This window comes from Pseudomonas sp. GW531-T4 (assembly GCF_017349615.1).
Taxonomy (GTDB): Bacteria; Pseudomonadota; Gammaproteobacteria; order Pseudomonadales; family Pseudomonadaceae; genus Aquipseudomonas; species Aquipseudomonas chlororaphis_I.
On sequence record NZ_JACMZT010000020.1, the window covers coordinates 56,559 to 110,675 of the forward strand.

General features: G+C 64.2%; 57 protein-coding genes and 1 pseudogene (2 of these 58 running past the window's edge). 29 read left to right on the plus strand and 29 right to left on the minus strand.

Annotated elements, in window-relative coordinates; all coding sequences use genetic code 11:
- Positions 1-587 carry the 5' portion of a bifunctional aconitate hydratase 2/2-methylisocitrate dehydratase gene (acnB, locus tag J4D28_RS17410; RefSeq protein WP_009048519.1) on the minus strand. The gene continues 2,014 nt to the left of window position 1, outside the view, so the window shows 587 of its 2,601 coding nt (coding positions 1-587); it begins with the start codon at positions 585-587; the stop codon falls past the left edge of the window.
- Between the two features lie 510 nt (positions 588-1,097).
- Between acnB and J4D28_RS17415 the strand changes: the two genes are divergently transcribed.
- Complete coding sequence (locus tag J4D28_RS17415) at positions 1,098-1,568, plus strand: DUF1289 domain-containing protein (protein WP_009043436.1); 471 nt, start codon at positions 1,098-1,100, stop codon at positions 1,566-1,568.
- A 100-nt stretch (positions 1,569-1,668) separates the two neighbouring features.
- Here J4D28_RS17415 and J4D28_RS17420 read toward each other — a convergent pair whose 3' ends face one another.
- The gene (locus J4D28_RS17420; protein ID WP_009048520.1) at positions 1,669-2,532 is read right to left on the minus strand and encodes a universal stress protein; all 864 of its coding nucleotides are present in this window, start codon (positions 2,530-2,532) and stop codon (positions 1,669-1,671) included.
- 239 nt (positions 2,533-2,771) lie between these two features.
- Here J4D28_RS17420 and J4D28_RS17425 point away from each other — a divergent pair, with 239 nt between their 5' ends.
- The 3 genes from J4D28_RS17425 (at position 2,772) to J4D28_RS17435 (ending at position 5,541) form a co-directional block, all read left to right on the plus strand.
- Positions 2,772-3,377 (plus strand): tRNA-(ms[2]io[6]A)-hydroxylase, encoded by a 606-nt coding sequence (locus J4D28_RS17425; protein ID WP_009048521.1) that lies wholly within the window; start codon positions 2,772-2,774, stop codon positions 3,375-3,377.
- A gap of 172 nt (positions 3,378-3,549) precedes the next feature.
- Positions 3,550-4,257: a winged helix-turn-helix domain-containing protein gene (locus tag J4D28_RS17430; protein WP_009048522.1), complete on the plus strand. Its 708-nt coding sequence runs from the start codon at positions 3,550-3,552 to the stop codon at positions 4,255-4,257.
- A complete protein-coding gene (locus J4D28_RS17435; protein ID WP_009048523.1) occupies positions 4,258-5,541 on the plus strand; it encodes an ATP-binding protein in 1,284 nt (427 codons plus the stop codon).
- A gap of 166 nt (positions 5,542-5,707) precedes the next feature.
- On the opposite strand, the gene J4D28_RS17440 is transcribed toward J4D28_RS17435, so the two are convergent.
- The 3 genes from J4D28_RS17440 to J4D28_RS17450 all read right to left on the minus strand — a co-directional run bounded on the left by J4D28_RS17440 (position 5,708) and on the right by J4D28_RS17450 (position 7,371).
- Positions 5,708-6,523, minus strand: a complete 816-nt coding sequence (locus tag J4D28_RS17440; RefSeq protein WP_009048524.1) for a MipA/OmpV family protein — start codon at positions 6,521-6,523, stop codon at positions 5,708-5,710.
- A 6-nt stretch (positions 6,524-6,529) separates the two neighbouring features.
- Positions 6,530-6,781 (minus strand): hypothetical protein, encoded by a 252-nt coding sequence (locus tag J4D28_RS17445; RefSeq protein ID WP_009048525.1) that lies wholly within the window; start codon positions 6,779-6,781, stop codon positions 6,530-6,532.
- Positions 6,782-6,885: 104 nt separating this feature from the next.
- Positions 6,886-7,371, minus strand: coding sequence for a GFA family protein (locus J4D28_RS17450; protein WP_009048526.1), 486 nt, complete (start codon positions 7,369-7,371; stop codon positions 6,886-6,888).
- Between the two features lie 147 nt (positions 7,372-7,518).
- Between J4D28_RS17450 and J4D28_RS17455 the strand changes: the two genes are divergently transcribed.
- Entirely contained in the window at positions 7,519-7,809 is a 291-nt protein-coding gene (locus J4D28_RS17455) for a double zinc ribbon domain-containing protein (protein WP_009048527.1), read from the plus strand.
- A gap of 7 nt (positions 7,810-7,816) precedes the next feature.
- On the opposite strand, the gene J4D28_RS17460 is transcribed toward J4D28_RS17455, so the two are convergent.
- Both J4D28_RS17460 and J4D28_RS17465 read right to left on the minus strand, forming a co-directional pair.
- On the minus strand, positions 7,817-8,383 hold the full coding sequence (locus J4D28_RS17460; RefSeq protein ID WP_009048528.1) for a GNAT family N-acetyltransferase: 567 nt from the start codon (positions 8,381-8,383) through the stop codon (positions 7,817-7,819).
- Positions 8,384-8,515: 132 nt separating this feature from the next.
- Positions 8,516-9,403 (minus strand): LysR family transcriptional regulator, encoded by an 888-nt coding sequence (locus tag J4D28_RS17465; RefSeq protein ID WP_103331359.1) that lies wholly within the window; start codon positions 9,401-9,403, stop codon positions 8,516-8,518.
- A 136-nt stretch (positions 9,404-9,539) separates the two neighbouring features.
- On the opposite strand from J4D28_RS17465, the gene J4D28_RS17470 reads away from it, so the two are divergent.
- The 5 genes from J4D28_RS17470 (at position 9,540) to J4D28_RS17490 (ending at position 15,186) form a co-directional block, all read left to right on the plus strand.
- Positions 9,540-10,382: a MaoC family dehydratase N-terminal domain-containing protein gene (locus J4D28_RS17470; RefSeq protein WP_009048530.1), complete on the plus strand. Its 843-nt coding sequence runs from the start codon at positions 9,540-9,542 to the stop codon at positions 10,380-10,382.
- Between the two features lie 21 nt (positions 10,383-10,403).
- Positions 10,404-11,567 (plus strand): acyl-CoA dehydrogenase family protein, encoded by a 1,164-nt coding sequence (locus J4D28_RS17475; RefSeq protein WP_009048531.1) that lies wholly within the window; start codon positions 10,404-10,406, stop codon positions 11,565-11,567.
- A gap of 10 nt (positions 11,568-11,577) precedes the next feature.
- Positions 11,578-12,927 (plus strand): MmgE/PrpD family protein, encoded by a 1,350-nt coding sequence (locus J4D28_RS17480; RefSeq protein ID WP_009048532.1) that lies wholly within the window; start codon positions 11,578-11,580, stop codon positions 12,925-12,927.
- Between the two features lie 20 nt (positions 12,928-12,947).
- Entirely contained in the window at positions 12,948-14,153 is a 1,206-nt protein-coding gene (locus tag J4D28_RS17485; protein ID WP_009048533.1) for a CaiB/BaiF CoA-transferase family protein, read from the plus strand.
- A gap of 217 nt (positions 14,154-14,370) precedes the next feature.
- Positions 14,371-15,186: a CoA ester lyase gene (locus J4D28_RS17490; protein ID WP_009048534.1), complete on the plus strand. Its 816-nt coding sequence runs from the start codon at positions 14,371-14,373 to the stop codon at positions 15,184-15,186.
- A gap of 22 nt (positions 15,187-15,208) precedes the next feature.
- Here the strand turns inward: J4D28_RS17490 and J4D28_RS17495 are convergent, their stop codons facing one another.
- From J4D28_RS17495 to J4D28_RS17505, 3 genes are all read right to left on the minus strand, one after another.
- Complete coding sequence (locus J4D28_RS17495) at positions 15,209-15,865, minus strand: DUF2931 family protein (protein ID WP_009048535.1); 657 nt, start codon at positions 15,863-15,865, stop codon at positions 15,209-15,211.
- Between the two features lie 78 nt (positions 15,866-15,943).
- Positions 15,944-16,603, minus strand: coding sequence for a DUF2931 family protein (locus J4D28_RS17500; protein ID WP_009048536.1), 660 nt, complete (start codon positions 16,601-16,603; stop codon positions 15,944-15,946).
- A complete protein-coding gene (locus tag J4D28_RS17505) occupies positions 16,603-18,177 on the minus strand; it encodes a DUF2235 domain-containing protein (protein WP_009048537.1) in 1,575 nt (524 codons plus the stop codon). The genes J4D28_RS17500 and J4D28_RS17505 overlap by 1 nt, the downstream gene beginning before the upstream one ends.
- Positions 18,178-18,429: 252 nt before the next feature.
- Between J4D28_RS17505 and dctP the strand changes: the two genes are divergently transcribed.
- From dctP to dctM, 3 genes are all read left to right on the plus strand, one after another.
- Positions 18,430-19,419 (plus strand): C4-dicarboxylate TRAP substrate-binding protein DctP, encoded by a 990-nt coding sequence (gene dctP / locus J4D28_RS17510; RefSeq protein WP_009048538.1) that lies wholly within the window; start codon positions 18,430-18,432, stop codon positions 19,417-19,419.
- A gap of 89 nt (positions 19,420-19,508) precedes the next feature.
- Complete coding sequence (locus J4D28_RS17515; protein WP_009048539.1) at positions 19,509-20,141, plus strand: TRAP transporter small permease; 633 nt, start codon at positions 19,509-19,511, stop codon at positions 20,139-20,141.
- Positions 20,141-21,424, plus strand: a complete 1,284-nt coding sequence (gene dctM, locus J4D28_RS17520) for a C4-dicarboxylate TRAP transporter large permease protein DctM (protein ID WP_009048540.1) — start codon at positions 20,141-20,143, stop codon at positions 21,422-21,424. Before J4D28_RS17515 ends, dctM begins: the two co-directional genes overlap by 1 nt.
- Before the next feature lie 176 nt (positions 21,425-21,600).
- Here dctM and J4D28_RS17525 read toward each other — a convergent pair whose 3' ends face one another.
- The 3 genes from J4D28_RS17525 to J4D28_RS17535 all read right to left on the minus strand — a co-directional run bounded on the left by J4D28_RS17525 (position 21,601) and on the right by J4D28_RS17535 (position 23,509).
- Complete coding sequence (locus J4D28_RS17525) at positions 21,601-22,218, minus strand: DNA-3-methyladenine glycosylase (RefSeq protein WP_009048541.1); 618 nt, start codon at positions 22,216-22,218, stop codon at positions 21,601-21,603.
- An 86-nt stretch (positions 22,219-22,304) separates the two neighbouring features.
- Positions 22,305-23,039, minus strand: coding sequence for an arsenical resistance protein ArsH (arsH, locus tag J4D28_RS17530; protein WP_009048542.1), 735 nt, complete (start codon positions 23,037-23,039; stop codon positions 22,305-22,307).
- Entirely contained in the window at positions 23,039-23,509 is a 471-nt protein-coding gene (locus J4D28_RS17535) for an arsenate reductase ArsC (RefSeq protein ID WP_009048543.1), read from the minus strand. Before J4D28_RS17535 ends, arsH begins: the two co-directional genes overlap by 1 nt.
- A gap of 270 nt (positions 23,510-23,779) precedes the next feature.
- On the opposite strand from J4D28_RS17535, the gene J4D28_RS17540 reads away from it, so the two are divergent.
- Positions 23,780-24,490 (plus strand): isoprenylcysteine carboxylmethyltransferase family protein, encoded by a 711-nt coding sequence (locus J4D28_RS17540; RefSeq protein ID WP_232291005.1) that lies wholly within the window; start codon positions 23,780-23,782, stop codon positions 24,488-24,490.
- A 57-nt stretch (positions 24,491-24,547) separates the two neighbouring features.
- Here the strand turns inward: J4D28_RS17540 and J4D28_RS17545 are convergent, their stop codons facing one another.
- The 6 genes from J4D28_RS17545 to J4D28_RS17570 all read right to left on the minus strand — a co-directional run bounded on the left by J4D28_RS17545 (position 24,548) and on the right by J4D28_RS17570 (position 30,964).
- The gene (locus J4D28_RS17545; RefSeq protein ID WP_009048545.1) at positions 24,548-24,883 is read right to left on the minus strand and encodes a hypothetical protein; all 336 of its coding nucleotides are present in this window, start codon (positions 24,881-24,883) and stop codon (positions 24,548-24,550) included.
- A 58-nt stretch (positions 24,884-24,941) separates the two neighbouring features.
- A complete protein-coding gene (locus J4D28_RS17550; RefSeq protein WP_009048546.1) occupies positions 24,942-27,023 on the minus strand; it encodes a hypothetical protein in 2,082 nt (693 codons plus the stop codon).
- Positions 27,016-27,789, minus strand: coding sequence for a DUF2182 domain-containing protein (locus J4D28_RS17555; protein ID WP_009048547.1), 774 nt, complete (start codon positions 27,787-27,789; stop codon positions 27,016-27,018). The genes J4D28_RS17550 and J4D28_RS17555 overlap by 8 nt, the downstream gene beginning before the upstream one ends.
- 10 nt (positions 27,790-27,799) lie before the next feature.
- A complete protein-coding gene (locus tag J4D28_RS17560) occupies positions 27,800-29,284 on the minus strand; it encodes a tyrosinase family protein (RefSeq protein WP_028682343.1) in 1,485 nt (494 codons plus the stop codon).
- Between the two features lie 265 nt (positions 29,285-29,549).
- On the minus strand, positions 29,550-29,867 hold the full coding sequence (locus J4D28_RS17565; RefSeq protein WP_103331357.1) for a hypothetical protein: 318 nt from the start codon (positions 29,865-29,867) through the stop codon (positions 29,550-29,552).
- A gap of 515 nt (positions 29,868-30,382) precedes the next feature.
- Positions 30,383-30,964, minus strand: a complete 582-nt coding sequence (locus J4D28_RS17570; RefSeq protein ID WP_009048550.1) for a hypothetical protein — start codon at positions 30,962-30,964, stop codon at positions 30,383-30,385.
- Between the two features lie 544 nt (positions 30,965-31,508).
- Here J4D28_RS17570 and J4D28_RS17575 point away from each other — a divergent pair.
- Positions 31,509-32,840 carry an MFS transporter gene (locus J4D28_RS17575; protein WP_103331356.1) on the plus strand — a complete coding sequence of 444 codons (1,332 nt, stop codon included), beginning with the start codon at positions 31,509-31,511 and terminating at the stop codon, positions 32,838-32,840.
- On the opposite strand, the gene J4D28_RS17580 is transcribed toward J4D28_RS17575, so the two are convergent.
- A complete protein-coding gene (locus J4D28_RS17580) occupies positions 32,837-33,745 on the minus strand; it encodes a LysR family transcriptional regulator (RefSeq protein ID WP_103331355.1) in 909 nt (302 codons plus the stop codon). The genes J4D28_RS17575 and J4D28_RS17580 overlap by 4 nt on opposite strands.
- 108 nt (positions 33,746-33,853) lie before the next feature.
- On the opposite strand from J4D28_RS17580, the gene mdlC reads away from it, so the two are divergent.
- The 6 genes from mdlC (at position 33,854) to J4D28_RS17610 (ending at position 41,796) form a co-directional block, all read left to right on the plus strand.
- Positions 33,854-35,440, plus strand: a complete 1,587-nt coding sequence (gene mdlC / locus J4D28_RS17585; RefSeq protein ID WP_028682345.1) for a benzoylformate decarboxylase — start codon at positions 33,854-33,856, stop codon at positions 35,438-35,440.
- A 91-nt stretch (positions 35,441-35,531) separates the two neighbouring features.
- Positions 35,532-36,965, plus strand: coding sequence for an MFS transporter (locus J4D28_RS17590; protein ID WP_103331354.1), 1,434 nt, complete (start codon positions 35,532-35,534; stop codon positions 36,963-36,965).
- Positions 36,966-36,974: 9 nt separating this feature from the next.
- Positions 36,975-37,913, plus strand: a complete 939-nt coding sequence (locus J4D28_RS17595) for a ketopantoate reductase family protein (RefSeq protein WP_103331353.1) — start codon at positions 36,975-36,977, stop codon at positions 37,911-37,913.
- 75 nt (positions 37,914-37,988) lie between these two features.
- The gene (locus tag J4D28_RS17600) at positions 37,989-39,464 is read left to right on the plus strand and encodes an aldehyde dehydrogenase family protein (protein WP_103331352.1); all 1,476 of its coding nucleotides are present in this window, start codon (positions 37,989-37,991) and stop codon (positions 39,462-39,464) included.
- Between the two features lie 126 nt (positions 39,465-39,590).
- Positions 39,591-40,844: an OprD family porin gene (locus J4D28_RS17605; RefSeq protein WP_103331351.1), complete on the plus strand. Its 1,254-nt coding sequence runs from the start codon at positions 39,591-39,593 to the stop codon at positions 40,842-40,844.
- Between the two features lie 238 nt (positions 40,845-41,082).
- Complete coding sequence (locus J4D28_RS17610; RefSeq protein WP_009048558.1) at positions 41,083-41,796, plus strand: GntR family transcriptional regulator; 714 nt, start codon at positions 41,083-41,085, stop codon at positions 41,794-41,796.
- Between the two features lie 6 nt (positions 41,797-41,802).
- Here J4D28_RS17610 and J4D28_RS17615 read toward each other — a convergent pair whose 3' ends face one another.
- From J4D28_RS17615 to J4D28_RS17625, 3 genes are all read right to left on the minus strand, one after another.
- The gene (locus J4D28_RS17615) at positions 41,803-42,753 is read right to left on the minus strand and encodes a PDR/VanB family oxidoreductase (protein ID WP_009048559.1); all 951 of its coding nucleotides are present in this window, start codon (positions 42,751-42,753) and stop codon (positions 41,803-41,805) included.
- A 108-nt stretch (positions 42,754-42,861) separates the two neighbouring features.
- Positions 42,862-43,923 carry an aromatic ring-hydroxylating dioxygenase subunit alpha gene (locus J4D28_RS17620; RefSeq protein ID WP_009048560.1) on the minus strand — a complete coding sequence of 354 codons (1,062 nt, stop codon included), beginning with the start codon at positions 43,921-43,923 and terminating at the stop codon, positions 42,862-42,864.
- Between the two features lie 299 nt (positions 43,924-44,222).
- A complete protein-coding gene (locus J4D28_RS17625; RefSeq protein ID WP_009048561.1) occupies positions 44,223-45,104 on the minus strand; it encodes a LysR substrate-binding domain-containing protein in 882 nt (293 codons plus the stop codon).
- 109 nt (positions 45,105-45,213) lie between these two features.
- On the opposite strand from J4D28_RS17625, the gene J4D28_RS17630 reads away from it, so the two are divergent.
- Positions 45,214-45,543, plus strand: a complete 330-nt coding sequence (locus J4D28_RS17630; protein ID WP_037005875.1) for a carboxymuconolactone decarboxylase family protein — start codon at positions 45,214-45,216, stop codon at positions 45,541-45,543.
- Positions 45,544-45,549: 6 nt separating this feature from the next.
- The gene (locus tag J4D28_RS17635; RefSeq protein ID WP_009048563.1) at positions 45,550-45,924 is read left to right on the plus strand and encodes a tautomerase family protein; all 375 of its coding nucleotides are present in this window, start codon (positions 45,550-45,552) and stop codon (positions 45,922-45,924) included.
- 5 nt (positions 45,925-45,929) lie between these two features.
- Here J4D28_RS17635 and J4D28_RS17640 read toward each other — a convergent pair whose 3' ends face one another.
- The 4 genes from J4D28_RS17640 to J4D28_RS17655 all read right to left on the minus strand — a co-directional run bounded on the left by J4D28_RS17640 (position 45,930) and on the right by J4D28_RS17655 (position 48,806).
- Positions 45,930-46,613, minus strand: coding sequence for a phytanoyl-CoA dioxygenase family protein (locus J4D28_RS17640; RefSeq protein ID WP_103331350.1), 684 nt, complete (start codon positions 46,611-46,613; stop codon positions 45,930-45,932).
- A gap of 155 nt (positions 46,614-46,768) precedes the next feature.
- Positions 46,769-47,842: an FAD-binding oxidoreductase gene (locus tag J4D28_RS17645; protein ID WP_103331349.1), complete on the minus strand. Its 1,074-nt coding sequence runs from the start codon at positions 47,840-47,842 to the stop codon at positions 46,769-46,771.
- A gap of 108 nt (positions 47,843-47,950) precedes the next feature.
- The gene (locus J4D28_RS17650; protein ID WP_016704529.1) at positions 47,951-48,250 is read right to left on the minus strand and encodes a hypothetical protein; all 300 of its coding nucleotides are present in this window, start codon (positions 48,248-48,250) and stop codon (positions 47,951-47,953) included.
- A gap of 154 nt (positions 48,251-48,404) precedes the next feature.
- A complete protein-coding gene (locus J4D28_RS17655) occupies positions 48,405-48,806 on the minus strand; it encodes a GFA family protein (protein WP_103331348.1) in 402 nt (133 codons plus the stop codon).
- A gap of 277 nt (positions 48,807-49,083) precedes the next feature.
- Between J4D28_RS17655 and J4D28_RS17660 the strand changes: the two genes are divergently transcribed.
- Entirely contained in the window at positions 49,084-50,136 is a 1,053-nt protein-coding gene (locus J4D28_RS17660) for an alpha/beta fold hydrolase (RefSeq protein ID WP_103331378.1), read from the plus strand.
- Positions 50,137-50,263: 127 nt separating this feature from the next.
- On the opposite strand, the gene J4D28_RS17665 is transcribed toward J4D28_RS17660, so the two are convergent.
- Positions 50,264-50,800 carry an ATPase AAA gene (locus J4D28_RS17665; protein ID WP_009048569.1) on the minus strand — a complete coding sequence of 179 codons (537 nt, stop codon included), beginning with the start codon at positions 50,798-50,800 and terminating at the stop codon, positions 50,264-50,266.
- 277 nt (positions 50,801-51,077) lie between these two features.
- Here J4D28_RS17665 and J4D28_RS17670 point away from each other — a divergent pair, with 277 nt between their 5' ends.
- Positions 51,078-51,422 (plus strand): cupin domain-containing protein, encoded by a 345-nt coding sequence (locus tag J4D28_RS17670; protein ID WP_009048570.1) that lies wholly within the window; start codon positions 51,078-51,080, stop codon positions 51,420-51,422.
- Positions 51,423-51,467: 45 nt separating this feature from the next.
- On the opposite strand, the pseudogene J4D28_RS17675 reads toward J4D28_RS17670, so the two are convergent.
- Positions 51,468-51,629 (minus strand): annotated as a pseudogene (locus tag J4D28_RS17675) (acyl dehydratase); the annotation flags it as partial.
- 180 nt (positions 51,630-51,809) lie between these two features.
- Here J4D28_RS17675 and J4D28_RS17680 point away from each other — a divergent pair.
- The 4 genes from J4D28_RS17680 to J4D28_RS17695 all read left to right on the plus strand — a co-directional run.
- Complete coding sequence (locus J4D28_RS17680) at positions 51,810-52,271, plus strand: NUDIX hydrolase (protein ID WP_103331740.1); 462 nt, start codon at positions 51,810-51,812, stop codon at positions 52,269-52,271.
- A gap of 131 nt (positions 52,272-52,402) precedes the next feature.
- Positions 52,403-52,744 carry a hypothetical protein gene (locus J4D28_RS17685; protein ID WP_009048575.1) on the plus strand — a complete coding sequence of 114 codons (342 nt, stop codon included), beginning with the start codon at positions 52,403-52,405 and terminating at the stop codon, positions 52,742-52,744.
- A gap of 99 nt (positions 52,745-52,843) precedes the next feature.
- Entirely contained in the window at positions 52,844-54,100 is a 1,257-nt protein-coding gene (locus J4D28_RS17690) for a TolC family protein (protein WP_103331741.1), read from the plus strand.
- A protein-coding gene (locus J4D28_RS17695) for an efflux RND transporter periplasmic adaptor subunit (protein ID WP_103331742.1) crosses the window boundary here: on the plus strand, positions 54,097-54,117 show its start. It continues 1,452 nt past the right edge of the window; 21 of the gene's 1,473 nt are visible here — the first part of the coding sequence; its start codon is at positions 54,097-54,099; its stop codon lies beyond the right edge, outside the window. Before J4D28_RS17690 ends, J4D28_RS17695 begins: the two co-directional genes overlap by 4 nt.

Consider the following 54,117-nt stretch of genomic DNA (forward strand, 5'->3'; position numbering starts at 1 on the left):
AGCGGGATGTCAGGACGGGACCAGGCGTCCGGGGCAGGGGACAGGTCGTCGGTGTTGGTTTCGCCAGTCACCTTGAACACGCGCAGGCTGATCTTGTCGGCCAGTACCGGGCGGTTCTTGAACCACTCGCCGTCGGCCCAGGATTGCAGTACGGCTTGGGCGTGAACGTTGCCGTTCTTGGCTTTTTCCGCGACGTCGTGGAAGGCATCGAACATCAACAGGGTGTGCTTGAGCTGTGCGGCCGCGACCGGCGCCAGCTCGGCGTCGTCCAGCAGCTCGACCAGGGTCACGATGTTGTAGCCGCCCTGCATGGTGCCCAGCAGTTCAACGGCGCGCTTCTTGTCCAGCAGAGGGGATTTGGCTTCGCCTTTGGCCAGCGCGGAGAGGAAACCGGCCTTTACATAGGCGGCTTCGTCGACTCCTGGCGGAACGCGATTGGTGATCAGGTCAACGAGGAAGGCTTCTTCGCCAGCGGGGGGATTCTTCAGCAGCTCGACCAGGCCTGCAGTTTGTTCGGCGTTTAGCGGCTGGGGAACGATACCCAGGGCTGCACGCTCTTCGATATGTTTGCGGTAGGCTTCAAGCACAGTATTACCCTCATCAGTGGTCCCAAATGGGTGTCCGGGACGCTCATCCCGAAATTGCCGTACTCATGCGCTGCGTGACGTTTTGGGTCGCTTAGCCAGAATTACCGACAATTCCTTACAGAAGCTGCTTTCAAAGTTTTACGCCTGCAGAACGGGAGCTGATGAGGGTTGGCGCTGGGCTTTCCCCGCTGGAAAGACCCATCGCCAACACCGCTCTGAAGGAACGACTGTGCTCGTGACGCTTTGAAAACAGCTTCTAACGGACATTGGCGCCTAAAAAGGCTGGCTGATTCTACGGCAAAAAAAAATTAAAGGTAAGACAGGGTCTATTGGACTTTGGTGGCGAGTCGCGTTGCTGGGCCAACGTGCGCGAGGCAAGGCGCGGGATGCCGTCGCGGCCGCCACCAAAGTCCAATAGACCCTCAGCCCCTGAAGTTTGAGGGGTGATCAATGTTAGACAAAGGGCTAACATGCGGGCCTGTTTCGCTTTTTTCCGCCAATTGCCTACTTATGCCCAATCAGACGATCAAGACCCCCTGCGTCGGCCTCTGCTCCACTGTCTACGGTGACCTGGTGTGCCGTGGCTGCAAGCGTTTCCACCATGAAGTGATCCACTGGAACGGCTACAACGAGGAAGAAAAGCACGCGGTGTGGCTGCGTCTCGAGCAATTGCTGGTGCAGGTGATGGCGGCCAAGCTGGAAGTCTTCGATCCCCAGCGGCTGCGCGAGCAACTGGAGCAGCGCAAGATCCGCTTCGTGCCGCACCAGTCGGAATATTGCTGGGCCTATCAGCTGATCGCCCGCGGGGCGCGGGTGATCAACCAGCTGGAGGCCTACGGGATGGTGTTGCTGCCGGAGTTTCGCGACTGGGAACTGCCGGAGTTGCGTGATGCCATCGATCGGGAGTTTTTCCTCCTGTCGGAAGCCCATTACCAGCGGTATATCGCCCCGGGGTTTCTCAAGGACGCCTTTGGCGCCTGACCGCTAAAAAAGCATCGCGAGCAAGCTCGCTCCTACAAGGTATGTGCAACCTGTAGGAGCGAGCTTGCTCGCGATGGCGTTCTATCAGTAAACCTATCACTCAATGCTTGCTGGCCACCTCTTCCAGGTGGTCCATGATCACCTCCGGCTTGAGCACCAGCACGTCGCTTTCCAGGGCATCGAGCACCACTTCCGCGGTGTTGCCGATCAGCGCCCCGGAAATCCCGGTGCGCGCCACGGTGCCAATGATGGTCAGCGCCGCCTGCAATTCATGGGCGGTGTGCGGGATCAGCACGTCCGCCGGGCCTTCTTCTATATGCAGGTGGGTATCGTCGATGTCGAATTCGGCCTGGAACGCCTTGCACTGCTCGCGGTAGCGCGCCTCGATGGTTTCCTTGAGCTGGAACACCGGGTCGGACGCCGACAGCATCGGCGACGGATGGGCGCTGATCACATGCAGCTGCGCCTTGGCCAGGCTGGCGATGTCGAAACCATGGTCGACGATGGTGGCATGCAGGGTGCGATGCTCGCCGTCGACATTGCCGACGTCGATGGCCGCCAGGATCACGCCGCCGGTCCAGGGCTTGGCGGTTTTCACCAGCAGCACCGGGCTTGGGCAGTAGCGCAGCAGTTTCCAGTCGGCGGGGGTGAGCAGGGCCTTTTTCAGCGGGTTGTCGGCAAAGTGCTGCTTGATCACCAGGCCACAGCCTTCGGCCTGCTGCACGTCGATGATGGTGCCGTGCAGGCTGTCGTTCCAGGCCTGCTCGGTGGTCACGCTGTAGCCCTCGCTCAGCAGGCTGCTCTTGAGCACGCTCAACAGCGCCGAATGCTCATGTTTCTTGTCGCACACCAGCAGGTGCAGATGGGCCTGGGTCACCCCGGCGATCAGCTTGGCGCGCTTGAGCGCAAGGCTTTCGGAATGCTCGGGCTCGATGACCACCAGGATGCTGCGGATGGCTTGCATGGTCGGGATCTCCAGAGAGGGATGAAGGCTACGTTGCACAACTATAGTTGCTGCGCGTCGCCGTGGCTGTTGACGCACATCAAGCGCCGCGGCTGGTGGTCTGCGACGCGGCCGGTATAATCGGCGCCCTTCGCCGTGAACCCTTATGCCGTGAGCCCCATGTTATCTATCCCTGAAGTCGCCACCGTCCTGCCTTGCGAGCACCTTATCTTCAAGGCTGCCCAAAAGGACGGACGGCCATGAACCTGCCACAAATCCATGAGTTCCTCGGCTGCCGCACGCCGGATGCCTGGGTCCAGGCGGCCCTGGCGGATCAGGAAACCCTGCTGATCGACCACAAGAACTGCGAATTCAAGGCGGCCAGCACGGCCCTGAGCCTGATCGCCAAGTACCACTCCCATGTCGACCTGATCAACATGATGTCGCGCCTGGCCCGGGAAGAACTGGTGCACCACGAACAGGTCATGCGCCTGATGAAGCGGCGCAAGATCGAACTGCGCCAGCTGTCGGCCGGGCGTTATGCCTCGGGCCTGCGCAAGGTGGTGCGCAGCCACGAACCGGTGAAGCTGGTGGACACCCTGGTGGTCGGCGCCTTTATCGAGGCCCGAAGCTGCGAGCGTTTCGAGGCGCTGGTGCCGCACCTGGACGAAGAACTGGGCAAGTTCTACTTCGGCCTGCTGAAAAGCGAGGCCCGGCACTTCCAGGGTTACCTGAAGCTGGCCTATCAGTACGGCGACGCCAAGGACATCGCCCAGGTGATCGAGAAGGTGCGCGCCGCCGAGCGTGAGCTGATCGAGTCGCCGGACGTCGAGTTCCGTTTCCACAGCGGCGTGCCTGCTCTGTAGAACGGCCGACGCCGGTATAAAACTACGGGCAAATTGTAAAAAACTCTTAAAAGCATGAAACATCATTGAAAACCGGCCATCTGGGCCGGTTTTTGCTGTCTGCCCTGGTCTCAGATTTATCCGATGCCGCCTATAATGCGCGCCCCAATTGTGCGCACTCAGACTGGTATTTATGGATAACCCGGGTCTTGGCAAAGTATTGCTGGTGGAAGATGACGAGAAGCTCGCCGGGCTGATCGCGCACTTCCTGTCCCAACACGGTTTCGAGGTCCTGACGGTACATCGTGGCGATGTGGCGCTGGCGGCCTTTCTCGAGTTCAAGCCGAAAATCGTCGTCCTCGACCTGATGCTGCCGGGCCAGAGCGGCCTGCACGTGTGCCGGGAGATCCGCAACGTGGCGGACACGCCCATCGTCATCCTCACCGCCAAGGAAGACGACCTGGACCATATCCTGGGCCTGGAGTCCGGCGCCGACGACTACGTGATCAAGCCGATCAAGCCGGCGGTGCTGCTGGCCCGCCTGCGCGCCCTGCAACGGCGCCAGTTGCCGGAGCCGACGGTGCGCGGCGCGCTGGAATTCGGCCGCCTGACCCTCGACCGCAGCTGCCGCGAAGTGCGCCTGGCCGGCGAGCCGATCGAGCTGACCACCATGGAGTTCGAGCTGCTATGGCTGCTGGCCAGTTCGGCGGGCAAGATCCTCTCCCGCGACGACATCCTCAACCGCATGCGCGGCATCGCCTTCGACGGCCTCAACCGCAGCGTCGATGTCTACATCAGCAAGCTGCGCGGCAAACTCCAGGACAACCCTCGCGAGCCGGTGTGCATCAAGACCATCTGGGGTAAGGGCTATCTGTTCAATCCGTTCGCGTGGGAGCTCTAGATGCTGCGGCTGTTTCTGGGTTTGTACATTGTCCTGGCCATAGGTTTTGCCGGGGCGATCACCGCGGTCGATCACATCTTCACGGCCATCCTCGAAGACCCGCTGGAAGCCTACAACCGCGATGCGGTGCGCGGGCCGGCCTATAGCCTGGTGGAACAGTTGCGGCCGTTCGACAGCGCCGAGCGCGAACGGCAATTGCAGGCGTTGCAGCCGCATTACGGCTTGCAGTTGCGCCTGGTGAACGCCGACGCGCTGGGCCTGAGCGCCCGTGAACAAGCCTTGCTGGCCTCCAACCAGTTGGTGGTGCGGCAAGCGTTCACCGAGTTTATCGCCAGCATCGACCAGGGCCCGCAATTGCTCAGCATCAAGTTGCCGGAAGAGCCCTCGCTGACCCGCTTCTATACCACCGCGGCCTATTTTCTCCTCGCTACGCTGGTGGGCATCGTCCTGTATTTCTGGGTGCGCCCGCACTGGCGCGATCTGGAGCAACTGCGGCTGGCGGCCGAACGGTTCGGCGACAACGACCTGAGTACGCGCCTGCACCTGTCGCGGCGCTCGAATATTCGCGAGCTGGCCGAGCACTTCAACCGCATGGCCAGCCGCATCGAAGGCCTGATCGCCAATCAGCGCGAGCTGACCAACGCGGTGTCCCATGAGCTGCGCACGCCCATCGCCCGCCTGTCGTTCGAACTCGACCAGCTCAAGCAGTCCGATCCGAAACACAACCGCGAGCTGATCGCCGACATGTACGCCGACCTCGGCGAGCTGGAGGAAATGGTCTCCGAGCTGCTGACCTATGCCAGCCTGGAACACGGCGCCACGGTGATCAACCGCGAGACTATCCAGGCCCACAGCTGGCTCGACAGCGTGGTCGGCAGTGTCGCCCTGGAGGCGGAAGCGGCGGGGGTACAGATCCTGATCCGCACCTGCGAGGTCGAGTGCATCAGCATCGAGCCGCGGTTCATGGCGCGGGCGGTGATCAACCTGCTGCGCAACGCCATTCGCTACGCCGAGCGGCGCGTCGAGGTGTCCCTGGTGCGGGTCGGGCAGGGTTATGAAGTCCAGGTCAATGACGACGGCCCGGGCGTGCCGGTGGAGGGGCGCAAGAAAATCTTCGAGCCGTTCTCCCGGCTCGACGCCAGCCGCGACCGCCGCACCGGCGGCTTCGGCCTTGGCCTGGCGCTGGTGCGGCGGGTGTCGCAGTCCCACGGCGGCCAGGTCGAGGTGACGGATTCGCAGTGGGGCGGCGCGTCGTTTCGCATGACCTGGGCGCAGGTCGAATAACCCGGAACACCTGATGGTCCGTGTCGCACCGATCGCGGGCAAGTCGGATCGCCGCCCGCTCGCTCCTACAGAATGGCGTGCTTCTGTAGGAGCGAGGCTTGCCCGCGATGAACGATAACGTGCTGTACCTGATGTTCCGCGATAGCGTCAGAACGACCAACGCCGCTTAGAATCTGTACTCCAGCGTGGTCGCCAACGACGTCTGCAGCCGCCGCTCGACAATCGGGCTGTCCGCCGCCTCCCGCCCCAGGTACTGCAGCGCCAGTACCGTCGACACGTTCATCTGTTCACTGACCGGCACTGTCCAGGTCAGGTCGCCGCCCCGGCTGAGAAAACCGCCCTTGGGCCGATAGGCTGCAAAACGGGTCTTGCCAGCCTGGGCCGTGCTGACGCCATACCAGGTGCGCAGGTAGTCGCCGTCGCCGAACTGGCTGTTGAGGCTGCCTTCGAGGCGGCCGTAGCGGCCTTCATACAGCGTGCTGCCAATGCTCAGTTGCAGGTGGTTGTAGGCCGAGCCGGTGTCCGGGTCGTCATTCTTCTTCAGCGCATGCTGCAGCGTGGCCCCGAGCTCCACGGCGCCCAGGGTGTAGCCCAGGTGGGCGCCGAACTGCGCGCGGGACTTGATCGAGCCCATGCCGGCCAGATGGTCCGAACCCTTGTAGCCGCTCTTGCGGTCCTTGCGTGCTTCGCTGGGGCCGACCCAGGTGCTGAACGCCAGGTCGCCCCATTCATGGCCCCAGCCAAGGCCCTGTTCGGTATTGAGGAACACCCCGTAGGGGCTGACGATTGCGCCGCCCAGGATCGGCGCGACTGTGCGTTCGTCGCTGCCGCTGTAGCGCGGCAGGCTGGCGGCGCCGGCTTGTAGTTGGTATTGCCAGTCCGCGGCGTAGAGCGGACCGCTGGACGTCAGCAGGCACAGCGAAGCCAGAGGCAGCGCAGCAAGGGACAGGCACAAGGTTTTCGGACGGATCGAGGTCTTCATCGGCGGCTAGAAACTCAGCAGGGTGTGGGAATGGTCGTTGGGGGTGGAATAGGAGCTGCCCAGGCCATCGCGCGGTCGCTGGGCGACCTTGCGCGCCGGGACGACAGGAGCCGGTTCGGCACGCAGGGCGGTCTCGGGTGGCGTGGCGATTTCAGGCGGCGGTTCGACGCTGGACGTCGGGGCCGTGGGCGGCGTGCCCTGGCAGCTGAGGCCGCCGAGCAGTACACCGATGAAGAGCGTGAAGAACCGACCGTACATGACGCACCCGTGGGGAAATGGATGCGCTCATGCTAGGGACGCGGGCGCGGGCAATCTTTGGCAGCTTTGTCGGAAAACTGTCAAAGACTGTGAATGCCCGGCGCTTAGCGTTGCAGGTCCAGGCGCTCATGCCACTGAGCGATGGATTCCTCGGGGTAATGGGCGAATTGCAGGTCGTGGGGATGCCAGTCGATCTCCACCCAGGGCGCCCTGGAGTCGAGCATCAGGTGGGTGTGTTCCGGCGGTATCGGCAACGGTGTGTCGATGGCCGAGGCAAAGGGATGGATCAGTTCCGGCCACTGCGGGCTGAACAGCCACAACCCGGAGCCGCAGCGGCTGCAGAAATGCCGTTCGGCGCTGCTGCGCCGGGCGCGTTTGCCGGGTTCCCTGAGCAGCGCGTGGTAGATCGAGATGTGCTGGCGGCCGCGGACTTTCAGGCTGGCGGCATCGCCGCCGAGGTTGATCGCATACCCACCGCCGCCCTGGGTCTTGCGGCAGATCGAGCAGTAGCAGCGTTGATAAGGGTAGGGGTGGGCGCTGTTCAGGCTGAAGTGGACAGCGCCGCAATGGCAGGAACCTTCGAGTTGCATGACGACCTCCGACGATCCATGGGTTATGACCGTCAGCCTAGCCGCTGTCGGCTGGAGCGTTCGCCATGGGCGCTGATCGGCGCCGGGTTGACCCTGTAGCTACTTCAGGCTTTTTACTGTCGACTCTCTTTATCAGGAGTGGTCGACATGAGCTTTCTCGAACGTTTGCTGGGCGGCCATCGGGGCCGTGGGCATGGCGGTTATCAGGGTGGGCACCACAGTAATGGGCATGGCAGCGGGCATGGCCAGCGCGCAGGTGGCGCAGTGCCGCCTGCGGGCGGCCCGCTGTGTCCGGACTGCGGGGCGAACAATGCGGCCAGGGCGCGGTTTTGCCAGCAATGCGGGACTTCGTTGCAGCCCGCCGCGTGCCGCCAGTGCGGCAGCACGCTGGCCGCCGGTGCGCGGTTTTGTGCGCAGTGTGGCGGGGCGGCGGGCTGAGGCTGGCTTACAGCGCCAGGTGGTAGCGGACCTGGGTCGCATCGTCCGGGTCGATGGCGCGACTGAAACCCAGGGTCGCCGCCAGTTCGCGCATGCGGTGGTTGGCCGGGCAATCCAGGGAGTACATCTGCTTGAAGCCCTGGTCCTTGGCCCGGGCGATCAGATGGCGCATGAGCAAGGCGTCCAGGCCCTGGTGCTGCCACTCGTCGGCCACGGTCACGGCAAATTCACAGGTGTCCGCATCCGCGCCGATGGTGGCGTAGCGGCTGATGCCGATTTCCCGCAGCGAGCCGTTGTCGTGGACCAGCGCCACGTAAGCCACGCGCTCGCTGCCGTCGACGTCCATCAGCTGGCTGAGCAGGGCCTCGCCGACTTCCTTGACTTCACCCAGGAACCGGTGGTGCCGGGTGGTTGGCGAGAGGTTCTCGATAAAGGCCTTTTCCCGGTCGCGGTCTTCGGCGCGCAACGGGCGGATCAGCACCGGGCTGCCGTCGTTGAGGGCGTCTATCCAGTGTTCGCCTTTCTGTTGAGCGAAGGCGGCCAGGGCAGGCGTATGGATGGCGGTGCTGGTCATGGGCAAGTCTCCGTGAAGGTGCAGAGGATTGCCTGAACATTCACACCTGTCAGGCGCCAGGCCCTTGATTCAGGTCAACGCGCCGCGGTGTCGCGGAGGGTTTTGCGCCAGGAGGCAGGTTGGCCGCGACCATCAGGCCTCGGGCATCAAGGTGGCGATCAGCGCCCGCACGCTGCCGGGCAGGGCCTCCAGTTCGCGGACGATGATGCTGCGCTCGCGCATGGCCCAGGCCTCGTCGAGTTTCACCGTCACCAACTGCATGGTGCGGCTGTGCCGGATGGCGGCCGATTCGGGAATGATGCCGATACCGACGCCGGCCTCGACCATGCGGCACACCGCTTCGAAGCTCGACACCTGGATCCGCAGCGACAGCTGCTTGCCGGTGCGCTCCACGTGTTCGCGCAAAAAACTCAGCAAGGTGCTGCCTTCGTGCAGGCCGATGTGCTGGTAGGCCAGGGTCTGCTCCAGGGTCACCGCCGGCTGCTTCGCCAGCGGGTGGTCGACCGGCAGGATCAGCACCAGGTGGTCGGTGCTGAAATGCAGGACCTGCAGGCCGCTGGCTTCCACCGGGCCGGCGATGATGCCCATGTCGGCGGTGCCGTCGAGCACGCCACGCACGATGTCCCGGGACAGGCGCTCCTGCAGGTCCACCGTGACCCCCGGGCGTTTCGACAGAAAGCCAGCGAGGATTTCCGGGAGGAATTCGGTGACCGCCGTGGTGTTGGCGAAGATGCGCATATGCCCGGTGGAGTCGCCGCCGTATTGGGTGAACTCGCTTTTCAGGTAGTCCACCTGGCGCATGATCAGCCGCGCATGCTGTAACAGGCGCTCGCCCGCCGGAGTGACTTCGACGCCGCGGCTGTCGCGGTACAGCAGGCGGGTCTCGAGCTGGCTTTCCAGGGCCTTGATCCGCGCGCTGGCCGCCGCCGGCGAGAGAAAGGCGCGCTTGGCGCCCTGGGTCAGGCTCGGCGATTCGGCGATATGGATAAACAGGCGCAGGTCGGCCAGATCGAAATGCATGGGCGGCTCCTGGGAGGGAAGAGGGGCAAAGCGGCGTTCAGCATAACCGAACGCCGGTTTATTGAAATGCAAATTCTCAGAACGCACAGCGGCTTGCATGATCGGGCGCACCACCACTGCAACAGGACCCGACCCGATGAGCGTGACCGACCCCAGCGCCTGGATAGGCCGAAGCCAGCAAGCCCGAGACCTGCTCAGCGACAACCTGCTCAAACGCATCGCCGCGACCTTCGGCGAACCCGCGCCGGCCCATGGCGAGGCCTTGCCGCCGCTGTGGCAATGGTGCTTTTTCCAGGAGCCGTTGGCCGAAAGCGCCCTGGGCGGCGACGGCCATCCGGCCCGTGGCGGCTTCCTGCCGCCGGCAGCCAATCGCAACCGCATGTGGGCCGGTGGCCGCCTGGAGTTCTTCGAGCCGTTGCGCGCCGGTTTCGCCGCCGACTGTGTGTCGACCATCAGCCATGTCGAGGAAAAGACCGGGCGCACCGGCGCGCTGCTGTTCGTCACGGTGCGCCATGAGTATTCCCAGGACGGTCGCCTGGCGATTCGCGAGGAACAGGACATTGTCTACCGCGAGCCGAGCCCGCCCAAGCAGGGCAGCGGTGAGCCACTGATCCAGGGCGACTGGCGTGAAGCCGTCGAGCCCAGCCCGACCCTGCTGTTCCGCTACAGCGCGGTGACCTTCAACGGCCATCGCATCCATTACGACTTTCCCTACGTCACCGAGACCGAAGGGTATCCGGGGCTGGTGGTGCACGGCCCGCTGATCGCCACCCTCAGCCTGCGGGCGTTCTGCCGCGCCCATCCCGGGGCCCGGTTGCGGCGCTTCGCTTATCGCGGCCTGCGGCCGTTGATCGCGCCGCAGCCGTTCGAGGTCGGCGGGCGCATCGTCCGCCCCGGCGTCGCCGAACTCTGGGCTGGCAACGACGCCGGCCTGGCCCAGCGCGGCGAAGTGTTGTTCGACCCGATCCCACAACAATAACCACAGGCGGAGAGCCGTTCGATGAACCCCAGCAGCAATGAAGAATTGAATGCCATCCGTGAAGGCGTGCGGGCGTTGTGCGCCGAGTTCGATGCCGCCTACTGGCGCCGGATCGATGAAGAAAAAGGCTTTCCGGAAAGCTTCGTCAAGGCCCTGACCGACGCCGGCTGGCTGGCGGCGATGATCCCGGCCGAATACGGCGGCTCCGGCCTGGGCCTGGCCGAAGCCTCGGTAATCCTCGAGGAGGTGAACCGCTGCGGCGGCAACTCCGGCACCGTGCACGGGCAGATGTACAACATGTTCACCCTGCTGCGGCACGGCAGCGAAGCGCAGAAGCGCTTCTACCTGCCGAAACTCGCCAGCGGCGAACTGCGCCTGCAATCGATGGGCGTCACCGAGCCCACCACCGGCACCGACACCACCAAGATCAAGACCACCGCGATCAAGCGTGGCGACAAGTACGTGATCAATGGGCAGAAGGTGTGGATCTCGCGCATCCAGCATTCCGACCTGATGATCCTGCTGGCGCGCACCACGCCGCTGGCCGAGGTCAAGAAGAAGTCCGAGGGCATGTCGATCTTCCTGGTCGACCTGCGCGAAGCCATCGGCCACGGCCTGACCGTGCAGCCGATCGCCAACATGGTCAACCACGAGACCAACGAGCTGTTCTTCGACAATCTGGAAATCCCCGCCGACAGCCTGATCGGTGAGGAAGGCAAGGGTTTCCGCTACATCCTCGACGGCCTCAACGCCGAGCGCACCCTGATTGCCGCCGAGTGCATCGGCGACGGCCGCTGGTTTATCGAGAAGGCCAGCCAGTACGCCCGCGACCGCGTGGTGTTCGGCCGGCCGATCGGGCAGAACCAGGGCGTGCAGTTCCCTATCGCCGAAGCCCATGTCGAGATCGAGGCCGCCGACCTGATGCGCTGGCGCGCCTGTGAGGAATACGACAGCGGCGGCAACGCCGGGGCCAGCGCCAACATGGCCAAGTACCTGGCGGCCAAGGCCTCCTGGGAGGCGGCCAACGCCTGCCTGCAGACCCACGGCGGTTTCGGTTTCGCCTGCGAATACGACGTCGAGCGCAAGTTCCGCGAGACCCGCCTGTACCAGGTGGCGCCGATCTCCACCAACCTGATCCTGTCCTACGTCGCCGAGCACCTGCTCGAACTGCCGCGCAGCTTCTGAGGAACCGAGCATGAGCCATACCCAAGCCTTGGCCGGGTTCCTTGCCGGCCTGAGTTACCCGCAGCTGCCCGACAGCGTGCTGGCGCGCACTGAAGAGCTGTTCCTCGACTGGCTCGGTTCCGCCCTGGCCAGCCAGGGCGCGCATCCGATTCCGTTGTTCGAGCGTTACGCCCGGCATATGGGCCCGGCCGATGGCCCGGCGCGGATCCTGGTCAACGGTCGCGGCAGCTCGGCCTATTTCGCTGCCCTGGTGAACGCCGCGTCTTCCCATCTGGTGGAGCAGGACGACCTGCACAACAGCTCGGTGTTGCACCCGGCCACCGTGGTATTCCCGGCGGCCCTGGCGGCGGCCCAGGACCTGGGCAAGTCCGGCCAGGATCTGCTGCTGGCGGCGGTGGCCGGCTACGAGGCGGGGATCCGTATCGGCGAGTTCATGGGCCGTTCCCATTACCGGATCTTCCACACCACGGCCACCGTCGGCACCCTCGCCGCGGCGGTGGCGGTGGGCAAGCTGATGGACTTCGACCAGGCGCAATTCATCAACCTGCTGGGCAGTGCCGGGACCCAGGCTGCCGGGCTCTGGGAGTTTTTGCGCGACGCCGCGGATTCCAAGCAGCTGCACACGGCCAAGGCCGCGGCCGACGGGCTGCTCGCCGCCTACCTGACCCGCGACGGGCTGACCGGCGCGCGCAATATTCTCGAAGGCGAGCAGGGCATGGCCGCGGGCATGTCCTGGGATGCCGAGCCGAGCAGGCTGTCCGATCGGCTCGGTTCGCGTTGGGCCTTGCTGGAGACCTCGTTCAAGTTCCACGCCTCCTGCCGCCATACCCATCCGGCCGCCGATGCCTTGCTGGCGCTGATGCAGCGCGAAGGCCTGAGCCATGGGCAGATCGCCCGGGTGGAAACCCGCGTGCACCAGGGCGCCATCGATGTGCTGGGGCGGGTGAGCGTGCCGCAGACCGTGCACCAGGCCAAGTTCTCCATGGGCACCGTGCTCGGCCTGATCGCCGTGCATGGCAAGGCCGGGCTGCCGGAGTTCCATGAGCTGGCGCTGAACGATCCGGCGGTGGCGGCGTTTCGCGACAAGGTGTCGATGGTCCTCGACCCCGAGGTCGACCGCGCTTACCCGCAACGCTGGCTTGGCCGGGTAGTGGTCAGCACCGACGACGGTCGTACCTTGCACGGCGCCATCGACGAGCCCAAGGGCGATCCGGGCAATGGCCTGTCGCGGGCGGAGCTGGAAGACAAGTTCCAGCGCCTGCTGCGCTTCTCCGGCGCACGCACGGCGGAGCAGGGCGCGGCCCTGATCCGCCAGGTATGGAACCTGCGCGACACCGCGCGACTGAACGAACTGCTCTGAGCCCGCCCCGAGGACGCTTTATGACACTCAATACAACACAACCCCGGCCGCTGGACGGCATCACCGTGGTCAGCCTGGAACACGCCATCGCCGCACCGTTCTGCACCCGCCAACTGGCCGACCTGGGCGCCCGGGTGATCAAGGTCGAGCGCCCCGGCAGCGGCGATTTTGCCCGCGGCTACGACGAGCGCGTGCGCGGCCTGGCCTCGCATTTCGTCTGGACCAACCGCTCCAAGGAAAGCCTGACCCTGGACCTCAAGCAGGACGCCGCCGGCGACATTCTGCAAAGCCTGCTGGCCCAGGCCGACGTGCTGGTGCAGAACCTCGCGCCGGGCGCGGCGGCGCGCATGGGCCTGTCGTTCGAGGCGCTGCATCAGCGTTTTCCGCGGCTGATCGTCTGCGACATTTCCGGTTATGGCGAGGGCGGCCCCTATGAGAAGAAAAAGGCCTATGACCTGCTGATCCAGAGCGAGGGCGGGTTCCTGTCGGTGACCGGCGGCCCGGGCGAGGAGCAACTGGCCAAGGCCGGCTGCTCGATCGCCGACATCGCTGCCGGCATGTACGCCTACAGCGGCATTCTTTCGGCGCTGTTGCTGCGCGGCAGGACCGGGCAGGGCAGCCGCATCGACGTGAGCATGCTGGAAAGCCTGGTGGAATGGATGGGCTACCCGATGTACTACGCCTTCGACGGCGCGCCGCCACCGCCCCGGGCCGGCGCGGCGCACTCGACCATCTACCCCTACGGGCCGTTTCCGGCGGGGGACGGCGGCACCGTGATGCTCGGTTTGCAGAACGAGCGCGAATGGGCGGCGTTCTGCGACAAGGTGCTGTTGTTGCCGGAGCTGGCCGGCGACGAGCGCTTCTCGGCCAACTTCAAGCGCTCGGCCAATCGCGAGGCGCTGCGCCAGATCATTGTCGACAGCTTCGCCCGGCTGACGGTGGAGGCGGTGATCGAGCGGCTGGAGCAGGCGCAGATCGCCAGTGCCCGGGTCAACGATATGCAGGGCGTGTGGCAGCACCCGCAACTCAAGGCCCGCGACGGCTGGCGCGAGGTGGACAGCCCGGCCGGCAAGCTGCCGTCGCTGCTGCCGCCGGCGCGCAACGCCGCGTTCGAGCCGCGCATGGACGGCGTCCCGGCGCTGGGCCAGCACAGCGGCGCGATCCTCGCCGAACTGGGCCTGTCCACCGAGGCCATCGAACAGCTGCAGGCCAATGGTGTGATCTGAGATCTGCAGGCTTGCACGGCTTCTGTAGGAGCAGCCGGTCGACGCTCGATTGCTGGCGATGGGGCCCTTGGGGGTTGCATCGATCTTGCGGGCCTCATCGCGGGCAAGTCGGATCGCCGCCCGCTCGCTCCTACAGAAGAGGAAATCTGTCGTGGCCTGGTGTCCGGGGCGCGATAACACGGTCTGTGGACCTGGTATTTATTACAAGGAATTCAACATGCCCAACCCTATTGTCCGTTCTGCCTTGTTCGTGCCGGGCAGCCGTCCCGAGCGTTTCGGCAAGGCCCTGGCCAGCGGCGCCGATGCGGTGATCGTCGATTTCGAGGACGCCGTGGAAGAGCCGCTCAAGCGCCAGGCCCGGGACAACCTCGAGCAGTTCCTCAGCAGCCAGCCCCAGGTCAGGCTGTGGGTACGGATCAATGCCCCGGAACATGCCGAGCATGCCGCCGACCTGGCGTTCTGCAAGCGTCACGCCGGGGTCGTCGGCATCCTGCTGCCCAAGGTCGAAAGTGCCGCCCAGGTGGCGACCGTGGCGGCTACTGGCAAGCAGATCTGGCCGATCATCGAAAGCGCGTGCGGGCTACTGGCCCTGGCGGAAATCGCCCGGGCTCCTGCGGTGCAGCGCCTGTCTTTCGGCGGCCTGGACCTAGCGCTGGACCTCAACCTCAGCAGCGGTTCGGCGGCGGCGCAGTTCGCCCTGGACCAGGCGCGGCTGGCGCTGATCCTGCATTCGCGCGCCGCCGGGTTGGTCGCGCCGCTGGATGGCGTGCACCCGGCCATCGACGATCCGCAAGGTCTGCGCCACTCCATCCGCCACGCCTACGAAATGGGTTTCGGCGGCGCCTTGTGCATCCACCCGAAACAGGTGCCGGTGATCCACCAGGCCCTGGCCCCCAGCGCCGAGGACCTGGCCTGGGCGCAACGGGTGGTGGACGCCGGCCGCCACGGCGCTGGCGCCTACCAGATCGACGGCCAGATGGTCGATGCGCCGGTATTGCTGCGAGCGCAGCGACTGCTGGCGCTGAACCCGTGACAGCCGCAACCTGGTCGGCGCGTTACCAACTGCCATAGGGAATGCCATATTTCTCTATGTAGCGTTTGGAGCTCTCGGACAGGGGGTAATAGTGCCCGTTTGATTTGCCCAGGTGCGGTCCCAGCGGTTCAATCTCAGCTTGCGCACGGGCGACTTTGACCGTGTTGCGGCATTCATCTCTGACCCAGACTTGTACGATGCCACCGGGGGCCAGGCCTAAATAGACCGATGCCATATAGCGAGCAGTTTGATGCGGAGTTTCCGGGCAGCGTCGGTTGGTCGAGGTAGTCATGATTTTCCGGGCCTCTTCTGGAATATCCACCCATGCCCGATAGGCCTGTGGCTCTACGACCGATTGCCAGCGTACGAAAATGCGCTTGGGCAAGTCAGCGCCAACCACTGACTTAGCGCTACCTCCACCCCCACCACCCCATCCTCTGGCCCACTCTTTGTTGTAACCCATATCTCCACCCGCAGCGGAACCGCCGCCAGTACGACGGAATAGCTTGCCGTTGATATCTTCAACGGCGCTGTCTTCAACCCAAACTTTCATATAGAACGGCTCGATGAAGCCAAGCTCCCACCAAGGATCTTTGGGGTCGTTTTTTCCGGATAGGGGGTCGCTGGCCTGACAGCCAGTCAACAGCAGTGCGCCCAGCAGGGCGATGAATACTCTCATTACCAAAGCGTCCAGCCAGGCGCATGAGAGGACAGGGCTTATTAGCAAAGCGCTCTTCATATACAGAAGGGAAGTTGCTTACCAACTGTCATAGGGAATTCCGTATTTCTCTATATAGCGTTTGGACTTCTCGCTGACCTTATAGGCGTAACGCCCATTGTTTTTTCCTTGGTCCGGTCCTAATGGCTCAACTTCTGCTTGGGCCCGGGCTACTTTGACAGGGTGACGGCATTCATCCCTTACCCACACCTGAACGATGCCGCCAGGGGCCAGGCCTAAATAGACTGATGCCATATAGCGGGCAGTCTGATGCGGAGTCTCCGGGCAGCGTCGGTTAGTCGAGGTCCACATGATTTTTCGGGCTTCTTCCGGGATATCGACCCAGGCGCGATAAGTCTGTGGCTCTACGATGGATTGCCAGCGGACATAAATTCGCTTGGGAAGGTCTGCGCCAACTACCGATTTACCGTTGCCTCCAACTCCACCACTCCATCCTCTGGCCCACTCTTTGTCGTAACCCATGTCGCCACCCGCAGCGGAGCCGCCACCGGTACGAGTGAATAGTTTGCCGTTGACGTCCTCAACGGCGCTGTCCTCGACCCAGACCTTCATGTAGTACGGCTCGACGAAGCCAAGCTCCCACCAGGGATCTTTGGGGTCGTTTTTTCCGGATAGGGGGTCGCTGGCCTGACAGCCAGTCAACAGCAGTGCGCCCAGCAGGGCGATGAATACTCTCATTACCAAAGCGTCCAGTCAGGTACGTGAGGATGTTGCACCCGCACGGCATCTGCCGTGGGGGCGTTGATATAAACGACTTTAAGGCTGCCGCCATCCTGTTTGCCAAGCGGGTGGTTCCAGTGGGCCGAGAGATGGATATAACGCAGCTTGAGCATGGTCTCCTCGGCTGGAGTCGTACTGTAGTCACCAGCGATAAACCTGTCACAAAGCTTTTGAAGCTCCAATGGAATCGCATACTCGGTTGTTTCTGGGATGTCCTCGAACTGCACACCGTTCTCCTTGGCCAGTTCATACATGACACGTAGATACACCTTCGCCAGCTTGTTGCTCATAGGCCTCTTGAGCTGTACACCGACATACACCCGATTTTGTCGTAAGCCGAGGCGGTCCTGTGAATCCTGAGGTAGCAACATCGGTTCTGGTGTGACGATCTCCAGCCATTGTGCGGGCCAGCCCTTGGCCAACCAGCGTTTTCTTGTCTGGGCCGCTTCCCGGTAAATCGAGGTCTGGGTCACGTCAGTATTGATTGGCACTTCCAGCGCTTGCATCGGACTGACCAGGACACACTCCTGCACCTCATCCAGATAACCGCCGCCGACATCCGAGTGTGCGCCGGGCAGGGTGATTTCCATGTGGTCGGGTTTGACCCGGCTCAGGGCAAAGTTGGCGCGGTACTCGTCGCGGGCGACCAGTTGCACCACTGAGCGAAAGTATCGACGGTCGAGGTGCAGTTTGATTCCTGGGGTAATGGCGCTGCGCACGTTACCCAGATTACTCACGCCGGCAACCGACGGTACTGTGTCGAACAGGCCGATAAAACCCATGTCGACATCGTGGCCGTACTGTCGATTGAAGTTAGGGCTGAAGGCTTTGGACTGGTCGTGCAGAATCAGCTCGAGTGGCCCGAGCCAGCGCACGACTTCATTGGCGAAATGTCGGGCTGCTGCGGCGCCCCGGCTAAAGCCGAAGGCATCGAAGGTCAGCGAAGTGATTTCACTTTCGGGATTATCTTCGTGGACTTCACGGATACGTTCCTCGATCGCACGAAATGCTTTCCGCACGCATCCTGAGATTCCTGTGTCGCCACGCCCTGTACCCGAGGTGATCAGGCTGTCTTTTTCACCTGCCTGTGTGCCGATCCCATCGATGTAGATTGAGCGAAAGGCTAGATTTTGTATTTCTCCACCTTCGACTTTCCGGTTGGAATAGTACAAATCACTCAACCGCTTAACATTACTCACATCATTCCCATAACTGCTCTCCGGATCCCTCATATACGGCTTGCAACTGCCATCGATATCCCTGGCTTCGATAGGATTCTGCGCCCCGCAAATCTGGCCCATGGCCGAGTTGCTGGCGTTATTCCCGGTACCGTCGAAGAACACTCCGATACGTAGCGCCACCTGGGCTTTTGCCGGTGGTGGCGCAGGTTCCTTGGCGTATTTCTCGTACTGGGCCCAGAGCTGCTCGCCGTAGCTGGGTTGTTCGGTCTCGGCGGAGCGTTCAGCAGAGTGCTGGTTGGGGTTGGCGGGCCGAAGAAGGCTGGGCATTGGCCCGGGTCCGTTGCTGGCCATGGGTGGTCCTGGTTCAGGCGAAAGGGGCGCTGGAAACCGTACCGGGAATGGCGGGCGATGGATTTAGGAGGAATCTGCAAGAGGCTGGGCAGGTGCTGATTCCGGCGTAGGGGAAATGGAATTTCAGAGGGGGATTGCCGAGCGCGCGCGGCGTTCGGCTGAGGCGAACGCGGGTATCAAAAATTCAAAATTCTCAATACGCGCGCCCTTAGGCACTCTGCGATCAACCACAACAATAAGAAGGTGAAGTCCATGTTCAAGCTCTCCCGGGCGTTGTTCTGTGCCGCCGCATTGCTGGGCGCCGGTCTCGCGCAGGCTGCCGACCCTATCGTGATCAAGTTCGCCCACGTGGTGGCGGAAAACACCCCCAAGGGCCAGGGCGCCCTGTTGTTCAAGAAGCTGGCCGAGGAGCGCCTGCCGGGCCGGGTCAAGGTCGAGGTGTACCCGAACTCCTCGCTGTTCGGCGACGGCAAGGAAATGGAGGCGCTGCTGCTGGGCGACGTGCAGTTGCTCGCGCCATCCCTGGCCAAGTTCGAGCAGTACACCAAGAAGATCCAGATCTACGACCTGCCATTCCTCTTCGACAACCTCGCCGCCGTCGACCGTTTCCAGCACGCCGAGGGCAAGCAACTGCTGACCGCCATGCAGGACAAGGGCATCCTCGGCCTGGCCTATTGGCACAACGGCCTCAAGCAGCTGTCGGCCAACAAGAAACTGGTGGAACCCAAGGACGCCCGCGGCCTGAAGTTCCGTGTGCAGGCCTCCAGCGTGCTGGAGGAGCAGTTCAAGGCGGTGCGCGCCAACCCGCGCAAGATGAGCTTCGCCGAGGTCTACCAGGGCCTGCAGACCGGCGTGGTCAATGGCACCGAGAACACCTGGTCGAACTATGAAAGCCAGAAGGTCCACGAGGTGCAGAAGTACTTCACCGAGACCGACCACGGCCTGATCGACTACATGGTGATCACCAACGCCAAGTTCTGGACCGGCCTGCCGCCGGATGTGCGCGGCGAGCTGGAAAAAATCATGGCCGAGGTCTCGGTGGAGGTGAACAAGCAGGCCGAAGCCCTGAACCAGACCTCCCGGCAGAAGATCATCGATGCCAAGACCAGCGAAATCGTCGCCCTGACCCCCGAGCAGCGTAACGAGTGGCGCGAAGCCATGCGCCCGGTGTGGAAGAAATTCGAGGGCGATATCGGCGCCGACCTGATCCAGGCCGCCGAAGCCGCCAACCAGGCGCAATAACGCCCTGCATCCCGGCCGCTGCGCTCGCAGCGGCCCATCGGCAGCCGCTACCGGGCTGCACTCCACTGGCACTTTCGCGGAGAACCTCAATGCACAGGCTGAGGCGGTTCTGGGAACATTTTGAAGAGGCGTTCATCGCCTTCCTGCTGGCGGCCATGACGCTGGTGACTTTCGTCTACGTGGTGCTCAACAACCTGTACCCGCTGTTCTATGCCATCGGCGATGCCTGGGAAGGGGGCAGCACGCTGTTCCTGGGGATCGGCGACTTCCTCATGGAGCTGGCCCAGGAGATGGTCTGGAGCGTGGCGCTGACCAAGGTGCTGTTTGGCTGGCTGATCTTCTTCGGGATTTCCTACGGCGTGCGCACCGCCGGCCACCTGGGGGTGGACGCGCTGGTCAAGCTGGCCTCGCGCCCGGCCCAGCGCCTGCTGGCGGTGATCGCCTGCCTGTGCTGCATGGTCTACGCCGGGCTGTTCATGGTCGCCAGCTTCAAGTGGCTGATGGCGCTGATCCAGGCCGGCATCGAAGCCGAGGACCTGGACCAGTTCGGCATTCACCTGTCGCATATCGCGATGATCGTGCCCTTCGGTTTTGCCCTGGTGCTGATCCGCTACCTGGAAATCATGTGGCGCATCCTCATGCGCGGGCAGATCAACCTGGGCCTGGCCGATGAGGCGGCCGAGGCCAGCAAGCTTGCCAGTCACCACGAGGATCAGCACTGATGGCCATTCTCTGCCTGTTTCTGATGCTGTTCGTCTTCATGTTCCTCGGCGTGCCGATCGCCATTTCCCTGGGACTCGCCGGCGCCACCTCGATCCTGCTGTTCAGCCCGGACTCCCTGAGTTCCCTGGCGATCAAACTGTTCGAGACCTCCGAGGCCTACACCTTGCTGGCGATCCCGTTCTTCCTGCTGTCCGGGGCCTTCATGACCACCGGCGGCGTGGCGCAGCGCCTGATCGATTTCGCCAACGCCTGCGTCGGGCACATCCGTGGCGGCCTGGCGATTGCCGCGGTGCTGGCGTGCATGCTGTTCGCCGCGCTGTCCGGTTCGTCGCCGGCAACGGTGGCGGCGGTGGGCTCGATTGCGGTGGCCGGCATGGTGCGTTCCGGTTACCCACGGGAGTTCGGCGCCGGGATCATCTGCAACGCCGGGACCCTGGGCATCCTGATCCCGCCGTCGATCGTGATGGTGGTGTACTCGGCGGCCACCGAAACCTCGGTGGGCAAGCTGTTCATGGCCGGGGTCGTCCCGGGGCTGCTGCTGGGCGTGATCCTGATGGTGGTGATCTACATCGTCGCGCGGGTCAAGAAGCTGCCGGCGCAACCGCGGGTGTCGTTCCGCGAATGGCTGAGCACCGCGCGCCGGGCCTTCTGGGGCCTGCTGTTGTTGGTGATCATCCTCGGCGGCATCTACAGCGGCCTGTTCACCCCGACCGAGGCGGCGGCGGTGGCGGCGGTGTATTCGGCCTTCGTCGCACTGTTCGTCTACAAGGACATGCGCCTGCGCGATTGCCCGAAAGTGCTGGTGGAGTCGGGCCGGCTGTCGATCATGCTGATGTTCATCATCGCCAACGCCATGCTCTTCGCCCATGTGCTGACCACCGAGCAGATCCCGCAGCAGATCACCACCTTCGTCATGGATGCCGGGCTGTCGCCCATCGGCTTCCTGCTGATGGTCAACGTGGTGCTGCTGGTGGCGGGCAGCTTCATGGAGCCCTCGGCCATCGTGCTGATCCTGGCGCCGATCTTCTTTCCGATCGCCATGAAGCTGGGCATCGACCCGATCCACCTGGGCATCGTCATGGTGGTCAACATGGAGATCGGCCTGGTGCATCCGCCGGTGGGCCTGAACCTGTTCGTCACCTCGGCGGTGACCGGCCTGAGCCTGGGCCAGACCATCCGCGCGGCGCTGCCGTGGCTGATGATCCTGCTGGCATTCCTGATCCTGGTGACCTACGTGCCGTTCATTTCCCTGGCGCTGCCGAACTGGTTGGGGATGAACTGAAACGCTGGGTGTACATGGTCTCTGTAGGAGCCAAGCTTGCTGGCGATGAGGGCCTCCGGGGCGATGCTGTTCTTGAGATCGTCATCGCGGGCAAGCCTCGCTCCTACGGGGGCGTGGTGCGGAATCGAGATGGACACGTTTCTGTGGGCGCCAGGCTTGCCGCGATCAACCCTCGTTCACCGCGCCGGCACCCGCCACAGATACCAGGCCGCCACCGTGCGGTGCGGGCGCAAGGACAGGCCGATCTCGATCATCTGCTTGCGCGTCGGCTGCCGCTCCAGGCCCTTCAGGCGGCGGTAGCCTTCGCGCACGCCGAAGTCGTCGGCGGGCAGGATGTCCAGGCGTTCCAGGCTGTAGATCAGCAGCATCTCCACGGTCCAGCGACCGATGCCGCGCAGGCTGGTCAGGCGCTCGATCAGCGCCTCATCGTCCATGGCCCGGGCCGCTTGGTAATCCGGCACCGCACCGCTCAAGGTCGCCTCGGCAATACCACGAATGGTGGCGATCTTGCCGGCGGAAAAACCGCAGGCACGCAACTGCTCGAAATCGGTGGCGAGGATTTGTTCGGGAGAGGGGAAGGTTCCTTGCCCATACAAGCCAAGAAAACGCCCGAGAATCGCATCGCCAGCGCGGGCGTGCAGCTGCTGATAGGCAATCGCCCGCACCAGCGCCTCGCAGGGCTCGCGGGCCGGCTTGGCCTGGTGCAGGCACGGGCCGACCGCGTCGACATGACGAGCCCAGTCAGGGTCGAGCCCGGCCAGAAAGGCGCGGGCCTCAAGCAACGGATCGGGCATGGAAAGTCCTGGGCAATGGGCGTCGCCAGAGATTAACCAGCAATGCCCGGCGCTGCACTCGGTCTCTTGCGCTGGAATTGCCTGAGCTAGATCGAACGCTGATTGACCCGGCTGGACAGCGCCGCGGCGCTTTCCTTGCGTTCCGAGTAGCGGTCCACCAGCAGGTCGGCGCGGCCGCGCAGGAGCAGGGTGAACTTCATCAGTTCTTCCATCACATCCACCACCCGGTCGTAGTAGGGCGAGGCCTTCATGCGGTCGTGGTCATCGAATTCGAGAAAGGCCTTGGGCACCGAGGACTGGTTGGGGATGGTGAACATGCGCATCCAGCGGCCCAGCACGCGCAGCTGGTTGACCGTGTTGAACGACTGCGAGCCGCCGCAGACCTGCATCACCGCCAGGGTCTTGCCCTGGGTCGGGCGTACCGCGCCGAGGGTCAGGGGGATCCAGTCGATCTGCGCCTTGAACACCGCCGACATCGCGCCATGGCGTTCCGGCGAGCACCAGACCTGGCCTTCGGACCACAGCACCCGTTCGCGCAGTTCCTGGACCTTGGGGTGATCCACCGGCGCATCGTCCGGCAGCGGCAGGCCGCTGGGGTCGAAGATGTAGGTTTCGGCGCCGAGGAATTCGAGAATGCGCGCCGCTTCCCGGGTCAGCAGGCGGCTGAACGAGCGCTCGCGGGTGGAGCCGTAGAGCAGCAGGATGCGCGGTTTGTGCGCGGCGGTTGCCGGGGTTTCCAGATGCTCTGGCGCCAAGGCTTGCAGCAGCTCAAGGTCAAGGGCGGACAGCTGTTCTTCGCTGGGCTTCTGGTCGTCGTTCATCACAGCGCTCCGATGCGGTCGAGGGCATTTTTCAGCTCGGTGGGCGAAAGGTGGTCGAGGTCCAGGGCGAAGAAGGCGGCGAAGCGCTGGCGGATTTTCTGCACGGTCTGCTCGAAGGCGGCCTGGATCGCCTGCTCATCGCCCTGGACCTCCGAAGGATCTTCCAGCCCCCAGTGGCTTTTCAGCGCCGGGCCGAAATACACCGGGCAGGGCTCGCCACCGGCCTTGTCGCAGACGGTGATGACGATATCGGGCGGGTTGTCGGCGAAGACTTCCGAACCTTTGCTGTACAGGCCTTTGGTGCTGACGCCGGCCTGTTCCAGGGTGGCCAGGGCGCGGGCGTTGAGCGTGCCGCTGGGGAAGCTGCCCGAACTCACCGCGTGATGAGCGGCCGGCGCCAGATGGTTGAACAGGGCTTCGGAAAGAACGCTGCGGCAGCTGTTGGCAGTGCACATGAAGAGGATTTTCATCGGGGCTTCCGGGTAGAAGGATTGGGCCATGGGGTTAAACAGGCGTCACTGGCTTGAATATATGGTTATTCGAATATACGGATGCGAAGGCGCGTTGCCAAGCTGCCGATAGGGCCGGGCGACCGAACGCAAGCTGCGCGTCTCGGCCCGGATCGGGCAGGGGGTTTACCCGGTGTTCTATGCTTCAGGTTCGGCGCAGGCCGAAGAGGCCAGGCCTGTCCATGAGGTTTACCGGGCCAGGCTTTATCTCTCTGCCTATGGGTGAACGCTATGCAAACCCCTTCCACACCTCGGGATCCGGACCCGATGTCGCGCGGCACGGCCATCGCCTATGCGATCGGCCTGCCGCTGGCGCTGCTGGGATTGATCTTCCTGCCGGCCGGCACGATCACCTGGTGGCCCGGCTGGATATTTCTCGCCGTCATGACCCTGGGCTTTGGCGTTTCGGCCCTGGTGCTCGCCCGGGTCAACCCGGTGATCTACCGCGCGCGCAGCCGCTTCCAGGCGGGCACCAAAAGCTGGGACAAAAAACTGCTGGCGATCATCCTGCCGGCGATGGCGGCCGTGCTGCCGGTCGCCGCGCTCGATGCCGGGCGGCTGCAGGGCTCGGCTGTTCCGGCCTGGCTGGTGCTGGCGGGTTATCTGGCGGTGCTGGCGGGCATCGCAGTGACCGGCTGGGCGCAGGCAGTGAATCCGTTCTTCGAGCCGGGCGTGCGGATCCAGTCCGAGCGGCAGCAGCGGGTCATCGATAGCGGGCCTTACCGTTTTGTGCGGCATCCCGGGTATCTCGCCGCGCTGTGCCTGTTCTTCGGCATGGCGCTGGCGCTGGCTTCGTTCTGGGCACTGCTTCCCGCCGCGCTGGCGGCGGCGCTGCTGGTCCTGCGCACGTCATGGGAGGACCAGCTGTTGCAGGCCGAGTTGCCCGGTTATGCCGACTATTGCCAACGGGTGCGCTGGCGCTTGTTCCCCGGCCTCTGGTAATGGCAAGGAGGCGCCAGGGCATGGCGCCTCCGCGGTATGGCCAGGGCAATGTCGGGTCTACAGCAGTTGGTCGATCAACACCGCATTGCTATAGATCAGGCTGCCATCGCTGGCTCGATGCCCCACCAGATGGAACTGGCCGCGGCCGTGTTGCAGGTAGACGCGCATCCGGCAGTCGGACAGGGGGGTGTACCCCTCGGGCATGATCAGCTCCATGGTGTCCATGTCGACGTCGACCATGGCCTCCTGTTCATGGGTTTTCTGCAGGCGTTCCTCGGCTTCTTCCAGGCGCAGGTGCAGGGGACCATCGACGTAGAAATGGATCTCTCCCAGCGGCATGGATTTTTGCCCATCGCTGGACTTGCACCAGCCTTCGATCGTCAGGGCGCTCATGACGAGACCTCCATTGTGAATGTCGGGGCTTTGTGGCGCTGCCCCATTCTCAATGCCATCACTGTTCAGACCGCCGCGAGGGGCGGTTCGTTTCCTTGGCGGGCGCCTGGCGGGCTACCGCGGGTCGCGTCAGGTCTTCGCGGGCCGATGGCTGCAGGCGCCAGGCTTTTGCCAGCTTGCGGGCAGCCTTTTCTGGCAGCACCGTGGATCCGCTGTGCCGCACCGCCTTGGCATGCTCGGCAAGCCCTTCGACCAGTGCGGCCCATTCCGGCCGTGGGTCGTTGACATAGTCCCAGCCCAGCCCCAGCCAGGGGCAACGCCCACCGATCCAGGCCTGCACCGCGGGTGTCGCGCGCCGGATATAGTCGGGGGCCTTGGCCGCCTTGGGCCGGAGCGCGCGCGCCTTGACGGCCGGTATTTGCAGCTGTGGGGTGCCGTCTGGCTCCCGGGTCACCCGCATGGCCCCGAGCAAGGCGATGTCGAAAGGCACCGGCTGGCCCTGGGCGGCATAGAAATACGCCAGGCGCCGGATGCTGTCGTAGTCGGCAACGGCGCGGTACAGGTAGGCGCAGATCACCCCCAGCATGGGGTCGGCATGCTTTTTATGGCACACGCCGGCGGCGAACTGGTCGATGTCTTCGGCCTGTAGCCGGCCAGCGGCGAAATCGTCGATCGCGCCGAGCATCGCCAGGTATCTGTCGGGGGCCTTGGGCATTCCGTAGGCCTGGAAAATATCGCCGAGGGGGCTGGGCATCACCACGGCGTACTGACCCGCATAAGGCACCACCGGCGTGAAGGTGCCGTCGGCCAGCGCCACCAGGACCGGCATCCCCTGGGGATCGCTGGGGGCGTGGAACGTCTCGAACAGCGAGGTGCTGTCCAGTCGCTCGATCGGGTTGCGGGACAAGAGCTTCGCGCCCTCGCCGTAGACGATCAGGTTGGCCTCGCCGGGGTCGCCGATCTGTTTCATCCTGCGGCGAACCTCGGTGGCCGCGGACTGGCGCATCTCGGCGGCGGCATCCGCTTCCAGGCGCTGGACCAGCGCCTTGACCTTCTGTTTCTTCTCGGGAAAACGCGGGCTCTGCTGGCGCAGCACCACCAGATCTTGCAGCAACTCTTTGCTGGAATCGGGAATGCTGATCATCTGGTCGGCGGGAACTGCCAGGTCGTGCTGCTTGAGCCCGAAATCGGCGCCGAGCATGCGCTGGCGAAAGGCCGCGTCGCTGTGGACCCGCTCAAGGTTATGCTCGGCGGAATCCATCGGGCCGGCCGCCGGGGACGGCCCCATGGTGGCGGCGTTGCCCGCGGCCGGCCAGGGTTGCAACCCGGCGGGGCCCGGCAACGGCTGGGCGGTGTTGTAGAGCACGGCCGGCTCCGGATCGACCAGGCACTGCGGGTTGAGCTTGAGGCGATACTCCTTCGCCCGCTCGGTGGTGCGCGAGCGCACGCACATGCCGAGGGTCGCGGTGGTGATCAGGCCATTGCTGATGGCGGTCGGCTCGATGCCCCACAGCGCATCGGCGATCACCCCGGAGAACACGCATTTGCCCGGAGCGCCGGACATCGGCTCGGACACCATGTAACCCAGCTGTCCGTCCTGGCAGGCAGCGAGGCGATCGAACCTGGGGTTTTCCACTTGGGTGCCTTGCACGACGATCCCGCGCACCGCATCCAGTCGCGTCAGGTCGAGGTTCTTCGGCGCTTCGCGGCAGGCATCGGTGATCAGGGTGATGCGCTGCACGCCGTGCAGCAGCAACTCGGTGTAGAACGAGTCGGCCAGGACGCGGTATTTCTGGCGCAGCGAGTCGCTGAACAGCCAGGAGATCGAGCCGATATTCGCGTCGGTCAGGCCATGGCCGCAAAACGCCAGGATCAATTGCTCGACCACTTCGGCGCCCGCGGGGAACAGCTCGTCCACCGCTTGCTGCACCCGCTCGCGGGTGACCGGATTGCCCTGGCCGTCTATGGGGCCGTCGTCGACGATCCTGACGTTGTCGGCGCCGAAGCCCGAGCGCAACGCCCAGTCGCCGATCGAACGGGCGGCGAGCACGGCGCCGTCCAGGTAGGCGAAACGCAGTGTCTGGTTGGGTAGCGGCGTCAGCGTGCTCACGCCGATCGTCAGGCAGGTCCGTCTAGTCATGGGCGTGCGCCACCTTGCGCGTCATAAGGAGCCAGAGATCGAGTCGAGGGAGAATCACTGGCCAGTGCCAGCGCGGCCGATCGCCCGGTGCCAGGCGCTCGATCAGCATGATGGCCCCGGCCACCAGCATCAGTGGAATGTGCCAGGCCCCGCCCAGCAGTGGCACCAGCATCCAGGCCCAGCACGAAGCGATGCACAAGGCCCCGTGGGTTGCGCCGAACACCAGGTAATCGCGGTCGGCGGCCCAGCCGAACAGGCCGATCCGGCGCAGGCGGTGGCCACGGTTGAGCGCCGCGCGTTGCCACGGGCTGGCACTCCACAGCAAGGCAACCAGCAGGGCCGTGGCCAGCGCCGCGCCGGCGACGCTCAGTTGCAGCAGCAAGGCGAGCACCATCAGCAGCGGCCCGGCGGCCATCCATAAGATCGTGTAACCGAGCAGGAAGCCGAGCGCCGCACGGATGCGCCGGCGCGGCAGGCTGGAGTGCCAGACATGCAGGAGCGGCATCGCCAGCAGGGGCGGCATCATCGCCAGCAGCATCAGGGCCCAGTCCGCCAGCATCTGCTGCGCCGGGTTCAGCGCCAGTTCCGCTTTCAGCGCGGTGGGCCAGCTGGTGACGATGGACAGCCCACCTACAGCACTGCAGAAGGCGGGAAGGCTGCGGTGCCCGGCGGTGTAGAGGCACAGGGCCAGGCCCAGCCCGGCCGTCGCGAACAGCAACGGCCAGGGCGCCCGGGTGAAGCTGAGCAAGACCGGTCCGGGTTGCATGAGGCGTTACTCAGCTGACGATACCACTGCGCTTGAGCACGCTGATCCGCTCCACGGTCACCGGTTTGTCCGCCGAGACCTGCTCGCCCGGGACCAGGGTCACCCGCAGATAGTCCGGGTTGAAGTCGCCGGCATCGGTCAGGCGCTGGGCCAGGTCGGTGATGTCGATGGTATAGCCGAGCCCGTTGCCGCCGTGCCCACCGTCCGGGCGCGAGGCGACGTTCAGCCCGAACAGCGTCAGGCTGCCGGCATGGCACTCGGGATGCTGCTGCGGATCGCTGTCTTTCGGCAGGTTGATGTAGACCGCAAGCTGCGGCGAGGGCGCGGAGCCGCGCACCGATTCCAGCGCCAGGTAGAGCCGGGTCACCGGCTGGCCCAGGTCCGTCGCGCCCATCGCGGCGATGCCGGTGCTGGTGGCCTGGCGGTCGAGGTCGACCTGGGTGCGTACTGGCGAGCCGCCGACCGTGACCACCGATCGGTTGGCGCCGATCGGTTCGATGTTCTGTTGTTCCGGCGCACCCATCTTGACCCGTGTCACAGCCTCTACTCCTGGTTTCACGCCCGTGCCGATGCTCAAGTCGGCATAACGCGGATGCAATTTGCCATCCTTCAACGTGTCGCGGCCGGTGAATTTCATGCCAGGGTCACCGCCACCGACCGCCGGCATGATGAAACGGCGGTCGGCCGGACCGTCGAGCCAGCGCGGATCACGGACCATGGTCTTGCCCGGGGTGTTCATCCAGGCTTCCCAGAGTCGGTCGACGTTGCAATGGTGCAACCAGAAGATCGGGTCCAGGGCGGCGAGGTACGGGTCGGCCATGAAGCCTTCGCCACCGCCGATCAGGCGATGCACGGTGTTGTGCGGGTTGTTCTCCAGGTCGCCGGTCCAGCGGGCGAACTGGGCGAAATTGCCGGTGACCCCGCCACCGAAGCCGATGCTGCCGTCATTGCCGACCTGGAAATCGTTCTCCTGCATCGCCGCCAGGCTGAAGGCATCGAGGGAGTTCGGCCGCAGCGTGGTAAAGCCCTGCCGGCGAGGGTATTTCTTCAGCGGGTTGGGGCTGCCGTCCGGCAGGGTGTCCGCCAGGAACGCCTCCGGGGCCCGCCGCGCATCCGGGTTTTTGCTATTGAGGTAGTTCCAGTACGGAAGCGCCCAGTCGTCGCCCGTCAGTTCCTTGACCTTGGCCGCGACGATCGCCTCGAAGGCCGCCAGGTAACCGCGGTGCCAGGACAGGAAGTACCAGCTGCCGTGCTGGCACTGGCTGCCGTAGGTAAAGTTGGTCAGGTCCTTGGGAACCGGATCGGAATCGCCCAGGACATTGACCTCGACCCACAACTGCCGATCGAAGCCGTGGATGGCGCCGAGGAATTTCCAGCTGTTGCGGTTGGTGATCGGTAGTTTGTCCAGTTCGCGCATGGCCAGCGCGTAATTGAGCAGGACCTTGTTGTCCCATCCGGAGCCGAGTGTTGCCACATCCTGTCGAATCGTGTTCATGAATGCACCTTCCTTGCAGCATCAGGCCAGGTGGCGCGTGTGGCGCCACACCCCTCGCAATCCTTTGCCGCTGGCGACTTCATGTTCACGGCGGAACTGCGCTCATGAGGCCCGCTGTGCTGGTGCGCGCCTCTGCGAAAATGAGTATAGAAGCCCGGCAAAAACGCCATGGCCGATTCCCGTTATCCCGATGAACGACACGGGTTTCGGCTCCTTAAGCAGACGGGCGGGGGATTGGCCTGGGTGTAATGGAAGGAACCTTTGTTCACAACGCCTGCAGCAGGCGCTGCAACTGCTGGTGTTCCCAGATACTCAGCAGCTTGACCGGGTCGGTGCCGTAGCGCTGCCAGGCGTCGAGCGTCCCGCCCCGGCCATCCGGCGAATGGCATTGCTCGCAATGGCTCAGGGTCTGGCCATGGTTGACCAGGGTCAGGGTCCAGCCTTCGATATCGAGCCGCACCTGCCAGCTATCGTCCGCCAGCAAAACGCGGTGGCTCGATGGACCCAGGGTGCGGGTGCCGAGCGCCAGTTCCCTGAGTACCTGACAGATTTCCCGGGCGGTGAGGGTGGGGGTGCTTTGCATAGGGACGATCTCGGGCATGGACGGCGGCTATTTTGCCATTGTTGCCGGCCAGCATCGGGCGGGATGACTGATTTCTTGAGCCGAAAAAAATGCCCGTATCGCGCGATACGGGCATTTTCCATGAACCTCCACCTGGTCCAGGCGAGGCCATCAGCGGTATTCAGAGAAGGGGGCAAGGCTTACTTGGCGGACTTTCGCACGCTGGACGAACGCCAGGCCTTTTCTTCCCCTGGATGCTGCACGGTCAGGTAGGCCCTCACTCCCAGTCCCGCCAGACAAAAGACCATGCCTGCGATGAATTGAAATGTAGTCATGACATGCCTCCAAAACAATCAACCGAGGACCATCTCATTTAAGCGGTGCCGGGGCCAGCCGGAGTTGTTACAGGTTGTCTAAGGACGAGGTCATCCTGCTGATGCAGGAGGGCGTAACGGCAACGGTGCTGGTTCGGGGTTCAGCTGGTCGGCACCCGGGCTGGTACTGCGGCGGCGACTCGCCAATCCCGGCCGAGGATGTCAGAAGATCACGTCCCAGTCCTTGCGGGTAAAGGCGCTGATCTGGCTGTAGCGGCCACCTTCGGAGCCGATGTTCAGGTCGCCATTGAAATCGGGATAGATCACTCGCCCGCTGGACAGCGGCAGCAGCGCCACCTTGAGTTTCTCTTGCGGGCTGGAGGTGAACTTCAGGTCGTCAATGTTCGGTGCCATATGGGGCAGAGCATAACGTGCCCGCTTCAGCTCGCCGACATAGCTGTAGATCATCGGGGTCTGGTGGTCCTGGCCCCGGGGGCGGTAGGTCTGTGAGTAGCCGATGATGGTCAGGGTCCGGCCCTTGATCTCGACAAACATGAAGTCCGGGGTCTTCTCGGTGATTTTCGTGCTGTCTTCCAGCAATCGCATGGCTTCGACACCCGTGATCAGGCTGTTGTCTTCATGACCGCTACTGTCGTAGGCGTGAAAGCCGTTGAGCTCGGTCATGGCCCGGATCAGCAGCTCCTTGGACGGATCGGGGTGCATCCAGCGGATGGGGCGGTCGCAACCGCCAAGCAGCAACATGGGCAGGGCAAGCAGCAGGGCGAACAGCGGACGGCTAGTCATGGGGCGGGAGATTCCTTTCAGTGGATGATGCGCCTGGGAGCAGCGATGGGCATGGTCGCGCACCTCGGGCGGACTGTCATTCGGTAGATGACGGATTGTGCGGGTTGCCTACATAACGTTGAGGTTATTGGATCCACTAAATCGGGATTCTTTAGCCGCACACAGCCACAAGATCATCAACAGTCTGTGCCGGCTGAGTCTGGTCGATAATCGCCCGAAAAAATCGATAGATGATTGTTTTAATAAACGATTGATTTCTATTGAGTAAATAAAAGCATCTCAGTATTTCTCCATGGATTTCAGTCGTCTTTCCAGGGATTGGTTCAATCTCAGCTCTTGTTAATGGATCCACTGAATGATTGATTAGCCACCTGGCGATGGCGGGTCCCTCCCGACCGTCCCCCGATAAAAACTACAAGAAGGGTCTCGTCATGAATGGCTTATCAAGGGCGCGGAACTGCCTGGGTTCCGTCCGCCGTCTGTCTGTGTGCACGCTGCTGTTTTCCCTCTCGCTGTCGCCGCTATGCGCTGGGGAGGTGCGGTCATGACGCTCGACCTGAAGAGCCGCGTGGACAGCGGCCCGATGAGCGCCTTCCAATGCCTGGCCATCGGCATCTGCATTGTCTTGAACATGATCGACGGTTTCGACGTGCTGGTGATGGCTTTCACCGCGGCCTCGGTATCGGCCGAGTGGGGCTTGAACGGGGCGCAGGTCGGCCTGTTGCTCAGCGCCGGATTGTTCGGCATGGCGGCGGGTTCGCTGTTTATCGCGCCCTGGGCCGACCGGTTCGGCCGGCGTCCGCTGATCCTGTTCTGCCTGGCGCTGTCCGGGCTCGGCATGCTGCTCTCGGCCCTGAGCCAGACTCCCTTGCAACTGGCGCTGTTGCGCGGCCTGACCGGACTCGGTATTGGCGGCATTCTGGCCAGCAGCAACGTGATCGCCAGCGAGTATTCCAGCAAGCGCTGGCGCGGCCTGGCGGTCAGCCTGCAATCCACCGGTTATGCCCTGGGCGCCACCCTGGGCGGGCTGTTGGCGGTGTGGTTGCTGGGCCATTGGGGCTGGCGCTCGGTGTTCCTGTTCGGCGGTGCGGTGACCTGGCTGGTGATTCCCCTGGTGCTGCTGTGGCTGCCCGAATCCCTGGACTTCCTGCTTGCCCGCCGCCCGGCCAATGCCCTGGCGCGGGTCAATCGCCTGGCCCGGCGCCTGGAGCAGCCCGAGCTTGAACAGTTGCCGCCAGAGGTGCCCAGGCAACCCGGCGCGCCCAGCGGTTTCGGCCAGTTGCTGGCGCCGGCCATGCGCCGCACCACCTTGCTGATCTGGCTGCTGTTTTTCCTGGTGATGTTCGGCTTCTACTTCGTCATGAGCTGGACCCCGAAACTGCTGGTGGCCGCCGGGCTGTCGGCGCAGCAGGGGATCACCGGCGGGGTGCTGCTCAGCGTCGGCGGGATCTTCGGCGCGGCGCTGATCGGCGGCCTGGCCTCGCGCTGGCCGCTGGGCCGGGTGCTGGCGCTGTTCATGCTGATCACCGCCGGCCTGCTGGTGCTGTTTGTCGGCTCGGCCTCGTCGATTGCCGCGGCGCTGGGCCTGGGGCTGCTGATCGGGTTGTTTTCCAACGGCTGCGTGGCCGGCCTCTATGCGCTGTCGCCGATGGTCTATGACGCCTCGGTGCGCGCCACGGGCGTTGGTTGGGGCATCGGTATCGGCCGCATCGGCGCGATCCTTTCGCCGACCGTGGCCGGCTTCCTGCTGGATGGCGGCTGGCAGCCGCTGCATCTGTACGGGGTGTTTGCCAGCGTGTTCGTGATCGCCGCCGGCTGCCTGTTGCTGCTCAAGCCGGCCCGGGCCCGGGCGCAGCCGGCGATGGCCGGCGTCTAGCCCTGGCTCTGGCCCTGGCCGCTGATGATGGCGTCGGCGATGGTGTCGCAGAACCAGCGCAGGGCGGCGGAGCTGTCGCTGTTGGGATGCCAGTTCAGGGACACGGCGAACTCGGCCACCGGGAACGGCAGTTCGAGCAGCTTCAGCTCGCCTTCATGGATGAACAGCCGGGCGATCTGCGCCGGCAGCACCGCCAGCAGGTCGGTGCCGGGAATGATTTTCGGCAGCACCGAGAAGTGCGGCACATGCAGGCTGATGCGCCGTTCCACGTTCATGTTTTTCAGCACGTCTTCGACATTGCCGTGGCCGGTGGTGCGGGTCACGGCGACGTGCCGTTCGGCGAGGAACTGTTCCAGGCTCAACTGCTGGTCGATGCGCGGGTGGCCGGTGCTGAGCAGGCACACATAACGCTCGTGCATCAGCACTCGGCTGCGGACGCCGGGGACCGGCTGGCGGCAGATCGCGGCATCGACCTTGCCGCTGGCCAGCCACTCGTCGACCTGGTCCACCTGCAGCGGCAGGACCTCGACTTCGGCCAGCGGCGCGTCCTGGTTCAAGCGCGCGAGGATCAGCGGCAGAAAGCCGATTTCGCCGAGGTCGGAGAGGGCGATGCGAAAGCGCCGCTCGGTGCTCGCCGGGTCGAAGTGGCGACAGCCCTGCACGGTGCTTTCGATGCGGGTCAGGGATTCGCGCAAGGGGCCATACAACTGCTCGGCGACAAAGGTTGGCTGGATGCCGTCGCGGGTGCGGCTGAACAGGGCGTCGTCGAACAGCTCGCGCAGGCGCGCCAGGCCATAGCTGACCGAGGGCTGGGTGACGAACAGGCGCTCGGCGGCCAGGGTCACGCTGCGGGCTTCGTAGAGGGTGACGAAGGTGCGGATCAGGTTCAGATCGATGTGGCTCATGGTGCCCCTGGGATATAGACAGGTCTTATTTTTGATAGAGATAGTATCGATTTGATCAATTTTGTAGCGGCTGCAAGAGTAACCCGAAATCCAATAACAAGGGTCCTTATGAAAACCGTTCACTCTGCGTCCTACGAGATTCTTCGCGAGCAAGGCCTGACCACCATCTTCGGCAATCCTGGCTCCAACGAGCTGCCGTTTCTCAAGGGGTTTCCCGAGGACTTCCGCTACATCCTCGGCCTGCACGAAGGCGCGGTGGTCGGCATGGCCGACGGTTATGCCCTGGCCACTGGCAAGCCGACCTTCGTCAACCTGCATGCCGCCGCCGGTACCGGCAACGGCATGGGCGCGCTGACCAATGCCTGGTACTCCCACAGCCCGCTGGTGATCACCGCCGGGCAGCAGGTGCGCTCGATGGTCGGCGTGGAAGCGATGCTGGCCAACGTCGATGCGGCGCAACTGCCCAAGCCCCTGGTCAAGTGGAGCCACGAGCCGGCCTCGGCCCAGGACGTGCCGCGCACCCTGAGCCAGGCGATCCATATGGCCAGCCTGGCGCCACGCGGGCCGGTGTATGTGTCGATTCCCTATGACGACTGGGCCTGCGCGGCGCCGGCCGGGGTCGAGCATCTGGCGCGGCGCCAGGTGGCCAACGCCGGCCTGCCTTCGGCGGCGCAACTGCAAGCGCTGGCCGAGCGCCTGGCGGCGGCACGTAGCCCGGTGCTGGTGCTCGGCCCGGATGTCGACGGCAGTGGCAGCAACGGCCTGGCGGTGCAGCTGGCGGAAAAACTGCGGATGCCGGCCTGGGTCGCGCCTTCCGCTTCGCGTTGCCCGTTCCCCACCCGTCATCCGTGTTTCCGTGGCGTGCTGCCGGCGGCCATCGCCGGGATCAGCCGCTGCCTGGCCGAGCACGATCTGATCCTGGTGGTGGGCGCCCCGGTGTTCCGCTACCACCAATACGCCCCGGGCGATTACCTGCCGGCGAACTGTGAACTGGTGCACCTGACTTGCGATCCGGGCGAGGCGGCGCGGGCGCCCATGGGTGATGCGCTGGTGGGCGACATCGCCCTGACCCTCGAAGCCCTGGTCAACGTGCTGCCACAGAGCGAGCGGCCGCTGCCGAGTGCCTTGCCGCTGCCGGCGCCGGTGCGCGAGGAGGGCGGCCTGCTGCGCCCGGAAACGGTGTTCGACCTGATCGACCAGCTGGCGCCGCGGGACGCGATCTACGTCAAGGAATCCACCTCTACCGTCGGCGCGTTCTGGCAGCGGGTGGAGATGAGCGAGCCCGGCAGTTACTTCTTTCCCGCCGCCGGCGGTCTCGGCTTCGGCTTGCCGGCCGCGGTCGGCGTGCAACTGGCGACGCCCGGGCGGCGGGTGGTGGCGATCATCGGCGACGGCTCGGCCAACTACGGCATCACCGCGCTGTGGACCGCCGCGCAGTACGGCATCCCGGTGGTGTTCATCATCCTCAAGAACGGCACCTACGGCGCGCTGCGCTGGTTCGCCGATGTGCTGCAGGTCAGCGATGCGCCGGGGCTGGACGTGCCGGGCCTGGACTTCTGCGCCATCGCCCGGGGCTACGGCGTGCAGGCGCAGCATGCCGCCACCGGCGCCGAGTTCGCCGCCGCCTTCAGCGCGGCCCTGGCCGGCAATCGCCCGGTATTGATCGAGGTGCCGACCCTGACCATCGAACCCTGATTCTCAAGGACTGAGCTTGCGCCGGGCTGCAGGCCCGGCAATGCCAACCGCGCCTTGCGCACACTCACCACAACAATAAAAAGAGGTGGCTATGAACACGACTTCGGTCAGTGAAGTGATGGAGGGGACGCCCCGGCAATCGCGGCCTGTTGCCGGCAGTGCCGATATCGGCACCTTGCTCGATGACGGGCCCTACACCGGGATGCAGAAGATCGTGGTGTTGCTGGCCGCGCTGTCGATCGTGATGGACGGTTTCGACGGTCAGCTCATCGGTTTCGCCATACCGCTGATGATCAAGGAATGGGGGATCACCCGCGAGGCCTTCGCCCCCGCGGTGGCCGCCGGGCTGATCGGCATGGGCATCGGCAGTGCCTGCGCCGGGCTGTTCGCCGACCGTTTCGGCCGGCGCATGGCGGTCATCGCCAGCGTGATCCTGTTCGGTACCGCGACCTGCGCCATCGGCCTCTCGCCGGATGCGCTGACCGTGGCGGCGCTGCGCTTTATCGCCGGGCTGGGCATCGGTGGTGCCTTGCCCAGCGCCACCACCATGACCGCCGAATTCACCCCGGCGCGCCGCCGCACCCTGGCGGTCACGGCGACCATCGTCTGTGTGCCCCTGGGCGGGATGCTGGCGGGGCTGTTCGCCTCCCACGTACTGCCGCTGTATGGCTGGCGCACGCTGTTCTTTATCGGCGGTAGCCTGCCCATCGTGCTGGGCCTGTTGCTGCTGGCGACCTTGCCGGAGTCGCCGCGTTTCCTGGCGCGCCGGCCGCAGCGTTGGGGCGAGTTGACCGCGCTGCTGGGACGCATGGGCCGACCCATGCCCGAGGGCGTGCGCTACACCGATGCGCTGGAGCAGAAGAGCGAGCAGCAGGGCGGCTTCCGTGCCTTGTTCGCCCCCGGCTACGGGCGCGATACGGTGGCGGTCTGGGTGGCGTTCTTCATGTGCCTGACCGCCGTCTACAGCGCCTTCAGCTGGCTGCCGACCATGCTCCTGGCCGAAGGCTTGCCGCTGGCGCTGGCCAGTTCGGGCCTTACCGCCTACAACCTGGGCGGGGTGATCGGCGCGCTGGTCTGTGCGGTCGCCATGACCCGCTGGGGTTCGTTCTGGCCGCTGCTGATCTGCTGCGCCGGCGGCGCAGCCAGCGCCTTCGCCATGCAGGCGGTGGACGTCGACCAGAACACCAGCCTGCTGATCTTCGGCTTTGGTGTACATGGCCTGTTCGTCAACGCCGTGCAGTCCACCCTCTATGCGCTGTGCGCCTTCATTTATCCCACCGCCGTGCGCGCCACCGGCACCGCATCGGCCCTGGCCTTCGGGCGCATGGGCGCGATCCTCAGCGCCTTCGTCGGCGCCACGGTGATCACCCAGGGCGGCGCCCACGCTTACCTGACGTTGCTCGGAACGGTGATGGTCTTGGCGCTGATCGCCCTGGTGCTGGTGCGCCGCCATATTCCCCGGCGGGTGCCTGGATCAGCCCGGGCCGACAAGCAGCACCTTGCCGATCAACCCTCACAGCCATAAGGAGGTTCGATGAACATCAGCATTCTCGGAGCAGGCGCCATGGGCTCGCTGTTTGGCGGCCTGCTGGCGGAAAGCGGGCAGCAGGTCACGCTGCTGGACATCAACGACGCGCACCTGGAGGCGATCCGCCGCCAGGGATTGCGCCTGGAGACCGACAGCGGCGACCGACGCATCGGCGGCCTGAGCGCCTGCCGGCCAGAGCAGGTAACGGGCCAGCCTGACCTGCTGCTGGTCTTCACCAAGGCCCAGCACACCGACAGTGCGCTGCGCAGCATTGCCGGCCATATCGGCGAGCACACGCGGGTGCTGACTTTGCAGAACGGCCTGGGCAACGCCGAAGCGCTGTGCCGCCATGTCGCCCCGCAGCGGGTGATGATCGGCATGACCACCTGGCCCGCCGACATGGCCGGGCCTGGCCATGTCCGCTCCCATGGCCAGGGCGTGGTCCGGCTGATGTCGCTGGAGGGTGTCGAACGCCAGGCCAGCAACCAGGTGGCCGCGGTGCTGGAGGCGGCGGGGCTGCAATGCGCGGTGGACCCGCAGGTCTGGACCTCGATCTGGGAGAAGGTGGCGTTCAACGCGGCCTTGAACAGCCTGTGCGCCGTCACCGGCTGCACGGTGGGGCAACTGGATGCCGCGCCGGAAGGCGTGGCGCTGGCCCGGGCCATCGTGCTGGAGGTGCTCAGCGTCGCGCAGTCGGTGGGGGTGGCAACGGATGCGCAGCGCTGCCTGGAGACGGTGGCCTATGCCATCGCCCACCACCGGACGCACAAGCCGTCGATGCTGCAAGACGTGCTGGCCGGACGGCCCACGGAAATCGGCGCGATCAATGGCGAGGTCCTGGCCAGGGCGCGCCAGGCCGGCATCGCCGTGCCGTACACCGAAACCCTGCTGGGGCTGCTGCGCCTGATCGAGGCTCGGGCGGCCACCGGAGGCGGTCATGAATAACCCTGCAAACCCGGTTCGACGCCCTGAGTCGCGAGCCCCTCTTTCCTGTGAGTCCTGCCTTCGAGGAGCTTTGTCATGAGTGAGTCCCCAGCTGTCTACAGCGATCTGCACCTGCAACCCATCGCCGGGGAATGGCGCGCCGGCGCCGCCGGCAAAACCCTGGCGGTGAGCAACCCGTTCGATGGTGCGCTGTTGCTGGAAGTGGCCCAGGCCAACCGCGCGGACCTGGATGCCGCCTATGCCAAGGCCGCCGAAGTGCAGCCGCAATGGGCGGCGCTCGGGCCGTCGACGCGGGCGGCGGTGCTGCATCAGGTGGTGGCGGTGTTCGACCGGCGCCGCGAGGAAATCGTCGACTGGATCATTCGCGAGTCCGGCAGCACCCGGCTCAAGGCGCAGCTGGAGTGGGGCGCGGCGCGGGCCATCGCCCTGGAGTCGGCGTCGTTCCCGGCGCGGGTTCACGGGCGCATTCTCGAGTCCGATGTGCCGGGCAAGGAGAGCCGGGTCTATCGCAGTGCCCTGGGGGTGGTCGGGGTCATCAGCCCGTGGAACTTCCCGCTGCACCTGACCCAGCGCTCCATCGCCCCGGCGCTGGCTTTGGGCAACGCGGTGGTGGTCAAGCCGGCCAGCGATACGCCGGTGTGCGGCGGCCTGCTGCTGGCGAAGATTTTCGAGGAGGCCGGCCTGCCGGCGGGCGTGCTCAGCGTAGTGGTGGGGGCGGGCGGCGAGATCGGCGATGCCTTTGTCGAACATCCGATTCCCTCGCTGATCACCTTCACCGGTTCGACCCCGGTGGGTCGTGGTATCGGCCGTATCGCCAGCGGCGGCGCGCACCTCAAGCATGTGGCCCTGGAACTGGGCGGCAACAGCCCGTTCGTGGTCCTGGCCGACGCCGACCTCGAACAGGCGGTGAGCGCAGCGGTGTTCGGCAAGTTCCTGCACCAGGGGCAGATCTGCATGGCGGTCAACCGGATCATTGTCGACGATAGCCTCTACGACGCCTTCGCCGCGCGCTTCGTCGAGCGGGTCAAGGGCCTCAAGGTCGGCGATCCGCAATCGATCGAGACGGTCATCGGCCCGGTGATCAATGAGCGGCAGTTGCAAGGCCTGCGCGAGAAGATCGAACTGGCCCGCCGCGAAGGCGCCGAGCCGCTCTACGAGGGCGGGGCCCAGGGCAACCTGCTGGCGCCCCATGTCTACGGCGAGGTCACAGTCGACATGGATCTGGCGCGCAATGAAATCTTCGGCCCGCTGGTGGGCCTGCTGCGCGCGCGGGACGAGACCCATGCCCTGGAGCTGGCCAACGCCAGCGAATTCGGCCTGTCCAGCGCGGTGTTCAGTCGCAACCTGGAGCGTGGGGTGAACTTCGCCCGACAGATTCGCGCGGGCATGACCCATATCAACGATATCCCGGTGAACGACGAGGCCAACGCGCCCTTCGGTGGGGAAAAGAACTCGGGGCTCGGGCGCTTCAACGGCGACTGGGCGATCGACGAATTCACTCGCGATCACTGGATCAGCGTGCAGCACTCGGCGCGTCGTTATCCCTTCTGATGCGTTGAGCTGACGATCTCGCCCGGCCCCTGAACAAGGCCGGGCATTCTTGCAGCCGATAGGAGGCGGGCCTGGAGCGGCCTGTCGGGGAACGGCTGCGCCTATGCAAAGCGGAGAACAATAATAATGAACACCCCTCACTGCATCCTCGCGCGTTCGCTGGCCGCGGCTTCATTGGCACTGGGCACGGGCCTGCCGGCCTGGGCCGAAGAAGGCGGCTTTTTCGACGACGCCAAGACTGACCTGGTGCTGCGCAACTATTACTTCAATCGGGACTTTCGCGACCCGGGGGCGGCCAAGAGCAAGGTCGAGGAATGGGCCCAGGGTTTTATCCTCAAGTTCAATTCCGGCTACACCCCGGGCGTCGTCGGGTTCGGCCTGGACGGCATCGCCATGTTTGGCGTCAAGCTCGACAGCGGGCGCGGCACCAGTGGTTCGGAGCTCTTGCCAGTGCACGACGACGGGCACGCGGCGGACAACTACGGCCGCGCCGGCGTGGCGGCGAAAATGAGTATTTCCGCCACTGAATTGAAGGTTGGCGAGTTGCTGCCGGACATTCCGCTGCTGCGCTACGACGACGGCCGGCTGCTGCCGCAGACCTTCCGCGGGGCGATGCTCGATTCGCGGGAAATCGCCGGGCTGGGGTTGCAGGCCGGGCAGTACCGTTCGGTGAGCCTGCGCAACTCCTCGGACATGCAGGACCTCTCGGCCTGGGCCGCGCCCGGGGTGACCTCTGGCGGCTTCACCTATGCCGGCGCCGAGTACCGCTTCAACCAGCAGCGCACGCTGGTCGGTGCCTGGCATGCGCAGCTGGAAGACATCTATCAGCAAAGCTACTTCAACCTGCTGCACAAGCAGCCGGTGGGCGACTGGGTGCTGGGGGCGAACCTCGGTTATTTCATCGACAAGGATGACGGCCAGGCGCGCATCGGCGAGATCCGGAGCCGCACTGCCTATGCCTTGCTCTCGGCTTCAACCGCCGGGCATACCCTGTACCTGGGCTTGCAGAAGGTCAGTGGCGACAGTCCGTGGATGTCGGTGTATGGCAGCAGCGGCCGGACCCTGGGCAACGACATGTTCAACGGCAACTTCAGCAATGCCGACGAGCGTTCCTGGCAGGTGCGTTATGACTACAACTTTGCCGCCATGGGCGTGCCGGGGTTGTTGGCCATGGTGCGCTATGGGCATGGCGAGAATGCCACGACCAAGGTCGGGAGCAATGGCAAGGAGTGGGAGCGGGATACGGAGGTGGGGTATACCTTTCAGAGTGGGAGTCTGAAGAATCTCAGTGTGCGGGTGAATAACGCTACCAATCGGCGCAGCTTTAACAGCGACTTTGATCAGACTCGGGTGATTGTCAGCTATCCGTTGTCGTTCTGAACCTTCCAGCTCCGTCGCGGGTAGGCGCGGCCGGTCGACGCTCGATTGTCCACGATGATGTCTGTTTTGGCGCTGCCGTTTTGATGGCGTACATGTCATGGCAGGCACGTTTGCAGGCTTCTGTAGGAGCGAGGCTTGCCCGCGATGGTGTTCGTGAGGTCGCCACGCCGGTATCGGCATGCCGCCAACGCAAGGCTTGCGGTACTATGGCGGCCCACGTTTTCTGGAAGTTGCCTGGATGAGTAAGCCCGGTCAATTGGTGCTGGTCGCGCTGCGCAAGATGATCGCCTCGGGCGAGCTGGCGGCGGGGGAGCGGTTGATGGAGATCCCCACGGCGGAGCTGTTCGGGGTGTCGCGGATGCCGGTGCGCATGGCGTTTCGTACCCTGGAGCAGGAAGGCCTGCTGGTGCGGTTTGGCGGGCGTGGGTTCCAGGTGCGCTCGGTGAGTGCCGAGGACATCGCCGGCGCGGTCGAGGTGCGGGGGGTGCTCGAGGGGCTGGCGGCGCGTCAGACTGCCGAGCGCGGTTTGTCGCAGGAGGCGCGGGCGGCCCTTGAGTTGTGCCTGGCCCAGGGCGACCAGTTGTTCGCCAAGGGTTATGTGACCGAGGACGACCTGGAGGTCTATCACGACCTCAACATGCGTTTTCACCAGGTGATTGTCGAAGGCAGCCACAACCCGGCGATCGCCGATGCCCTGGCACGCAACGATCATCTGCCGTTCGCCTCGGTGACCGCGCTGGCGGTGGATCGCCAGGACATGGCCCGCGAATACCGGCGCTTCAACTACGCCCATATGCAGCACCATTCGGTGTTCGATGCCCTGGTCAATCGCCAGGGCGCGCGGGCCGAGGCGATCATGCGTGAGCACGCCAACGCTACCCTGCGCTATGCGGAAATCTTCAGCAGCGCGGCGGCGGACGAGCGGATGAAGGTGATTCTCCGCCCCGCCTGAATCCCTTCAGATATCCAGCACCAGCAGCGGCGTTTTCGAGCGCGAGCAGCAGGGGGTGAACTGGTCGTTGCGCGCCTGTTCGTCCTCGGTGAGGAACAGGTCGCGGTGCTCCGGCACCCCCTCCAGCACCCGGGTCAGGCAGGTGCCGCAAATCCCTTGCTCGCAGGACATGGCAATCTCGATGCCATGGCTCTCGAGGACCTGCACCACGCTCTTGTCCGCGGGCACCGCAAAGACCTGGCCGCTGCTGGCGACCTTGACCGAGAAACTGCCATCGGCGCGGGTGTCGACGGGGGCGGCGGCGAAGTACTCGCGATGCAGGCAGGGCTCCTGCCAGCCCGCAGCCTTGGCCGTGTCCAGCACGTGCTGCATAAAGCCGCCGGGGCCACACACATAGACATGAACATCGTTGCGCGGCGTGGCCAGGACCTTGGCTGCGTCCAGCGCCGTCTCGGGTTCCTGGTCGAAATGCAGGAACACCCGGTCGGCAAAAGACGAGCTGCATAGACGCTGGACAAAGGCTGCGCGCTCCCGCGAACGGGCGCAGTAGTGCAGCTCGAAATCCGCGCCGCTGTGGGCCAGGCGTTCGGCCATGCACAGGATCGGGGTGATGCCGATGCCGCCGGCGAACAGCAGGCTGCGCCGGGCTTCGTGGGCCAACGGAAACAGATTGCGCGGTTCGCTGATAGTCAGCCGTGTGCCGGGGTGGATCTGCTCGTGCATGGCCAGCGAGCCGCCCCGTGAGGCCGGGTCCTTGAGCACGCCGATCAGGTAGCGATGGCGTTCTTCGGGGTGGTTGCACAGGGAGTATTGGCGGATCAAGCCGCCGGGCAGGTGCACATCGATATGCGCGCCGGCGCTGAAGGCCGGCAGCGGGCTGTCATCGGCACTGGCCAGCTCGTAGCTGCAGATGTCCTGGGCTTCGTCATTACGGGATACCACCACCACATCGATCATCGTCGGTCCTCCGAGTGCTGCCGCCCGTGGCGGTCACTTCTGTTTCTTTTGTTGGGTAAAAGGCTGGGTAAAGGGCAGGGCGCGGCACCGGTGAAATGCCGCGCAGGATCAGGCCGTGGCCGTGGCGATCAGCTGCGCTTCGCCGGCGCGTTCCTGGGCGATCAGGCGCTCCAGCACCCGCCGCGACTGCACGCCGCCGGCGTCGATATTCAGCTTGAGCAGGTTGCGCGTGGGATGGGCGAGCAGGTTCTGTTGCTGGCGTTCGAGCATCTCCAGGTCTTCGCTGAAAATCTTGCCCTGGCCTTCGCGAATGTTCGCGGTCAGCGCCTCGTCCTTCGGGTTGAAGTTGCGCGCCATGCCCCAGAAGTACCAGATCGAGGTGTCGCTTTCCGGGGTGATGAAATCCACCACTATGCTCGACGCCTTGGAGTGCGCCGGCGCGTCATAGCCGCCTTGGCCGGCATGGGCCACGCCGACTTCGATCAGCACATGGCTGGGCGGGGTGAAGCGGCAGATCTGCCAGCGGTCCACCGGCACATCGTCGGCCAGGCCGTTGCCGCGCAGGGCCATGCGCCAGAACGGCGGGGCCATGATGTTTTCCATATGCCGCGCGGTGACTACTTCGTTGCCTTCGACCCTGGTGGTCGGCGGCGCCTCGTCGATTTCCTTCTGGCCGATGCTGGAGGCGTGGACGTAGGTTTCGTGGGTCAGGTCCATCAGGTTGTCGATCATCAGGCGGTAGTCGCACTGGATGTGGAACAGCCCGCCACCGTAGGCCCACTCATCGCTGACTGCCCACTCCAGATGATGGATCAGCGCCGGATCGGCCAGCGCCTGGTCGCCGGGCCAGACCCAGATAAAGCCGTAGCGCTCGACCACGGCAAAGGTCTTGTTGCAGGGGAAGCCGCGCACCCGTTGCCCGGGCATTTCCACGGTCTTGCCATCGCAGCCCATCACCAGGCCGTGATAACCGCACACCAGGTTGCCGTTTTCCACATAACCCAACGACAGCGGCGCGCCGCGATGGGGGCAGAAGTCCTCGACCGCCGCGACCCGGCCCTCCAGGCCACGATAAAACACCATCTTCTCCCCGCAGATCTGCCGCCCCAGGGGCTTGTCGGCGATTTCATCGGGGGTGCAGGCAACGTACCAAGTGTTCTTGGGGTACATGGAAGGCTCTCCAGGCGAGTGATTGTTTTTATTTAATGGATCCATTAGAGGGGCCGTGGTGTTTGAGTGTCAACGATAAAGGCGCGACTTTAGGTTGATTTATGGGCGATTATCGGACTGCTAGTTGTAGTCTTTGTTTTTAATGGATCCATTTGTAAGTGTTGTAAAACACTCCCAATGGAAAGAACGTCAGCGATGAAGGTGGGGGATGTCGACGTTCGTCGACCTGAACTGTCGAGCGGGAAGCCGCTCATGCGGCGGCATTTCTTGGGGGATATCGCTGGGGGACAGACCTTTGTTTACTTCATGTGGGTGAAGCCGAACGCCTGCTCTTCCAGGTTGGCCTGGATCAACTCGGCCAATTGCCGGGTGGCCGGCGTAAGGTCCTTGCCACCGCGGTGAAGCACATAACCCAGGGTCGGTACCGCGGGTAAACCGGGCATGAGGGCGAGATGGCTCGGCAGCCCGATGCGGGTGCGCAAGGTCAGCCCCAGCCCGGCCGCCACGGCCGCCCAGATGCCGGCGACGCTGGGGCTGGTCAGGGCGATCCGCCAGGGAATATGCGCCTCGTCCAGGGCCTGGGTGGCGGCACTGCGCAGCACGCACGGGGCATCGAACAGGATCAGCGGCAGCGGTGAGTCCGCCGGCAGCGGCGGCATGTCGCGAGCGCCGATCCAGTGCATCTGGGTTTCGCCCAGGCGCGTGGCATGGGGCGATGGCTGCCCCGTGTCCCAGGCCAGCGCCAGGTCCAGGCCGTCGCTGTCGATCAGGGCAAGCAGTTCGGCATTGCGCGCGATCCTGACTTCGAGATTCACCCGTGGGTAGGTCTTGACGAAGCGGCGGAGGATATCGCTGAGGAAGTGCTCGCCAAAGTCCTCCTGCAGCCCCAGGCGTACCGTCCCGGCGGTCTGCTGTTCATGCAGGCTCTGGAAAATGCTGTCGTTCAGTTCCAGGAGCCGGCGGGCATGGCTGAACAGCGACTCGCCGGTGGGCGTCAGGGCCAGCCCTCGACCGGACCTGGCCAGTACCGGGGTGCCGATCTGCTCCTCGAGCTTCTTGAGCTGGGCGCTCACCGCGGAGGTCGAGCGGCCGAGCCGATCCGCCGCCTTGGCAAAGCTGTTGAACTCCACGCCGGTGACAAAGGTACGCAGTACATCGAGATCGAAGGTCGGACGGCGCATTCGAATAGTCCACTGATTCGGGATTGTGGCTTCCATTAAATCCAATATTCGGGATGGTTTCGAGTTGATATTTTTCTCCCGTCATTGGGTTATTCAACGAGGAAGCATCATGGATACAGCGATGGGGCAGGGGCGAGAGCCTGAGTACGCGCAAAAATTCGCCGACCTGACCAGGGATGTGCTGTTCGGCGATATCTGGCAGCGCACCCAGCTGTCGGCTCGGGAGCGCAGCCTGGTGACGGTGGCGGCGCTGGTGGCGTTGTACCGCCTGGAGCAGTTGCCGTTTCATCTGCAGCGGGCGCTGGACAACGGCCTGGGGCGCGACGAGTTGGCTGAGGTCATTACCCATCTGGCGTTCTATTCCGGCTGGCCGACGGCCGCCTCGGCGCTGAAGGTGCTCAGCGATCTACAGGGTTCCAGCCTCGGTTTGCAGGAGTAAGCCTTTATGCCTTTTGCCCGTATTTCCTTGCACCGCGGAAAGTCCGCCGAGTACCTGCAGGCCTTGTCGCAGGGGCTGCACGAGGCGCTGGTCGAGCGTTTCGAAGTGCCGCTGGCGGACCGCTTCCAGATCATTCACCAACATGAAGCGGGCGAGCTGATATTCGACCGCGATTATCTGGGCGGCCCGCGCAGCCATGACTTTGTGCTGATCGCGATCACCGCCGGCCGCCCTCGATCGGTCGAGACCAAACGGCGTTTCTATCGCGACCTGGTCGAGCGGCTGGGCCGGGCGCCGGGCATCGATGCCGAGGATGTGATGGTGGTGATTACCACCACCGAGGCAGAGGACTGGTCGTTTGGCGGTGGGCGGGGCAATTAGCCTGCCTATGCGTTTCTGGTATCAGCCCTATCCAACGGATCGAAGCGCTCGCTCGTGTCCATGCGGATATTTCGCAGGCCCAGGGTTTCCAGGTGCGATGGGTACAGAGACTCGGAGAAATAGCTGATCAGGAGCGAGCGCCGGCGTGTGCCACTCGCGTTCAGACTGCCGGCATGCAGCAGATCGACATCGAACACCAGGATGTCGCCGGCGGCGCCTGAAAGCTGCACGGACCGCGACTCATCGGTGAGGTCGAATGGAGGCTCTGCCGGATCGGAGCGATGGCTGCCGGGGACGATACGGGTGGCGCCGTTCTCGGCGCCGTAGTCGTCGAAAAAAGCCAGGGCGTTGGCTATGTCGCCTGGCCGTTGGGCTGACAGGTCGCGGTGCAGCTGCTGATGGCCGCCACCGGCCAGGGGCTCGCGCCCTTCCACCTGGGAGAGAAAGAAGCGTTCCCCAATCAACTCACCCACCACCGCCAGCACCTGCGGCAGGCGACACACCGCCTGGACCTTCGAATCGGCGTCCAGCAGCGAATGGCGCCAGTCCATGCCTCGGGGCACGGGCCATTGGTTCGATGGCAGCACGCCCGCATCGAACGTGGCACGCAGGTCATCCAGCCATTCGGCCGGGATCGCTCGGCGCAGCAGCACGTAACCCTGTCGATGGAGTTGCTCGCGGTCAGTCATGGTTTTCTCGATTTCCTTATCAGCAATGCGTCCTGTGGAGCGGCCTGGGGCAATAACCGGTCAGTGATCAAGCGTAGCTTTAGCGAGTCCAGTGAGCGGGGCGAACAGGTTTTGTTGGAGAGGTTGTCACCATGCTGGCCCCAGACACGTATTCCCTACGCCTGGAAGAAGCGCCCGGGACGGCAGGGGGCAAGGGCAGGGGATGCCGTGCCGTCGATAATCTCCTCGCTGGCCAGGCGGCCGACTATCGCCGCCAGCGTGACGCCAGGGTGCATCGCACACACATACACGCCGCCGATATCGGGTAGATAACCGATGATGGGCGTGCCATCGACCGGCATGGGCCTGAGGCCGACACAGGCCGACTCCAGCTCGATGGAAGTAACGCCGTGGACTTGGTTCCGGATGGCCTGGGCGGTTCGTAGCGCTATCGCGGCTGGCTGGTTTTCCAGCGCGTCGTCCAGGTAATCTTCCGCCGCCAGTAGCCTGCCGTCCGTGCCTTGCCGCACTTCCATTTCCGGGTTGGAGATAAGGGTGTGCACGAGATCGGGTTGTGAGGCGTAGCGGATAAATATGGCTGGAGAGGCCGCTATTGGAAGGGGCAGATTCAGCAGCTCGGTGAGCTGATTGATGCCCGTCCCGGCGGCCAGCACGACAATGTCGGTCTCGAGGCTCCCCCCTGTGGTTTCGACGCCCGTCACCTGTGTACCCTGGGTGGTAAAGCCGAGCACCCGAGTCTGGGTGAGCAGCTGGGCGCCATGAGCCTGGGCACCGGCAAGCAACGTATGGGTGGCTTGCACGGCGTCCAGCGCGCCTTCTTCGGCGGCATACCAGGCTTGCTGCGGGGGATGCTTGAGGTTGGGCTCGAGGTCGAGGATCTGTGAGCGCAACACCCGGGTGGCCGAAGGCGGGTTACCTGAGGCTTGCGGCTCTTCACTTGGGCTTACGCCGTAGGACAGGGCGCCGCTCCAGCGCACCTTAAGGCCAGGCAGCTCGGTTTCGAGCCGGCGGTACTCCTGGATGGCCGCACCGCGCAATGACGCGATGGGATCGGGCCCGCTGTGGGAGGTGTTGATCCAGGCGAATGAGTGTCCCGTCACTCCAGACGCTACGTCTTCAGCCTCCACCAGGATGACCTGCGCGCCTTTGCCTGCCAGGTGATACGCCAGGGACGCGCCCACTATGCCGGCGCCAATGACCACGACTCGCTTGTTTACCGCGTTGCCCATACCAACCTCCGTGTTGTCGACCTGATGAGGGCAGGGCATCCGGATGAACTGATGCCTTGAGAACCGAACGGCCCGCTTCGCTACCTCCCTGTTATTTCCTGCGCACTGCTATTTCTTGCACTCCGCCAACACCACTTTGCAGGTGCTGGGCGTACCGCCGGAGCGGCCGGCATAACGGATGCAGTTATTCAGGGATTTCTGGCGCGCCACACCCAGGGTGGAACCCCAGGCCAGGCCGCCTTCGCCGGAAGTGGGGAGCGCTTTGGCGTAACAGTTTGAGCCGATGCTGGCGGTCGAATAACGATACTTGGCGGCTTTACTTGAACATCCCGCTATCAGCGCCAGGTTGATGGCGAGCAGGGAAAACAGGATCCATGACGAGTAGTTGCGTACTGCTGTTCTGGTCATTCCAGTTCCCCTGTATCAAGACGGTAAGAACGTGTTTGCGGTGTTGCTGTATTCAGCTTAGAGGGTATCGCGCCTGGCCTTGGAGCCGTCTGGCGGAGTGGGTGCGTTTGGCCCTGCCTTACGTCGGTTGCCATCCGTTTTTGCCTGATTGCCCTCATGGGTGTTGCGGCCAATGATCCTGGATTTCGTACCACGAAGCCTTGAACGCCACCTGAATGTGTTTCTGTTTATCGGCGGTGAAGGGCGTATCCAGGGTGCCCAGGGCGATCGAGACCCAGTCGGCGTGTTCGCCCTGGTCCCTGGACCAGAACAGCGACGAACCGCACTGGCCGCAAAACTGGCGCAGCACCGATTCGGAAGACCGATAGGACTGGAGGCTCTCGGCCCCCTGAACGATGTGCAGATCACTGCGCAACACACTGCCATAACTGGCGAACGCCGCCCCATGGCTTTTCCGGCACTGGCTGCAATGGCAGTGGGAAAGCGCTTTGGGGCGGGACGAGAGCTGGTATTTGACGGCGCCGCACAGGCAGCTGCCCTGGAAGGTGTCAGTCATTTAAGGGCGCCCCTTGAAACGAAAGGGCGCCCATTTAAGCAGTCGGTGTCGGGGATGTCGAACGGTTGAACCCACAACCAAAAGCGGACGTTCAACCTTCTCACTAACAGACCGCGAATAGCGTTAACGATGAAAACTGCGCACGGCGGTTCGAATGTGGGCTTTAATGCCCGGGCTTATATGCAGCCCCATGAGCTTCGACTCCATACGAAGGTGGATGCGCCTGATGGCGGGTTCAGGCTGCTGTGCACTTGTCTCATTCAAGGAAGAAATGACATTGAAAATAGCTTTCGGCGCCCTGTTGTTGACCTGGCTGGCTACTACCGCACTCGCTGACGAGAACCCTGTCGGCTTCCAAACTTCCATACTGGCGGACTCGCACAATGGGCGCGCACTGGAGATGGTCGTCTGGTACCCCAGCGCAACTACCGCAGCCACGCAGATGATTGGCGATGATGTGGTGTTCGTCGGGGCTCCTGCCGTCCGTGACGCGCCGCCCGCTGCTGGCAAGCATCCATTGTTGGTGCTCTCCCACGGGTACAGAGGTAACTGGAGCAACCAGATCTGGCTTGCCAGTGCCCTGGCTCACAGGGGTTACATCGTCGCCGCACTCAATCACCCTGGCACCACCACTCATGACCTTAGCCCTCAAGCCGCGGCGCAGTTATGGCAGCGGCCCGTCGATTTGCGCCGAGTCATTGACAGGGTCACGACTCAACCTGAAAAGTTCGGCTCGGTCGCCAATGGCCGAATTGCAGTAGTGGGCCATTCACTCGGCGGTTGGACCGCCCTGGAGATCGCCGGTGCTCGTTTCGATCCAGACCGCTTCGCCCAGGAGTGCAAAGCCCACCCGCAGTTATCAAGTTGCACCAACTATGGAAAGATAAAACCCGTAAGCACCTCGGAATCAAAGGCCGCGTTGACCGCCGATTTGCGCGATAAACGCGTCACTGCCGTGGTTGCATTGGACTTGGGCTTTTCGCGTGGCCTGACTGATGAAAGCCTGGCCGCGCTGCCGGTACCAGCGCTGGTGATCGCTGCCGGCGCGCCGTCGCACGACCTTCCCGCTGAGTTGGAGTCTGCCAACCTGGCCAAACGCCTGCCTTCGGCGTCAAGCCGCTACGTCGAAATCAGCGACGCAAGCCATTTCAGCTTCTTGTCGGTATGCAAACCTGGCGCGGAGGTCATGCTCGAAGAAGACGTACCAGGCGATGGCATCATTTGCCGGGATGGTGACAGCGCTCGCCCGCGTGAGGTGATTCAACAGCAGGCTGCAGCGCTGATAGCCGAGTTTCTTCAGTCATCCATCGACAAAGAAGACAGTTTGTAGACTCGTGGTGCGGGAGCTGCCGCAGTTCAACAAAAAAACTGGAGCAGTTTCAACACCCGTGCAATCTGGCGGATCGGTTGAATCCACAGCCCAAGGCGGAGGTTGTGCCGGGATGGCGACCCGCCATTCATTCAAGGCAGGCTTCGGGCGTCGCCGGCAAGCTATCGAGAAACGCGGCAATCTGCCGGGCACCGCGCAAGTGCAGGGTAGGAACCAGCGGGCCTATGGCCAGGCGCACCGCCTCGATACCCGGGCGGTAGCCACGGTCGAAATTCCACACGAAGTTCAGGAAGGTCAGGAATGCCCGGTCGAGCTTTTCCGTGCAGCCTGCGGCAAGGTCAGGCCGGGGGCGGTTCATCAGGCTGCGGATGATCACCCGGGTGAAACAGGTGAGCCGCGGGGTATCGAGCCAGATGATCAGGTCGGCACGGGGCAGGCGAAGGTCGAAGGTGCGCCGGGCATAGTTGCCTTCACACACCCAGGCAGCCGGTGCGACCGCTGCGCGGACCCGTTCGCGGAACTGCTCGGCGTCGGGTTCTACCCAGCCGGGCTCCCAGAACAGTGTGTCCAGGTGGACCACGGGCAGGTTCCGGCGCTTGCCGAGGGCGCGGGCGAGGGTGGACTTGCCGCTCCCGGCATTACCCAGAATTACAATCCGTTGCATGGGAACTTCCTGTCGCAAAAAAGCCGGCGATTGTGCAGGTTTTGCGGCGCCAGTTAAAGGCGGATGGCGGGGGCGACCGCACCAGGAATGAAATGTGTGGTTCCTGAAGCCGAGCGCAGGATATCGATCCCTCCTTGTCCGCATTGGCTGTTCGTTCCGGCCGATTCCTGCCTGCCATGAAAAGCCGACTTCGACCCTTTGTCGCCTGTCGGCAGCTCTCGCCTTTCAGGGGTGTCTACTGCTAGTGAGGCTCTGTAGGTACAGAGAGGAGAGCGCCATGAGCAATGAACAGGTGGCACCGGAAACCAAAGGTGTTGCAGTGCAGGTACTGGCAACCATTGACCTGGGTCCCGAGATCGAGGGGATGGCCGGGCGCCAACTCAGAATGCGTCTGGTGACCATCGAGCCTGGAGGTGTATTCGGGCCGATTCACAACCATAAAGACCGGCCAGGCGTCGTCTACATACTGGAGGGAACCATCACAGACCATCGCAATGGCCTCGACACGGACTATGGCCCGGGGCTGGGCTGGCCCGAGGACAGGGACACCACGCACTGGCTCGAGAATCGAGGAACGGTTCCGGCGCGAGAGATCTCGGTCGATATTGTCTGGCAAGAGTAAGTCCGGGCCGAACATCGATAGGGGCGGGCCCGAGGAGCGGTTCACTCAAGGCTGGTCATTCCCCGCGCCCGCCGCCCCATTGGCCGCCCCATTGGTCGGATCGCCCTCGGCCAGCATGCGGACCAGGACCTCCCGTTCCTTCACTCCCGGCACCAGGCCGCTGGTCTGGCCTTCCAGCACGGTGATGCCGTTTTCGTTGGTCATGCTGCACGTGATCATCCGCGACCTGCCGGCCTTCCAGCATTTATGATGGCCGCCTGTCCAGACTGCCCAACGCTCAACGCCCAACGCCTGACGCTGGTGATGAAACGGGTGATTCAGGACCGTTCGCTGGCGCTGTGAGGCGCGCCGGCGAATACATCAGAACAACATTTCAGGGAGATACCGATGCGTGAGCGTAAGTCGGTGAGGTTGCTGGTCATCAACCCTTCGCGAGAGGTTCTGCTGTTCCGGTTCCTGCACAAGGAAGGGGCGCTGGCGGGGGATGACTATTGGGCCACGCCCGGTGGCGGGCTTGAAGGGGCAGAAACCTTCCAGCTTGCGGCGGTCCGTGAACTGCACGAGGAGACCGGTATCCGGGTCGGCACGGTTGGAGAACTGGTGGCCGATCGCCGGTTTCCCATGCAGCTGCCCAGCGGCGAGTGGGTGACCTCCGTCGAGCAGTATTTTGTCGTGCACGCACCAGACCAGCCGCTCTCCCGTGCGGGCTGGACCTCGTCCGAGGCCCAGGTGATGGCCGATCATCGCTGGTGGTCGGCCCACGATCTGCGATCCACCGAGGCCATCGTCTGGCCGGAGTCACTGGTGGAGATGCTGGAAGAGGCGGGGGTGTTCGAGCCGTCCTTGTAGCGATTTTTCCACGCGCTAATCCTGGCTTAATCCCGCTCCATTGAGATCGCGCGCAGCCGGGTTTTTTCGGCGACCTGTTTATGCGATTGGCGCAATTGTAAGAGCGGCTTTCCACCTCTAGACTCCAGCCCATGAAACGCTACCTGCGGTTTTGTCTTGTCTTCCTGATCAGCCTGGCGCTTCCCCTCAGCGGGATGGCGGGCGTCCAGGCGCCGACCGAACCTTGCCCGATGAAGACCCAGGGCATGGCGATGATGGACGACATGGGCATGGACTGCTGCAACGACATGAAAAGCCCGGCCGAGCACGGCAAACCCTGCAAGCCGGGCCAGGAATGCAAGACCGGCGGCATGCTGCAAGTCTCGATCGTCAAGCCTGCCGTGACCCTGAGCCACCCGGTTGTCCTGTCTTTCTCCAGCTATTTTTTGCCCGCGCAAAGCCCTTCCGGGGTGTGGCGACCGCCCCGGGCCTGATTCCTGTACCACACTGAGTCCCATCGCCTATTGAGGCGATGGCATATCTGCGCGCATGTCTGAAGAGTCGCGCAGGGATTCATCACAGGAATCGTCAACATGAACCCCAAGTGCTATTGCACCGGCTGGTCCCTCGTGGTCGGCCTGGCGGCGGGCGTGCTGGTGTGGCCGAGCCTCGCTGGCGCCTTGACCCTCGATGAGGCGTTGCGCCTGGCCGAGAACAACGCGCCGTCGCTGAGCGCCCAGGACGCGAAAATCCAGGCCGCCAGCAGCGCGGCCATCCCCGCCGGCGAACTGCCCGACCCCAAGCTGTTGCTGGGGGTGCAGAACTACCCCATTGGCGGCCCGGATCGCTGGCGCCTCGACCAGGATTTCATGACCATGCAGATGGTCGGTATCCGCCAGGAAATGCCCAACAGCGACAAGCGCAAGGCCCGCGTCGAGGTCGCCGCCGGGGCGGTCGAACGGGCCGCCGCCGAGCGTCGGGTGGAGCTGCTGAACGTGCGCCAGGCCACGGCCCTGGCCTGGATCGGCAGCTATTCGGTGGAGCGCAAGGCGGCGCTGCTCCAGAACTTCTACGAGGAAAACCGCCTGCTGGGCGCCACCGTGCGCGCACAGATCGCCGGTGGCCGCGGGTTACCGGCGGATGCGGTGACGCCCCGCCAGGAAGCCGCGCAACTGGCCGAGCGCGAGGACGAACTGATCAGCCAGCGGGCCCAGGCCCGGGCCGCGCTCAAGCGCTGGATCGGCGCTGCCGCCAACGACCGGCCCGTGGGACGTCTGCCCGAGTGGCCGGTGGACAGCGCAGGCTACGTGCACAAGCTGCAACACCACCCCGAACTGGCGGCGTTCGCGCCCATGACCCGCGAGGCGCAAGCCAGGGTCTATGAGGCCGAGGCCGACAAGCAGTCGGACTGGAGCTGGGAGCTGGACTACCAGCGCCGTGGCCGGGAGTTCGGCGACATGGTCAGCGTGCAGTTTTCCTGGGACCTGCCGTTGTTTCCCGGCTCGCGCCAGAACCCCAGGATCGCCGCCCGGCAGGCCGAGCTGAGCCAGCTGGAGGCCGAACGCGAAGCCCTGTCCCGGGAGCATGCCCAGCAGTTGGAAGCGCAGTTGGCCGACTATGAGCGCCTGGATCGCGCGGTGCGCCGCAACCAGCAAAGCCTGGTGCCGCTGGCCCGGGAGAAGGTCGACCTGAGCCTGGCCAGCTATCGCGCCGGCAAGGGCGACCTGGCGGCGGTGGTCGCCGCCCGCCGCGAACTGATCGAAGCCCGCCTCAAGCAGGTCGACGTCGAGGAGCAGCGCGCCCTGACCAACGCGCGCCTGTATTTCGCCTATGGGGAGAGTGCGCAATGAATTCGCCGATCTGGAAA

Excerpts from the sequence above, each read along its gene's own strand:
- J4D28_RS17475 (WP_009048531.1), top strand. The coding sequence starts at position 10,404 with ATGAACCCCAGCAGCAATGAAGAATTGAATGCCATCCGTGAAGGCGTG.
- J4D28_RS17655 (WP_103331348.1), bottom strand. The coding sequence starts at position 48,806 with ATGACTGACACCTTCCAGGGCAGCTGCCTGTGCGGCGCCGTCAAATAC.
- J4D28_RS17425 (WP_009048521.1), top strand. The coding sequence starts at position 2,772 with ATGAACCTGCCACAAATCCATGAGTTCCTCGGCTGCCGCACGCCGGAT.
- J4D28_RS17650 (WP_016704529.1), bottom strand. The coding sequence starts at position 48,250 with ATGACCAGAACAGCAGTACGCAACTACTCGTCATGGATCCTGTTTTCC.
- J4D28_RS17575 (WP_103331356.1), top strand. The coding sequence starts at position 31,509 with ATGACGCTCGACCTGAAGAGCCGCGTGGACAGCGGCCCGATGAGCGCC.
- J4D28_RS17610 (WP_009048558.1), top strand. The coding sequence starts at position 41,083 with ATGAGTAAGCCCGGTCAATTGGTGCTGGTCGCGCTGCGCAAGATGATC.
- J4D28_RS17540 (WP_232291005.1), top strand. The coding sequence starts at position 23,780 with ATGCAAACCCCTTCCACACCTCGGGATCCGGACCCGATGTCGCGCGGC.
- J4D28_RS17645 (WP_103331349.1), bottom strand. The coding sequence starts at position 47,842 with ATGGGCAACGCGGTAAACAAGCGAGTCGTGGTCATTGGCGCCGGCATA.
- J4D28_RS17670 (WP_009048570.1), top strand. The coding sequence starts at position 51,078 with ATGAGCAATGAACAGGTGGCACCGGAAACCAAAGGTGTTGCAGTGCAG.
- J4D28_RS17430 (WP_009048522.1), top strand. The coding sequence starts at position 3,550 with ATGGATAACCCGGGTCTTGGCAAAGTATTGCTGGTGGAAGATGACGAG.
- J4D28_RS17420 (WP_009048520.1), bottom strand. The coding sequence starts at position 2,532 with ATGCAAGCCATCCGCAGCATCCTGGTGGTCATCGAGCCCGAGCATTCC.
- J4D28_RS17620 (WP_009048560.1), bottom strand. The coding sequence starts at position 43,923 with ATGTACCCCAAGAACACTTGGTACGTTGCCTGCACCCCCGATGAAATC.
- mdlC (WP_028682345.1), top strand. The coding sequence starts at position 33,854 with ATGAAAACCGTTCACTCTGCGTCCTACGAGATTCTTCGCGAGCAAGGC.
- J4D28_RS17625 (WP_009048561.1), bottom strand. The coding sequence starts at position 45,104 with ATGCGCCGTCCGACCTTCGATCTCGATGTACTGCGTACCTTTGTCACC.
- J4D28_RS17590 (WP_103331354.1), top strand. The coding sequence starts at position 35,532 with ATGAACACGACTTCGGTCAGTGAAGTGATGGAGGGGACGCCCCGGCAA.
- J4D28_RS17535 (WP_009048543.1), bottom strand. The coding sequence starts at position 23,509 with ATGAAAATCCTCTTCATGTGCACTGCCAACAGCTGCCGCAGCGTTCTT.
- J4D28_RS17500 (WP_009048536.1), bottom strand. The coding sequence starts at position 16,603 with ATGAGAGTATTCATCGCCCTGCTGGGCGCACTGCTGTTGACTGGCTGT.
- J4D28_RS17580 (WP_103331355.1), bottom strand. The coding sequence starts at position 33,745 with ATGAGCCACATCGATCTGAACCTGATCCGCACCTTCGTCACCCTCTAC.
- dctM (WP_009048540.1), top strand. The coding sequence starts at position 20,141 with ATGGCCATTCTCTGCCTGTTTCTGATGCTGTTCGTCTTCATGTTCCTC.
- J4D28_RS17685 (WP_009048575.1), top strand. The coding sequence starts at position 52,403 with ATGAAACGCTACCTGCGGTTTTGTCTTGTCTTCCTGATCAGCCTGGCG.
- J4D28_RS17565 (WP_103331357.1), bottom strand. The coding sequence starts at position 29,867 with ATGCAAAGCACCCCCACCCTCACCGCCCGGGAAATCTGTCAGGTACTC.
- J4D28_RS17680 (WP_103331740.1), top strand. The coding sequence starts at position 51,810 with ATGCGTGAGCGTAAGTCGGTGAGGTTGCTGGTCATCAACCCTTCGCGA.
- J4D28_RS17570 (WP_009048550.1), bottom strand. The coding sequence starts at position 30,964 with ATGACTAGCCGTCCGCTGTTCGCCCTGCTGCTTGCCCTGCCCATGTTG.
- J4D28_RS17435 (WP_009048523.1), top strand. The coding sequence starts at position 4,258 with ATGCTGCGGCTGTTTCTGGGTTTGTACATTGTCCTGGCCATAGGTTTT.
- J4D28_RS17595 (WP_103331353.1), top strand. The coding sequence starts at position 36,975 with ATGAACATCAGCATTCTCGGAGCAGGCGCCATGGGCTCGCTGTTTGGC.
- J4D28_RS17485 (WP_009048533.1), top strand. The coding sequence starts at position 12,948 with ATGACACTCAATACAACACAACCCCGGCCGCTGGACGGCATCACCGTG.
- J4D28_RS17630 (WP_037005875.1), top strand. The coding sequence starts at position 45,214 with ATGGATACAGCGATGGGGCAGGGGCGAGAGCCTGAGTACGCGCAAAAA.
- J4D28_RS17525 (WP_009048541.1), bottom strand. The coding sequence starts at position 22,218 with ATGCCCGATCCGTTGCTTGAGGCCCGCGCCTTTCTGGCCGGGCTCGAC.
- J4D28_RS17495 (WP_009048535.1), bottom strand. The coding sequence starts at position 15,865 with ATGAGAGTATTCATCGCCCTGCTGGGCGCACTGCTGTTGACTGGCTGT.
- J4D28_RS17640 (WP_103331350.1), bottom strand. The coding sequence starts at position 46,613 with ATGACTGACCGCGAGCAACTCCATCGACAGGGTTACGTGCTGCTGCGC.
- J4D28_RS17690 (WP_103331741.1), top strand. The coding sequence starts at position 52,844 with ATGAACCCCAAGTGCTATTGCACCGGCTGGTCCCTCGTGGTCGGCCTG.
- J4D28_RS17455 (WP_009048527.1), top strand. The coding sequence starts at position 7,519 with ATGAGCTTTCTCGAACGTTTGCTGGGCGGCCATCGGGGCCGTGGGCAT.
- J4D28_RS17415 (WP_009043436.1), top strand. The coding sequence starts at position 1,098 with ATGCCCAATCAGACGATCAAGACCCCCTGCGTCGGCCTCTGCTCCACT.
- J4D28_RS17470 (WP_009048530.1), top strand. The coding sequence starts at position 9,540 with ATGAGCGTGACCGACCCCAGCGCCTGGATAGGCCGAAGCCAGCAAGCC.
- J4D28_RS17560 (WP_028682343.1), bottom strand. The coding sequence starts at position 29,284 with ATGAACACGATTCGACAGGATGTGGCAACACTCGGCTCCGGATGGGAC.
- J4D28_RS17615 (WP_009048559.1), bottom strand. The coding sequence starts at position 42,753 with ATGATCGATGTGGTGGTGGTATCCCGTAATGACGAAGCCCAGGACATC.
- J4D28_RS17460 (WP_009048528.1), bottom strand. The coding sequence starts at position 8,383 with ATGACCAGCACCGCCATCCATACGCCTGCCCTGGCCGCCTTCGCTCAA.
- dctP (WP_009048538.1), top strand. The coding sequence starts at position 18,430 with ATGTTCAAGCTCTCCCGGGCGTTGTTCTGTGCCGCCGCATTGCTGGGC.
- J4D28_RS17515 (WP_009048539.1), top strand. The coding sequence starts at position 19,509 with ATGCACAGGCTGAGGCGGTTCTGGGAACATTTTGAAGAGGCGTTCATC.
- J4D28_RS17605 (WP_103331351.1), top strand. The coding sequence starts at position 39,591 with ATGAACACCCCTCACTGCATCCTCGCGCGTTCGCTGGCCGCGGCTTCA.
- arsH (WP_009048542.1), bottom strand. The coding sequence starts at position 23,039 with ATGAACGACGACCAGAAGCCCAGCGAAGAACAGCTGTCCGCCCTTGAC.
- J4D28_RS17480 (WP_009048532.1), top strand. The coding sequence starts at position 11,578 with ATGAGCCATACCCAAGCCTTGGCCGGGTTCCTTGCCGGCCTGAGTTAC.
- J4D28_RS17490 (WP_009048534.1), top strand. The coding sequence starts at position 14,371 with ATGCCCAACCCTATTGTCCGTTCTGCCTTGTTCGTGCCGGGCAGCCGT.
- J4D28_RS17445 (WP_009048525.1), bottom strand. The coding sequence starts at position 6,781 with ATGTACGGTCGGTTCTTCACGCTCTTCATCGGTGTACTGCTCGGCGGC.
- J4D28_RS17600 (WP_103331352.1), top strand. The coding sequence starts at position 37,989 with ATGAGTGAGTCCCCAGCTGTCTACAGCGATCTGCACCTGCAACCCATC.
- J4D28_RS17465 (WP_103331359.1), bottom strand. The coding sequence starts at position 9,403 with ATGCATTTCGATCTGGCCGACCTGCGCCTGTTTATCCATATCGCCGAA.
- J4D28_RS17440 (WP_009048524.1), bottom strand. The coding sequence starts at position 6,523 with ATGAAGACCTCGATCCGTCCGAAAACCTTGTGCCTGTCCCTTGCTGCG.
- J4D28_RS17635 (WP_009048563.1), top strand. The coding sequence starts at position 45,550 with ATGCCTTTTGCCCGTATTTCCTTGCACCGCGGAAAGTCCGCCGAGTAC.
- J4D28_RS17505 (WP_009048537.1), bottom strand. The coding sequence starts at position 18,177 with ATGGCCAGCAACGGACCCGGGCCAATGCCCAGCCTTCTTCGGCCCGCC.
- J4D28_RS17550 (WP_009048546.1), bottom strand. The coding sequence starts at position 27,023 with ATGACTAGACGGACCTGCCTGACGATCGGCGTGAGCACGCTGACGCCG.
- J4D28_RS17555 (WP_009048547.1), bottom strand. The coding sequence starts at position 27,789 with ATGCAACCCGGACCGGTCTTGCTCAGCTTCACCCGGGCGCCCTGGCCG.
- J4D28_RS17665 (WP_009048569.1), bottom strand. The coding sequence starts at position 50,800 with ATGCAACGGATTGTAATTCTGGGTAATGCCGGGAGCGGCAAGTCCACC.
- J4D28_RS17545 (WP_009048545.1), bottom strand. The coding sequence starts at position 24,883 with ATGAGCGCCCTGACGATCGAAGGCTGGTGCAAGTCCAGCGATGGGCAA.
- J4D28_RS17450 (WP_009048526.1), bottom strand. The coding sequence starts at position 7,371 with ATGCAACTCGAAGGTTCCTGCCATTGCGGCGCTGTCCACTTCAGCCTG.